Source organism: Pedobacter sp. AJM (assembly GCF_002197755.1).
Classification (GTDB): Bacteria; Bacteroidota; Bacteroidia; order Sphingobacteriales; family Sphingobacteriaceae; genus Pedobacter.
This window is the reverse complement of the sequence record NZ_NHOT01000003.1, coordinates 346,029-403,699: the sequence shown is the minus strand read 5'-3', so window position 1 is coordinate 403,699 and position 57,671 is coordinate 346,029. Positions and strand designations below refer to the sequence as shown.

The 57,671-nt window shown below is 41.0% G+C and carries 32 protein-coding genes (2 of these 32 cut by a window edge); 22 read left to right on the top strand and 10 right to left on the bottom strand.

Annotation, left to right across the window (positions count from 1 at the left end):
* Positions 1-230: the end of a TolC family protein gene (locus CBW18_RS07545; protein WP_088300678.1), read on the top strand. The gene continues 1,225 nt to the left of window position 1, outside the view; only the last 230 of its 1,455 coding nucleotides appear in the window; the start codon falls outside the window, past its left edge; it ends in the stop codon at positions 228-230.
* Positions 231-380: 150 nt separating this feature from the next.
* Complete coding sequence (locus CBW18_RS07540; RefSeq protein WP_088300677.1) at positions 381-932, top strand: hypothetical protein; 552 nt, start codon at positions 381-383, stop codon at positions 930-932.
* A 99-nt stretch (positions 933-1,031) separates the two neighbouring features.
* Here CBW18_RS07540 and CBW18_RS07535 read toward each other — a convergent pair whose 3' ends face one another.
* The 4 genes from CBW18_RS07535 to CBW18_RS07520 all read right to left on the bottom strand — a co-directional run bounded on the left by CBW18_RS07535 (position 1,032) and on the right by CBW18_RS07520 (position 9,201).
* On the bottom strand, positions 1,032-3,167 hold the full coding sequence (locus CBW18_RS07535; protein WP_088300676.1) for a xanthine dehydrogenase family protein molybdopterin-binding subunit: 2,136 nt from the start codon (positions 3,165-3,167) through the stop codon (positions 1,032-1,034).
* 15 nt (positions 3,168-3,182) lie between these two features.
* Entirely contained in the window at positions 3,183-4,160 is a 978-nt protein-coding gene (locus CBW18_RS07530; protein WP_088300675.1) for a xanthine dehydrogenase family protein subunit M, read from the bottom strand.
* Between the two features lie 17 nt (positions 4,161-4,177).
* Positions 4,178-4,960, bottom strand: coding sequence for a (2Fe-2S)-binding protein (locus CBW18_RS07525; protein WP_088300674.1), 783 nt, complete (start codon positions 4,958-4,960; stop codon positions 4,178-4,180).
* Positions 4,961-5,127: 167 nt separating this feature from the next.
* Positions 5,128-9,201 (bottom strand): hybrid sensor histidine kinase/response regulator transcription factor, encoded by a 4,074-nt coding sequence (locus CBW18_RS07520; protein WP_088300673.1) that lies wholly within the window; start codon positions 9,199-9,201, stop codon positions 5,128-5,130.
* A 239-nt stretch (positions 9,202-9,440) separates the two neighbouring features.
* Between CBW18_RS07520 and CBW18_RS07515 the strand changes: the two genes are divergently transcribed.
* The 6 genes from CBW18_RS07515 (at position 9,441) to CBW18_RS07490 (ending at position 21,360) form a co-directional block, all read left to right on the top strand.
* A complete protein-coding gene (locus CBW18_RS07515; protein ID WP_253248985.1) occupies positions 9,441-12,377 on the top strand; it encodes a TonB-dependent receptor in 2,937 nt (978 codons plus the stop codon).
* A gap of 43 nt (positions 12,378-12,420) precedes the next feature.
* Complete coding sequence (locus CBW18_RS07510) at positions 12,421-14,028, top strand: RagB/SusD family nutrient uptake outer membrane protein (protein ID WP_088301328.1); 1,608 nt, start codon at positions 12,421-12,423, stop codon at positions 14,026-14,028.
* Positions 14,029-14,044: 16 nt separating this feature from the next.
* Entirely contained in the window at positions 14,045-15,160 is a 1,116-nt protein-coding gene (locus CBW18_RS07505) for a SusE domain-containing protein (RefSeq protein WP_088300671.1), read from the top strand.
* The gene (locus CBW18_RS07500) at positions 15,132-16,223 is read left to right on the top strand and encodes a glycosyl hydrolase 53 family protein (protein WP_253248984.1); all 1,092 of its coding nucleotides are present in this window, start codon (positions 15,132-15,134) and stop codon (positions 16,221-16,223) included. Before CBW18_RS07505 ends, CBW18_RS07500 begins: the two co-directional genes overlap by 29 nt.
* Positions 16,224-16,318: 95 nt before the next feature.
* The gene (locus tag CBW18_RS21550; protein ID WP_216359210.1) at positions 16,319-18,862 is read left to right on the top strand and encodes a membrane or secreted protein; all 2,544 of its coding nucleotides are present in this window, start codon (positions 16,319-16,321) and stop codon (positions 18,860-18,862) included.
* Between the two features lie 50 nt (positions 18,863-18,912).
* Complete coding sequence (locus CBW18_RS07490) at positions 18,913-21,360, top strand: DUF4982 domain-containing protein (RefSeq protein ID WP_088300670.1); 2,448 nt, start codon at positions 18,913-18,915, stop codon at positions 21,358-21,360.
* An 80-nt stretch (positions 21,361-21,440) separates the two neighbouring features.
* Here CBW18_RS07490 and CBW18_RS07485 read toward each other — a convergent pair whose 3' ends face one another.
* Entirely contained in the window at positions 21,441-21,815 is a 375-nt protein-coding gene (locus CBW18_RS07485; protein WP_088300669.1) for a chorismate mutase, read from the bottom strand.
* Between the two features lie 786 nt (positions 21,816-22,601).
* Between CBW18_RS07485 and CBW18_RS07480 the strand changes: the two genes are divergently transcribed.
* The 7 genes from CBW18_RS07480 to CBW18_RS07450 all read left to right on the top strand — a co-directional run bounded on the left by CBW18_RS07480 (position 22,602) and on the right by CBW18_RS07450 (position 34,371).
* Positions 22,602-23,180 (top strand): RNA polymerase sigma factor, encoded by a 579-nt coding sequence (locus CBW18_RS07480; protein WP_088300668.1) that lies wholly within the window; start codon positions 22,602-22,604, stop codon positions 23,178-23,180.
* Positions 23,181-23,279: 99 nt separating this feature from the next.
* The gene (locus CBW18_RS07475; RefSeq protein ID WP_088300667.1) at positions 23,280-24,467 is read left to right on the top strand and encodes a FecR family protein; all 1,188 of its coding nucleotides are present in this window, start codon (positions 23,280-23,282) and stop codon (positions 24,465-24,467) included.
* 139 nt (positions 24,468-24,606) lie between these two features.
* Positions 24,607-28,209: a SusC/RagA family TonB-linked outer membrane protein gene (locus CBW18_RS07470; RefSeq protein WP_088300666.1), complete on the top strand. Its 3,603-nt coding sequence runs from the start codon at positions 24,607-24,609 to the stop codon at positions 28,207-28,209.
* Between the two features lie 4 nt (positions 28,210-28,213).
* Positions 28,214-29,584, top strand: coding sequence for a RagB/SusD family nutrient uptake outer membrane protein (locus CBW18_RS07465; RefSeq protein WP_088301326.1), 1,371 nt, complete (start codon positions 28,214-28,216; stop codon positions 29,582-29,584).
* Positions 29,585-29,595: 11 nt separating this feature from the next.
* Positions 29,596-31,581 carry a TlpA disulfide reductase family protein gene (locus CBW18_RS07460; RefSeq protein WP_140418644.1) on the top strand — a complete coding sequence of 662 codons (1,986 nt, stop codon included), beginning with the start codon at positions 29,596-29,598 and terminating at the stop codon, positions 31,579-31,581.
* Positions 31,578-33,212, top strand: a complete 1,635-nt coding sequence (locus tag CBW18_RS07455) for a S41 family peptidase (RefSeq protein ID WP_088300665.1) — start codon at positions 31,578-31,580, stop codon at positions 33,210-33,212. Before CBW18_RS07460 ends, CBW18_RS07455 begins: the two co-directional genes overlap by 4 nt.
* A gap of 10 nt (positions 33,213-33,222) precedes the next feature.
* Positions 33,223-34,371 (top strand): AhpC/TSA family protein, encoded by a 1,149-nt coding sequence (locus CBW18_RS07450; RefSeq protein ID WP_088300664.1) that lies wholly within the window; start codon positions 33,223-33,225, stop codon positions 34,369-34,371.
* Between the two features lie 135 nt (positions 34,372-34,506).
* On the opposite strand, the gene CBW18_RS07445 is transcribed toward CBW18_RS07450, so the two are convergent.
* A complete protein-coding gene (locus tag CBW18_RS07445) occupies positions 34,507-35,166 on the bottom strand; it encodes a class I SAM-dependent methyltransferase (RefSeq protein WP_172406467.1) in 660 nt (219 codons plus the stop codon).
* 187 nt (positions 35,167-35,353) lie between these two features.
* Between CBW18_RS07445 and CBW18_RS07440 the strand changes: the two genes are divergently transcribed.
* The gene (locus tag CBW18_RS07440) at positions 35,354-36,346 is read left to right on the top strand and encodes an AraC family transcriptional regulator (RefSeq protein ID WP_088300662.1); all 993 of its coding nucleotides are present in this window, start codon (positions 35,354-35,356) and stop codon (positions 36,344-36,346) included.
* A gap of 174 nt (positions 36,347-36,520) precedes the next feature.
* Here CBW18_RS07440 and CBW18_RS07435 read toward each other — a convergent pair whose 3' ends face one another.
* Both CBW18_RS07435 and CBW18_RS21735 read right to left on the bottom strand, forming a co-directional pair.
* Positions 36,521-37,672 (bottom strand): PepSY domain-containing protein, encoded by a 1,152-nt coding sequence (locus CBW18_RS07435; protein WP_088300661.1) that lies wholly within the window; start codon positions 37,670-37,672, stop codon positions 36,521-36,523.
* A gap of 2 nt (positions 37,673-37,674) precedes the next feature.
* Complete coding sequence (locus CBW18_RS21735; protein WP_088300660.1) at positions 37,675-40,053, bottom strand: TonB-dependent receptor; 2,379 nt, start codon at positions 40,051-40,053, stop codon at positions 37,675-37,677.
* Between the two features lie 660 nt (positions 40,054-40,713).
* Between CBW18_RS21735 and CBW18_RS07425 the strand changes: the two genes are divergently transcribed.
* On the top strand, positions 40,714-43,212 hold the full coding sequence (locus tag CBW18_RS07425; RefSeq protein WP_088300659.1) for a phosphocholine-specific phospholipase C: 2,499 nt from the start codon (positions 40,714-40,716) through the stop codon (positions 43,210-43,212).
* Positions 43,213-43,321: 109 nt separating this feature from the next.
* Entirely contained in the window at positions 43,322-44,647 is a 1,326-nt protein-coding gene (locus tag CBW18_RS07420) for a putative sensor domain DACNV-containing protein (protein ID WP_088300658.1), read from the top strand.
* A gap of 58 nt (positions 44,648-44,705) precedes the next feature.
* Here CBW18_RS07420 and CBW18_RS07415 read toward each other — a convergent pair whose 3' ends face one another.
* Positions 44,706-45,863, bottom strand: a complete 1,158-nt coding sequence (locus tag CBW18_RS07415; RefSeq protein ID WP_088300657.1) for a hypothetical protein — start codon at positions 45,861-45,863, stop codon at positions 44,706-44,708.
* Positions 45,864-46,132: 269 nt separating this feature from the next.
* Positions 46,133-48,085 carry a glycoside hydrolase family 97 protein gene (locus CBW18_RS07410; RefSeq protein WP_088300656.1) on the bottom strand — a complete coding sequence of 651 codons (1,953 nt, stop codon included), beginning with the start codon at positions 48,083-48,085 and terminating at the stop codon, positions 46,133-46,135.
* A gap of 411 nt (positions 48,086-48,496) precedes the next feature.
* On the opposite strand from CBW18_RS07410, the gene CBW18_RS07400 reads away from it, so the two are divergent.
* The 4 genes from CBW18_RS07400 to CBW18_RS07385 form a co-directional block, all read left to right on the top strand.
* Positions 48,497-51,766 (top strand): TonB-dependent receptor, encoded by a 3,270-nt coding sequence (locus CBW18_RS07400; protein ID WP_172406466.1) that lies wholly within the window; start codon positions 48,497-48,499, stop codon positions 51,764-51,766.
* A gap of 4 nt (positions 51,767-51,770) precedes the next feature.
* Positions 51,771-53,228 (top strand): RagB/SusD family nutrient uptake outer membrane protein, encoded by a 1,458-nt coding sequence (locus tag CBW18_RS07395; protein ID WP_088300653.1) that lies wholly within the window; start codon positions 51,771-51,773, stop codon positions 53,226-53,228.
* A gap of 10 nt (positions 53,229-53,238) precedes the next feature.
* Positions 53,239-54,297 carry a LamG domain-containing protein gene (locus tag CBW18_RS07390; RefSeq protein ID WP_088300652.1) on the top strand — a complete coding sequence of 353 codons (1,059 nt, stop codon included), beginning with the start codon at positions 53,239-53,241 and terminating at the stop codon, positions 54,295-54,297.
* 1,228 nt (positions 54,298-55,525) lie between these two features.
* Positions 55,526-57,671: the 5' portion of a DUF11 domain-containing protein gene (locus CBW18_RS07385; RefSeq protein WP_088300651.1), read on the top strand. Its footprint extends 743 nt past the window's final position; only the first 2,146 of its 2,889 coding nucleotides appear in the window; its start codon is at positions 55,526-55,528; the stop codon falls past the right edge of the window.

Below are 57,671 nucleotides of genomic sequence, written 5' to 3'. Positions count from 1 at the left end.
AAGCCGTACAGGCTCAGGTAAATTTACTATCCAAAAATGTGGAGAATCAGCGTACATTGGTCAAAGCCGAAGTACAAAAATTTGAACTCGGAGAAAGTAATTTATTCCTCATTAATACCCGGGAAACTAAATTAATGGATATGCAGGTGAAGCGTGCTGAACTGATTTCCAGTTTTCAGAAAGTGATGGCAGATTTATATTATCGTGCCGGAAAACAAAAGCAGTATTAGATCCTGAAAATGAGATGGATATTGTTCATTAAATTAATTCATACCATTAAAACCTGCTTCTTTGTAATGTAGACAATGTTCCGAGCATGAACACGGCATCATCTTTGCTTATGCTCCAACTCAAATTTAAAGCAATAATATTTTAAAAAGATGAAGAACCTACACGTATTTTTCCCGAAACGATCATTATCCTTTTTAGCCCTGGGGCTCCTGTTTTTATCTTCCTGCTCGGAATCACCTACAAAATTTTTCGAGATTACGATTCTGAATACCAATACGATTAAAGACTTTGCCAGTCCGGTGTTGGCTCAACGTCTTGATGCTGAAGCAAAGGAATTTCCAAATATTCCATCAAGTAAGAAAAAGGGTGATGAGGCCGTAAACAGTATAAAATTGAATACTCAATTTCTGGAACAATCCTTAGAAAAAATTAAAAAAGTATCCGCCTCCGGAGATGACCAGAAAGAAATTCAAAAATTAGCTGTTGATTTATATGAATATGTGATTCCGGTTTATAAAAACGAATATCTGGCTTACGCGAAACTTTGCGATACAAAAGGTGATCAAAGTGCCAAAGAGGAGATCATTAAAAATATCGATACCAAATACGGGCCAACTTTTATGCAAAAGCACGATGCTTTAATGGCTAAAGGTAAAGCTTATGCAGAAAAGCACAACATCCAGGTAAGTTGGGGAGAATAGTATAAACATTGGTTTTCACCGGATAAATATTTATCCGGTGACTGGATTATAAACTCTTGCTACTTCCTTACAAAAAGTTGCCTTAATCAAAAAATTCATTTAGGAAGGCAGCAATTTATCAGGTGTAATGGGTAAAGACCTGATTCTTTTACCCGTTGCATTAAAAACGGCATTGGCTATTGCTGCTGCAACGCCCACAATCCCCACTTCACCAATACCTTTTACACCCATTTTATTTGGGATCATGTCAACTTCATTGATAAACATGGCATCTAACTGTCCAACATCCAGATTAGCCGGCACATGGTAATCTGCAAAAGAGCGGATGGCGAAATTTCCGTACCGTGGGTCAATAACTGATTCTTCGGTGAGTGCCATTCCAATGCCCCAGATGTTTCCACCTATAATTTGCGACCGGGCTGTTTTCGGATTCAGAATTTTTCCTGCACCCGTTACGGCAAGAAAACGGGTTACTTTAACCATTCCGGTTAATTTGTTGATGCTTACTTCAGCAAAATTGGCATTAAAGCTATGTGCTGAATATTGTTCGGCTTCTGCAGGGGCTTTAGAACTAGATTGGGTTTCAAAGGCAGCTATCTTTTCTGAGATCATTAAATCATTTGCCGTTGGCCTAACAAAAAATTGTTTATTTGATTTAGCCAGCAGCTCATCCGTAATTTTGGTACAGGCATCATTTACTGCATTGGCAAAACTGGAGGCACCCACTGAACCTACTGATCCGGCAGCAGGTGGAAGGTCTGAATCGCCAATTTTCATGGTAATCAGGGATAGGGGAATGCCCAATCCATCGGCAGCGGTTTGCGCCAGAATGGTATTGGTGCCCGTTCCAAGATCAGATGCTGCAATCTCTATTATGGCATACACCTGGCCAGCCTTTAAGGTAAGTTTAATATTTGCCGAACTGTCTCGCTGGCGGGCCGGATAGGTACCGCAAGCTACACCGTAACCAATTAAATTTTCTCCGGAAAAATGAGTGCCCGGAATGGCTTTACGTTTTTCCCAGCCAAAAGCCTTAGCACCCTCTTCCAAGCATTTTACGGTAGTCCTGGAACTCCATGGTTTGCCATTTGAAGGATCTTTTTTAGGTTCGTTTTTAATCCGCAAAGCAATAGGATCCATCTTTAATTGATGTGCCAGTTCATCCATCGCACATTCCAGCGCAAAGCTACCGGTTGATTTGCCTGGGCCGCGGGTGTAGGTTGGCAGAATCAGATTCATGGGTACTACCCGGTAAGAAATCAAGGAATTGGGTACCTCATACATGATTTTAGAACAATCACCACAGGGTTCGATATATTCTGAATCAACAGCCGTATGTGAAATGGTTTCATGTGCTAAAGTGGTCAGTATCCCATCTTTTGTGGCACCCAAACTAATCTTCTGTATATTTCTTTGCCTTAGCCCAACAGAATTGAACATTTGCTGGCGGGTGAGTACTAGTTTCACGGGTCTATTTACCATTTTAGCGGCAACTGCCGCTAGCACTACATTGGCCCACTGTCCGCCCTTCGAACCAAAACCACCTCCAATATAGGGTGAAACAATCCTTACCTGTTCAGGCCTTAAGTTTAACGTAGCTGCGGCGGCCGTTTGTGCGCCATTGATTATCTGCGAACCATTATAAAGAATCAGGTTTTCGCCTTCCCAAACGGCCACCGTAGCATGCGGTTCCATGGGATGGTGGTGTTCAATAGGTGTTTCGTATGCCTCTTCAATTTTAATTTCAGCCTGTGACAGGGCTGATTTTCCTGCACCCCTCACCAGGTCGGCCAGTTCTTTTCCCTTGGGCATCTCCGGTTTTTTGGCCAGTTCATCAAAATCAATTTTCTCTGTTTTATCCTGCTGATATTTAACCTGAATGAGGTGTGAGGCAGCAGTGGCTTGTTCAAATGTTTCGGCAACCACCATCCCAATATGCTGGCCATGGAAAGTAATTTCGGGCCCTTGTAATAAGGCACCCCCCCTTAATCCACCTTTAACATTTAATTTTGGCGCATTTTTATGAGTAATCACCTGAATTACGCCCGGAGATTTTTCAGCATCGGCAGTATCCATCTCTACAATTTTTCCGGAGGCGATGGTACTTTTAAAAAGCACGGCATAAGCCATATTTTTAGCTGGGTAATCCGTTGCATAAGTGGCTTTACCTGTAATCTTCATGATGCCATCGATCCGGTCTATGCCTTTGCCAATAATTTTGTTCGTATTTTCCATAATGTTCCCGATCTCTTAACCTTTTAAAGCCACTTCAAACGCATGGATTAAAGTCTGTTTACCCATTTCTATTTTAAATTTATTATGAGCAAGTGGTTTGGCCGCACTCATTTCCAAGTTTGCAGCTTTGGTAAAATTCGCCAGCGTAGCCGCTTTATCCTTTAAAAAGGCTTCTGCTTTTAATGCCCTCCAGGGTTTATGCGCCACACCACCCATGGCAATATGTGCTGTTTTAATGGTGCTACCTTGTAACTCAAAACCTGCCGCTACTGAAACCAGCGCAAATGCATATGAATGGCGGTCGCGAACTTTGATATAGGCAGAATGGCCAGCGAAATTATTTTTAGGAAGCTCAATGGAGGTAATTAGTTCTCCGTGTTTTAAACTATTGTCTTTTTCAGGATGATCTTTTGGAAGGAGGTGAAAATCAATAAAAGGAATGCTTCTTTCGCCGCCATTTTGCTGCATCACTGTAACATTTGCGTTTAAAGCCGAGAGCGCGATAGCCATATCTGAGGGATAAACTGCCACGCATTGATCTGACCATCCAAAAATGGCATGCATCCTGTTAAAGCCTTTCATGGCCGCACATCCACTTCCCGGAACCCTTTTGTTACAAGGCATATTGATTTCATAAAAATAACTGCATCGGGTACGTTGCAACAAATTACCACCATTGCTGGCCATATTTCTGATCTGTGCAGATGCACCCGCTAAAATAGCTTTACTCAACATGGGATAATCTTTTCTGATCAGCTGATGATTGGCCGTTTCTGTATTTTTAGCCAGCGCACCAAGGCTTATGCCTGTAGCAGTCGGCTTGATGGTATTTAAAGGTAAGCGACCCAGATCAATGATTTCAGTGGGCTGGGCCACATGTTCCTTCATAAGATCAAGAATATTGGTACCGCCTGCTAAAAACGCTGCATGCGGATGAATTAAACCCAAAGCTTCTGATGGATTTTTTGCTATTGAAAACTTAAATGGTATCATAATCTGATGGGTTGATGTTAGCCTGCAAAAAGCCAGTTCTGTTCGATATTTTTCCCGGTTTGGGCCTCCTTAATGGCGGCAACAATATTAGGATAGGCGCCACAACGGCAAATATTGCCCGACATGCGCTCGGCAATCTCCTCATCTGAAAGCATTACTGCACCGGCCTGTTCCCTGATGTTTGATGTAACAAAACTGGCCTGACCTTCCCTCGCTTCTTTCATCAATGCCACTGCAGAACAGATTTGCCCTGGTGTACAAAAGCCACATTGAAAGCCATCATGTTTTAAAAAAGCCTGTTGCATGGGGTTCAGTTCATTATCTTTTGCCAGCCCTTCAATGGTAATAATTGATTTTCCCTCGCAACTTGCCGCAAGTGTCAGGCAGGAGAGTACCCGGTTGCCATCAACAATCACCGTGCAGGCACCGCACTGGCCATGGTCACAACCTTTTTTTGAACCCGTAAGTCCGATCCGTTCGCGTAACGTATCCAGCAAGGTCATTCGGGAATCAATAAGTACTTTTTTGTTATTTGAATTCACTTTGAAGCTCACATTGATGCCATTTTCTATCGCAGCAGGAATAAGATCCGGAATCTCATCAAACTCAACCGAGCGGGCAAAAAGCTGCTCGGCACCAACCATATGGCTGACCAGCAAACCGGCGGAGGCAAGGCCCATTAATTTTAAAAAATGTCGGCGCTGAAGGCCCGAACGCAATACTTCATTAAGCTCTTCAGGCATAAGGTCGCCGAAAAGCTTTTTTTCTTCAGGGCTAAGTGGTGATGTGTTTTGTTTCATATAGCTGTTTTTGAGATGACAGGAGTGCAGGAGCTGGCTTAAAAGTTATTACCTGTAGAACAACAATAAAAACGCCTGGTTTTGATCAAAATAAAAATGATACGATTGCACCTGAAACAGAATCAGGCCATTACGGATGTTTTATAGAATTGCTAAGTGGCTAAACATTAAGAATTTTTGCCCAACCCCTGAATATAAGCAGTAGGCGTAACACCAAATTCCTTTTTAAAGGCTTTGGTAAAATAAGATTGCGTTTGGATCCCGATTCTGTACATCACCTCAGTCATCAATACATCTTCATTTTTCATAATTTCTATCGCTTTACGAAGTCTGGCTGAACGCACAAACTCACCAATCGATTGCCCTGTAATTGATTTTAGTTTCTGGTAAAGTTTCGTTCTGCTCATGCCAATTTCCTTACATAAGAAATCAATATCCAGTTCAGGGTTAATCATTTGGGCATCAATAATAGCCAGCAATTTATTCATGAAAAGTTTATCCTTTTCAGAACTGACCAGTTCTCTGGGTTGAATTTCCCTGTTTTTTAAATAATGCTCTTTTAATTTTTGTCGCTGTTCAAAAATATTACGGATGGTAATGTGCAACAGATTTGTATTTATCGGCTTAGTGAAATAAAGATCTGCACCAGATGCGGCACCCTCAATTTCAGCTTCTATACTATTTTTTGCCGTGAGCATTAAAAATGGAATGTGGCTGGTTTCTATATTTTCTTTAATGAGGCTGCAAAATTCCGTTCCACTCATACCCGGCATCATCACATCACTAATAATGAGGTCGGGAAGGTTTTGCCGGGCTACTTCCATACCTTTAATGCCATCTACAGCCTCCAGAATGTGATATTGATTGGCTAATGCATGCTTTAAAAAATTGCGCAACTCATCATTATCATCTACAATTAATATCCTTTGTTTTTCATTTTGATTGTTTGCCACGACAGGAATGGTTGTTTTGTGATCAGCTTCCACCTGGTACATGATGCTTTCGAGTCGTGTTCCGCCAGCTGTATCACTTCGGGTAAACAACTCATCCATTTGGTAATCGCCTTTAAGCACCGGAATCCCGATCATGATTTCCGTTCCTTCATTTCTTTCGCTTGATACTTTAATCAAACCCTTGTGAAGTAAGGTCAAACTTTTAACAAAGGCCAGACCAACGCCAGAACCCAGATGTGATTCTGTTATCCGGTAATAGCGTTCAAACAAGTGCTGGATAGAAGCCTTTGAAATACCAATTCCGTTATCAATGACCCTGAAATAAACATATTCCGTTCCCTTATAATCACTTTCAATATTGAGTTGATTGGCAAATAATGGCATAACATCCTCTATAGAATGAAGGATCTGAATTTTTAATGTACCATTAGCTTTCGTATACTTCAATGAATTATTAACCAGGTTAAGGATAATTTTTTCGATAATCTGTCGGTCGAACCATATTTCTGTTGGTAAAGGATCTTTCTCAACGGAAAATATTATGTTTTTATCAGCGGCCATTTCCTTAAACTCTTCTGCAATTTCATCAATAAAAAGGTTAAGGTTTCCGGCTGTAACGTTTAGTTTTAGCGCACCGGCAGCCGTTTTTCTAAAATCCATCAGCTCATTAATTAACCTGAGCAGGCGGTTGGCGTTGCGGTGGATGGTGTTGTAATAGCTTTGAAAAGATTCCTGTTTATCTTCATTCAGCAAACGCTCAATCGGACCCAGGATGAGGGAAAGTGGTGTTCGGAACTCGTGAGAAATATTAGTGAAAAACTGAAGTTGGGTCTGGTGGATTTCTTCCCGCTTTTCTTCCTCAATTTTTCTCAGTTCCAGTCTGCGCCTGAAGCTTAAGGCCAGATAGGTGAAGTAAACAGCTGTACCAATGACCAGTAACCTGAACCACCAGGTGGCCCAGAAGGGTGGAGCAATGCGCACTTCAATGGCTACGCCAACGTTGTTCCAAATGCCATCATTATTGGATGCCCGAACTTTAAAAATATAGGTGCCCGGATCAAGATTGGTATATACCGCCTGTCGGCTATTGCCAATATTAATCCATTCTTTGTCTTCACCTTCCAACTGGTAGGCGTATTGGTTATTTTCACTTGATACGTAATTCAGTGCTGCAAACTGAAAGGTAATTGTTGCCTGATCGTAGTCCAGCTTGAGCTTTCTAGTATAGCTGATATCACTTTTCAGGATGTTTTCATCGCTTTTCGGGGAGATCACCTTATTAAATATTTTCAGCTCGGTGAGGTATACCGGAGGCACAAAGGCATTGGTTTTAATATCCTTCGGGAAAAAGGAATTAAACCCATTGATGCCGCCAAAAAACATTTCACCGCTTTTAGTTTTAAGATAGGCATTGGATTCAAACTCCTGTCCCTGCAAGCCATCTGCCATGTTGTATTGCTTAAAGGTCTGTTTCTGGGGATGATATTTAGTCAGGCCATTTGCGGTAGAAATCCATAAATTTCCCTGTTCATCTTCTGTAATCCCCTTAATGAAAGCGGTGCTAAGTCCAGCTTTTTGAGTAGCCGGTACAAATTTATTTTTGCTTGCATTAAAGTGATAGAGTCCGGCCTGGCCGATCCATAAATTACCTTTAGCATCAACAAAGATTACCCGTAAATCAGGTTTTTTGCCACCTTCAGTAAAATAGTGACTAAATACTTTGGTCTTGAGGTTGTACCGGTTTAAACCACCATCATCTGTACCAATCCAGAGGTTTTTATTTAAATCTTCGTTAATGGAAACGATGTTATTGCCGGTTAAATGTGTACCATTTGCACCATCTGTAAACCTTTTAAATCTATTCGTCGCGGGATCAAACAAGTTCAGTCCACCGTAATAGGTTCCAATCCAGATATTGTGTTCACTATCTTCAAAAGATCTTTGAACATAATCTGAAGAAATGGAATTAGGGTCGCTGTCCTGGTGCTGGTACCGGGTAAAGGTTCCATTTGCATTCATCCGGTTTAATCCTCCGGCCCAGGTACCAATCAGTAATCCGCCTTTGGTTTTGGTAATGTCTAAGATGGCATCGGCACCTATTGTTTTAGCATCAAAAGGGCTAAATTTAAAATGCTTAAAAACCTTACTTTTTTTATTGTAAATATCCAGTCCGCCGCCATCCGTACCAATATAGATCTCTCCGTTATCTGCTTCATAAAAAGCTCTGACATCATTATAGCTTAAGCTGTTTTTATCGGGTTCCTGCCTGAACAAGTTAAATTTTTCCGCCTGTGGGCTATAAAGATTTACACCTCCACGATGTGTACCCACCCAAAGATTACCTTGTTTATCTACAAAAAGAGCCGAAACGGTTCTTTGAGAAAGGCTGAAAGCATTACCTGCCTGATTCTGATTATGGGTAAAATTTCCTGTCTCTGGATCAAAGTGATTTAGCCCGCCGTTAACGCCACCTATCCATACCTTGTTTTGATGATCGAATGCAATGGCCCTGACTAAATTGCTGCCAATGCTATTGCGGTTTTTCTCTTCATGCAGGTAGGTTTTAAATGAATTATTAGCTATGTTAAAATGAATCAGGCCATTTTCTTCAGTCGCCATCCAAAAGGAATCGTCTTTGGCTTTTTTAATCGTCCTGATTTTATAGTTATTTAATTTAGGTAGAGCAATACCATTTGTTGTATTTAAAAGTTCAACACCAGCGTCGCTGGCAATCCAGAGTTGACTACCTGGATCGGTATAAATATCATTGATAAAATCTTTTCTCGTACCTATATGTTGCGTATTTCCGAAGGCATATTGCTTGAGGTTTTGCTGCTGGTTAACCTTAAAAAGACCACCACCATAAGTACCCACCCAGATGCCTTGTTTATTTTGCGCAATTGCAGTGATGATATTGCTATTCTGCCCGGAACCTGGGTAATGGGCGAACTTGTTTTGCTCCGGATTAAATTTATTCAGACCGTTTGAAGTTCCGATCCAGAGATTTTTGTCCTGATCTTCTAAAATACACCTGATGAAGTTATCGCTGAGACTTCCGGCTTTCCCCGTGCTTTTAAAGGCGGTAATCTCATTGCCATCATAACGGTTCAGGCCATCTCTTGTACCGAACCAGATAAAGCCACGGCTATCTTGAAAAATGCACTCGATGGTGCTGTTTGATAAACCATTTTCTACATGAATGTGCTTAAACTTTAAATTTTGTCCGTAGCTGTTTAGGGCAAGCGTAACGCAGAGAAAAGAGAAAATAAATTTAACTATACGGATCATTCTTGTGCTTCGCCAGACGCAATTTTTTTGAAATCAAATGTAATTCATTTTTCAGCAGCTTACGTATACTTTACATGGTTTATAGGTAAATAGGGCGATATTATGACGATTAGCACAAAAAAAATGGACGATAGCACAAATCAAAAACAGGGATAAAGGCTTTATTTGTGGCCATAATTCTAACCGATATTTCTATGCAGATGATTACAATTTTCTTCAAGAGTAACAAGCGAATGTTTATGCTATTACTATTGATTTTTACCCATGGATATCTTTTCGCTCAACAGGCCACCATTACCGGCGTGGTGAAAACTGCTCCAGATAATTTGGGGATGCCTGGGGTAAGCGTTCGATTAAAAGGAACGGCTACCGCAACTTCAACTGATGGAAACGGAAATTTCACCCTTAAAATTCCATCGAATGGAATTTTAGTATTTACCGCTGTAGGTTACAAAGTGCAGGAAGTTCCGGTTTCTAAATCAATCAGTTTAACCATTACCCTGATTGAAGATGCTTCCACTTTAAATGATGTGGTTGTAGTGGGCTATGGTACCACCAGAAAACAAGATTTAACGGGTTCGGTTGCTGTAGTTGGCGTGAAGGACTTTCAGAAGGGAAGCATTACTACGCCAGAGCAAATGCTTTCGGGCAAGGTTTCAGGGGTGGCCATTACTTCCAATAGCGGTCAGCCAGGTGCAGGAAGTACCATCCGGATTCGCGGAGGTTCATCCTTAAATGCCAGTAATGATCCTTTATTCGTGATTGATGGCGTACCCTTAGAAAATGGTGGCGTTTCTGGTGCTTCCAATCCCTTAAGTTTCATCAATCCAAATGATATTGAAAGCTTTACGGTATTAAAAGACGCGTCGGCAGCAGCTATTTATGGTGCCAGGGCATCTAACGGGGTCATCATCATCACCACCAAAAAAGGATTAAGCAATAAGTTGAAAGTGAGTTTCAATTCAGTTAATTCCATTTCTAAAATTGTAAAACAATTGGAGGTATTGAGTGCTGATGAAATCCGTTCCATTGTAAATTCAAAAGGAACTGCTGCACAAAAAGCACAATTGGGTAGTTTTAATACCAATTGGCAGGACCTGATTTACCAGGATGGTTTCTCTACTGATAACAACTTAAGCATAAGTGGCGGAATCAAGAAATTGCCTTATCGCATCTCTGTAGGGTACCAGAGTCAAACAGGTTTATTAAGAACCGATCAGCTGGAAAAAACTTCTGCGGCACTGGTACTCAACCCACGCTTTTTTGATAATCACTTAAAGGTAGATTTAAACTTAAAGGGCAGCATGCAAAAAACAAGATTTGCCAACACCGCTGCCATTGGTGGCGCGGTAAGTTTTGATCCTACGCAAGCCACTTATACCAACCGATCAGCATACAATGGCTATTGGGAATGGTTAGATCCAACCAGTCCTACGGGTTTGGTTAATCTGGTGGGCCGCAATCCGGTTGGTTTGCTGGAGCAGAGAGCAGATCGGGCTAAACCCATGAGAAGTATTGGTAATTTACAACTGGATTATCAGTTTCCATTTCTCCCGGAACTACATGCTAATTTCAATGCTGCTTATGATGTGGCTACCGGAAAAGGAACTGTTTATGTTGACCCGAATGCAGCCGAATCTATTTTAAGCAATGGGGTAAGCAATCAATATAAAACCAACAGGCAAAATACCGTAGTTGATTTTTACCTGAACTATGTGAAAGATTTTAAATCAATCAAGAGCAGGATTGATGCTACAGCTGGTTATTCTTATAATGATTATTTAACTACGCAATATTTCTATCCGGTTTTTGATGCCCGGGGAAATAAAGTAGCCAATTCAGATCCGGCCTTTCCATTTAATAAACCTCAATATCGCCTCATCTCTTATTTTGGCAGGTTTAACTACAATTATGATGAACGCTTTTTGTTAACAGCAACAGTTCGCCGTGATGGATCATCCCGTTTTGGCCCGGCCTACAAATATGGTACTTTCCCATCTGTTGCCTTAGCCTGGACCGCTAAAAATGAAGCGTTCTTAAAAGATGTTAAAGCCATATCCAACCTGAAAGTTCGTGCCAGTTATGGTATTACTGGTCAGCAGGATGGAATTGATAACTATGGCTACCTTTCCACTTATGGTTTAAGTTCGCTGAATGCACAATATCAGTTTGGCGATACCTTTTACCAGATGTACCGCCCAAGTGCTTACATTTCCAATATTAAATGGGAAGAAACTGCAACTGCCAATGTCGGGCTTGATTTTGGTTTATTTGATAACCGCATTAGTGGTAGCCTGGATGTCTATCAGAAGAAAACCAGTGATCTGTTAAACCGGATTCCGCAACCTGCAGGAACCAATTTCGCCGCTACGGCAATTGTAAATGTAGGTGATATGAAGAATGAAGGAGTGGAGATGACGCTGAACTTTAATCCGGTAAAAGAAAAAGATTTCAACTGGGATTTCAGCGTAAATGCCACATACAATAAAAATACCATTACCAATTTAACCGTAGTTCCGAACGATTCTAACTATGCAGGCTTTCCAAGCGGTTCAATAGCAGGTGGTGTAGGCGGACAATTCGTATTTATAAATGCCGTTGGCGGACCGAAAAACACCTTTAACCTTTTTGAACAGGTGTATGACCAGGCTGGAAATCCGATTGAAGGTGTCTATGTTGATCAAAATGGCGATGGTGCCATTACCGCCAGCGATTTAAAGAAAGGTAAACAGGCAGACCCGAAATTGTTCCTCGGTTTCAGTAATAACTTAAGCTATAAAAAATGGAACCTCTCCTTTACCCTGAGGGCGAATTTAGGTGGTTACGTATACAATAATAATTACAGCCAAAGCGGTAACCTGGCACAAATTACGGGTACATCAGTTATCCTGAATGCATCACCAAACTACCTCACTACCAATTTCAAGACACAGCAATTGTTAAGTGATTATTATGTTCAGAATGCATCATTCCTGCGGATGGATAATATTAACCTGGGTTATGCCTTTGGAAAATTATTTAAAAGCAAAGCCAATTTGCAGCTAACCGCCAGCGTGCAGAATGTATTTGTAATCACCAAATATAAAGGCCTTGATCCTGAGGTAGCTTCAGGAATAGATAACAACATCTATCCACGGCCTCGTGTGTATTCTATAGGCCTAAACCTCAATTACTAACGATTTATATTGAAATATGATGAACCGTTTTAATCCAAAATATATGAAACTACGTGTTTTAAAAATGTTCCTGCTGGTTTGCATCACCTCATTCTTGATGGTTTCCTGCACCAAACTGGATCTTACACCAACCAATGATTTAATTGCCGATAATGTATACACCAGCGTAAGCGGTTATAAACAGTCATTGGCCAAGGTTTATGGTGCCTTTGCACTTACCGGAAATGCCTCTGTTGGCCAGCCCGATATCCCCACTGAAATTATTAAGGATGAGGGTAACTCTGATTTCCTTCGTTTATACTGGAACTTGCAGGAGCTCACCACAGATGAGGCTGTTTGGTCATGGCAAAGTGATGCCGGGATTCAGGGTTTACATGAAATGAGCTGGTCATCAACCAATGCAATCATCAACGGGTTGTATTACCGTTCCTACTTTCAGATTACCTTGTGTAATGATTTCATTAACCAATCATCAGATGATAATTTAAGCAAACGAGGAATTACAGGAGCAGATGCTGTAGCGGTGCGGAAGTTCAGGGCAGAAGCACGTTTCATCAGGGCATTTCAGTATTCGGTTTTAATGGATCTTTATGGAAACGTACCAATGGTAACGGAGCAAACGCAGATTGGTGGTAAAGATTTGCCATTACAGATGCAGCGTAAAGAAGTGTTCAACTACGTAGAGTCAGAACTTAAAGCCATAGAAACCGAACTGGCTCCGGCCAAAACCAACGAATATGGTCGTGCAGATCAGGCGGCTGACTGGGCACTGTTGAGCCGGATTTATTTAAATGCTGAAGTATACACTGGCACGCCGAGATATACTGATGCCATTACCTATTGTAATAAAATTACGGGTGCAGGTTATGCCTTGCATAACAATTACCGCGAATTAACCATTGCTGATAATCATTTGAATAGAGATGAATTTATTTTAACCATTAACTACGATGGTACCAGTACACAGAATTATGGCGGTACCACTTACCTGATGCATGGTCCGGCTGGTGTACCTGCTGAGGTTTCTGGTTCTAGCGGAACCTGGGGCGGGTTGCGCATTACGCAGCAGTTTGTGAATCTTTTTGCAGATAAAACAGGGGCGACAGATAGCAGGGCACAGTTTTATATGAGCGGACAAAATCTGGAAGTGAATGATCTGTATACCTCTACTGATGGCTATTCGAGTACCAAATACCGAAACAAAACCCGTTCAGGTGGACCGGCACCTCATCAGGATGTAGCGAAAGATTTCTCTGATATCGATTTCCCGCTTTTCCGTTTAGGCGAAATTTATCTCACTTATGCAGAATCTGTTTTAAGAGGGGGTACTGGCGGAAGTTTAAGTACTGCTTTAGGTTATGTGAACCAATTGCGCACAAGAGCTTACAATGGAAGTACCGCAGGAAATATTAGTTCTGGCGCTTTAACTACTGATTTTATTCTGGATGAACGCGGAAGAGAACTTTGGTACGAAGCCTTCAGGAGAACCGATTTGATTCGCTTTGGTAAATTTACCTCGGCTAACTATTTATGGGCATGGAAAGGTGGTACCCGAAACGGAACGGCGGTAAATACCAGATTTTCATTGTATCCACTGCCTCCGACAGATCTATCTGCCAATCCAAACCTTCGTCAAAATCCTGGTTATTAATTAACGTTTCAGCAAAATGAAAAAAATATTCAACGCCTTATTTACCCTTCTGCTATTAAGCATTTTCATGCCGGGTTGCAAAAAGGATGAAAGTAATAACGTGGTCGTCAATCCATCAGCTTCAGCTTTAGCATTTAAAACTTCATCTGCTGCGGTAGTATTAAGTCCTGGCAATGATGCAGCCAATGTGGTAACCTTTAGTTTTAATGCAGCAAATTTTGGGGCAAATGTAGTAACGGCTTATTCTTTGGAATTTGATCTGCCTGCAGATACCAGTGGCACCAATGCCTGGGCAAATGCAGTGGTGGTGAAAATTCCTGCAGGCACCTTACAGAAAACATATACCGGTGCTGATTTTAATGCATTAAGCGGTGTGCAACTCACATTGCCAACAGGTACGGCCAGCACAATCGCTGTAAGGTTAAAAGCAGAAGTAAACCAAAATACGGGAGTGGCCTCTGCCATTAAGCCAGTATACTCCACCCTAACCATGACGGTAAACCCTTACAAAGCCATTGTAGAATATCCGGCATTGCTGGTTAAAGGAGGCAATTCATGGAAAACACCAGCCACTAGAACCAATGGTTTTTTACTGGCATCTTCCAAGTTTAACAGTAAATACGAAGGTTATCTGAACCTGCCCAACGCAGATGGTTATGGTGGTGATGCTTTTCAACTGGCATCAACCCTGGATGCGAGTAAAGTATATGGCTGGGGCGGAACGGCAACAACCATGAGCTTGAACAGTGGTAATTTATACCTTTCGCCATCACCAGCATATATGAAAGTTAATGCTGATGTAGCGGCTTTAACCATCACTTATACACCGGTTAAATTTTTCATCTCTGGAGATGATAACGGTTGGAGTACCTCTGCTACACCATTGAATTACAATGCCACAACCGGAAAACTGGAAGCCGCAAACGTAGCACTAACCGCCGGAAAATCATTTGTATTTACCTGTAATGGTGGTTATGACATTAGCTACAAGGTTGATGCCTCTGGCAATTTGGTCTTTGCAGGTGCTCCAGTGTGGGGTGGAATCAATATCCCGGTTACCAAAACCGGCGTGTTTACTGTTACTTTAGATTTAAGCGCGGGCGATGGAAATTATACGTATACCATTAAGTAAAATGAATATGTTCGCAAAATATATAAAAGGCATCAAATGGTTTACTTTAGTAGTGATCATAATTTTAACAGGTGCTGGTTGCAAGAAAACCATTAAAGGTGAAACGCAATTTTACCCTGAGGCTGATGCGGTAGGTACCTACGCTAAAGGTGCCGATGTAAGCTGGGTAACCGAAATGGAAGCTGTAGGGCGGAAGTTTTTCAACAGCGCCGGCGTGCAACAGGATTTGTTTAAAATTCTAAAAGATAAAGGTATTAACACCATCCGCTTAAGGGTTTGGGTTAATCCGGCTTCGGGATATTGTAATACCGCCGATGTATTGACCAAGGCAAAACGGGCGAAGGCTGCGAACATGCGTGTGCTGATCGATTTTCATTATAGCGATACGTGGGCAGATCCTGCGCAGCAGAACAAACCAGCGGCCTGGGCCAATCAGGATTTCACGACCTTAATAGCTTCCGTTCGCAGTCATACTGTTGCCGTTTTAACGGCTTTGAAAACAGAGAACATTATCCCGGAATGGGTGCAGGTAGGTAATGAAACCAACGATGGTATGTTGTGGAATGATGGAAAGGCATCTGTAAGCATGAAAAATTTTGCGGAATTGATTCAGGCAGGTTATGAAGGCGTGAAGGCTGTAGATCCAGCTTCTAAAGTGGTGGTGCATATAGCCAATGGATATGATAATAGTTTATTCAGGTGGATTTTTGACGGATTAAAAGCCAATGGCGCCAAATGGGACGTAGTGGGCATGTCGCTTTATCCAACTGCGGCAGATTGGTCTGCAAAAAATACCCAATGTTTAGCCAATATGAATGATATGGTTACACGTTATGGTTCTGAAGTGATGATTTGTGAAGTGGGGATGCCGGTTACGGATGCTTCTGCTTGCAGAGACTTTATTAAAGATATTATGGCGAAAAATAAATCGCTTGCCAATAACAAAGGTTTAGGCGTTTTTTACTGGGAACCACAAGCATACAACAGCTGGAATGGCTACAAGTTAGGCGCATTTGACGATTCGGGCAAACCCACCGTTGCGATGGATGCCTTTTTGCCTTAATCTGCAAGCTGTATAAGTCGTAAACATTCCCTCTTGACGGGTACCCAAAGGGAAGGAGTAGTGACAAAAAACACATTTGATCAAAAACTTCTTACATGATTTTAAATAAACAATATTTATTTATTCTGGCCTTTATTTTGATGTCCGGCTTTGTCCGGGCACAAAATAAGCAAGGCATTTATGTAGATGCGAAAGGGGTGATCCGCTGGGAAAAGAATCATCAGGAAGCTGCCTTTTTCGGTACCAATTACACAGCGCCCTTTGCCTATGGCAATCGGGCTATCTTGAAAACGGGAATTACTGCAGAACAGGCTATTAAAGATGATGTTTATCATTTCTCCCGTTTAGGTTTAGATGCCTTCAGGGTACATGTATGGGATACGGAAATTTCAGATTCATTGGGGAATCTATTGAATAATGAACATTTACGCCTGTTCGATTTTTTACTGGCAGAACTGAAAAAGAGAAAAATCAAAACATTAGTCACACCCATTGCTTTTTGGGGCAATGGATACCCGGAAAAAGATGAACGTACCGGAAGTTTCTCCAGTAAATACGGTAAACACGATGCGTTAATGAATGAAGCAGCTTTTAAGGCTCAGGAAAACTACCTGAAACAGTTCTTCAAGCATAAAAATCCATATACAGGGTTAACCTATCAGCAAGATGCGGATATTCTGGCAACTGAAGTGAACAATGAACCCCAGCATAGTGGTACACCTGAACGCACAACAGAATACATCAACAGAATGGTGAGTGCCATCAAAAGTACCGGGTGGAGCAAACCCATTTTTTACAACATCAGCGAATCGCCTAAGTACGCGGCAGCCATTGTTCAAGCAGATGTGCAGGGACATAGTTTTCAGTGGTACCCAACTGGTTTAGTAGCAGGCCATACCTTAAAAGGCAATTTCCTGCCGAATGTAGCTGCGTATAAAATTCCATTTGATACCATTCCTGCCTTTGCCAACCGTGCAAAAGTGGTGTATGAATTTGATGCAGGCGATGTGATGACCCCCATTATGTATCCCGCCATGGCGAAAAGTTTCAGGGCAGCTGGTTTTCAATGGGCCACACAATTTGCCTATGATCCAATGGCTACAGCCTATGCCAATACCGAGTACCAAACCCATTATTTAAACCTGGCTTACACGCCTTCAAAAGCCATTAGCTTATTAATTGCCTCCAAAGCATTCCATCAGCTTCCAAGGTTATTTAAATCCGATAGTGAAACCAGTTTTGGTGCTTTTAAACTTGATTACAAAAAGGCACTCAGCGAAATGAATACTGAAGAAGCTTTTTATTATACCAATTCAACCATTTCTAAACCAGTTAACAGCCAAAAAATCAAACATATTGCAGGAGTAGGCAGTTCTCCTGTAGTTCAATATCAGGGCAATGGCGCTTATTTTATTGATCAGGTGGCAAAGGGAATCTGGCGTTTAGAAGTGATGCCTGATGCCATTCCAGTCAGTGATCCTTTTGCAAAAGCTTCGCCTCAAAAAACGGTCACACAAATTGATTGGAAAAATTCAATGATGGAAGTTCAACTGAATGATTTGGGCGCAGCATTTGAAATTAAAGGCCTAAATGCTGGTAATCAGTATGCTGCTCAAACAAAGACTGGTCGATTCAATATTTCGCCCGGAAGTTATTTGCTCGTAAAGAAAGGGCTGAAGGCGTTATGGAAAGCTAAAGATGCCTATGAAAATATCGTCCTTGGCGATTTCGTTGCACCAAAGGCCAGTTTAAAGGGGGTTTTTGTTAAATATCAACCTTTAAAAACCGCGAGTGAAAATGTAGATCTGGCAATTAAAATGGAAATTTTTGGTCTTGATCAAAAAGATTCTGCTTACATAGAATTGAACAATGCGCTTGGCCAATGGAAAAGCATGGGCTTAAATAAAATAGATCCGTACCATTTCACGGCAATTGTTCCTGCCGAAATGTTAAAGCCTGGAGTATTAAATTACCGGGTTATGGTTCACCAGGCCAATGGAAAATACCATACTTTTCCAGGGAATGTTCCGGGCAATCCTTATGTTTGGGATAGGCCGGAAACCGAAAGTTACCAAACCTATGTCGCGGCGAAAAATGCGCATCTGGAAGTTTTCAATCCCGAATCAGACCGGAATAACATCAATATTTATAATCCGGATTGGAAGAATAATAAAATGGAATTTACCTCCTCTGAAAATCCGCTAAACCTGGAATTAAAGCTTTCAATGAATGCACCAGAAAAGGCAGCGATAATGGGTTTCCAAAGTTTTATTGCAGATTACCTGTCGGGAAGAATGACTGACTTATCCGGCATGAGTACATTGGTGATCCGGATGAAATCGAACCTTAAAAACACAAAAGTAAAAGTGGGTTTAATTGATGCCGATGCACATTTCTTTTCAAAAGAAATTTCGGCTGAACGCGATTTTCAGGAAATAGAGATTCCGTTAAACCAGTTGAAGGCAGACCAGCAATTGTTATTGCCACGACCATATCCTGGTTTCCTGCCCTTATATTATCAATCGCAAACAAAAGCCCGTTTTGATTTAAACCTAATCGAAAAACTGGAAGTTACCTTTGGTTACAGCGACAAAATTCAACCCGTTAACTTAACCATATCATCCGTTTACTTTAAATAAGTGATTACCTTCATTTTAGCTAATACCATATTCAATTACATTGATCCTTTATGAAAATTTATTCCTTAAAAAGCACGCTGATTATCCTTTTCCTGCTTACAGTTACATCTACTTCATTTGCACAAAATAGAACAGAGCAATTGCTTACCGATGGATGGAAGTTTTTTAAAGGTAAAAATGAAGCCTCATTTGCAAAAGATTTTAATGACAGGGCCTGGAGAAATGTCACCGTTCCGCATGACTGGGCAATAGAAGGGCCTTTTGATAAGGAAATTGATAAGCAAATGGTGGCCATTGTGCAAAATGGAGAATCAAAGCCGAGTGAGAAAACTGGTCGCACGGGTGCATTGCCTTATATCGGTGAAGCCTGGTACCGAAATACATTTAGCCTGCCAGCCAGTGCAAAAAACAAGCAGGTAATTTTGCAGTTTGATGGTGCAATGAGTGAACCCAAAGTGTATTTAAATGGTGTTAAAGTGGGCGAATGGAATTACGGTTATAACTACTTTTATATGGATATTACCGATCACATACTTGCCGGCCAAAAGAATGTATTGGCGGTTCACCTGAGTAATCAGCCAAAGTCATCCAGGTGGTATCCTGGTGCAGGTTTGTACCGCAATGTTCGGTTGATTACTAAAAATAAAGAAAACATTGAACAGTGGGGTGTAAGCATTACTACACCAGAAGTAAGCAAGGATTTCGCCAAGGTGAACATCAAAACCAAACTTTCTGCTGCGGGGGCTAAACTGATCACCAGAATTTTAGATGGCCAGGGAAAGTTGGTTGCTACAGATACGGCCAAAACATACTTTGGCAATGAAGCCGATCAAAATATTAAAGTATTACATCCAAATTTATGGAGCCCTGAAACACCTTATCTGTATACCGCTGTTTCTAGCTTATATGATGGGGACAAACTTTTAGATGAAGTAACGACCCGTTTTGGTGTCAGATCAATCAGCTACCTTGCCGGAACCGGCTTCAGTTTAAATGGAAAGGTTCGGAAGTTTAAGGGCGTTTGCCTGCACCATGATTTAGGGCCGCTGGGCACGGCGGTAAATGTTGCTGCATTGCGCAGACAATTGATGATTTTAAAAGATATGGGTTGTGATGCCATTCGCAGTTCGCACAATATGCCATCTTTAGAGCAACTGGAATTGTGTGATGAACTTGGTTTTATGTTCCTGTCCGAAACTTTTGATGAATGGGCAAAGCCAAAAGTAGAAAATGGTTATCACCGCTTCTTCCAGCAGGATGCGGAAAAAGATGTCGTGAATTTAGTTAAAGCCACGAAAAACCATCCCTGCATTGTCATGTGGAGTTCGGGTAATGAAGTACCGGATCAGTTTGGGGCAGAAGGCGTGAAAAGAGCGAAATGGTTACAGGAAATTTTCCATCGGGAAGATCCAACACGTCCGGTAACGGTAGGCATGGATCAGGTAAAAGCCACCATGGCTTCTGGTTTTGGTGCCTTGCTGGATATTCCGGGCTTAAACTATAGGGTGCATTTATACGATGAAGCTTATAAAGCTTTTCCTCAAGGCATGTTATTGGGTTCTGAAACGGCTTCAACGGTAAGTTCAAGAGGGATCTATAAATTCCCGGTTGTAAAAGCTAAGAATAAAACTTATCCTGATTTCCAGAGTTCATCTTACGATCTGGAATGTTGTGATTGGTCTAACGTGCCGGATGATGACTTCGTGATGCAGGACGATAAGCCCTGGGTAATTGGTGAGTTTGTATGGACCGGTTTTGATTACCTGGGTGAGCCTACACCATATGATGAAAGCTGGCCTTCACGAAGTTCTTATTTTGGTATGTGTGATTTAGCCGGGATTCCAAAAGACCGTTATTATCTATACAGAAGCAGATGGAATACAGAAAAGCCAACCTTACACTTACTTCCACACTGGAATTGGGAGGGTAGAGAAGGACAAACTACACCCGTTTTTGTTTACACAAATTATGAAAGCGCAGAGCTTTTTTTAAATGGTAAAAGCTTAGGGGTGCAAAAGAAGAACAAGGCCACGCCTCAAAACCGTTACCGTTTAATGTGGATGGATGTAAAATACGAGCCAGGTACGTTGAAAGTGGTAGCCTATGATCAAAATGGCAAGGCTGTTGCAGAGGAAACGAAAACTACCGCGGGTAAACCTTACCGCATTGTACTTGATCCTGACCGGAAACAGATCGTTGCTGATGGAAAAGATATCTCATTCGTTACCGCAACAGTAGTGGATCAAAATGGAAACCCTTGTCCGACCACTAGCGAGAGATTGAATTTTGAAGTGAAGGGTGAAGGCAAATTCAAAGCCGTTTGTAATGGAGATGCCACCTCATTGGAAATGTTCGATCAACCGACCATGAAACTGTTTAGCGGTAAACTGGTCATCCTGGTACAGTCTACAGGCAAGCCGGGCAATATGATCTTAAAAGTGAAAGGTAAGTCACTGATCAGCGGATCTGTAGAAATTGCTGCCCTAAAGCAACAATAAATGAGAGAGGCTGCTTGAAAAATGAATTGATGTTCAATAAAATCTGGATTTATTGAACATCAATCAAAAAGCTTAATGGCTTACTGATCAGAATTGGCAGATTTTATTTCCTCTTCTTTTCTTAAACTTTCTTTGTGAATGGCATTGAAAACTTCAGTTACAAAATCAGGCGATAAATCATGCTTTTTACCTGCTGCTATATTTTTCTCCAGCACCTGCTGAAAACGTGCGGCCTGTAGGGGTGGGATATGGTTCTTTGCTTTATAAATCCCTATTTCTTTCACTACAAGTTCGCGCTGACCCAATAGCTCAATGAGTTGCCGATCTAGGGAATCTATTTTCTTTCTATTACTTTCCAATGGGTTTATGGTAGAGGATGGAGAAGTTGATTGTGCAAACAGACGGTCGCTGCCAATGATTAATAAAGTAACGAATAAAAATTTTTGAAGTTTCATAACCCATTAACGTCAATTGAAACAGAATTGATATTAAAACTGTAGTTATTATTTTTTAGAAAGCAGATTATAATACATTTTAATATTAAATAAAGAATGGCTTTGCAATGATTTAACATTAACGATAATTTTCATTTGTTTATCTACTTATATCAGTAGTATATCTATATTCTTATTTTACTTTCCAGCGAGATGGTATGTTTGCATAATAGTTCTCTATTCCAATAAACCCCAAACAAATTGATTGCTGTTTCGCATAAATGCCCTAAATGTAAGAACCCTGAAACTTATAGGGTGAAAAGAGGATTTCTTTTCAGTTCAGTATTCACGTTTATTCCGGTAAGGCGGTTTAAATGTTACCGCTGCTTCAATAAATTCTATATTTTTTAAGTTATAATTTTTAGTTTTTAATTCAGCCGATTGTTTAACAACATCGGTTTTTTTGTGAAAGATTAAAACTAAAATTCTCATTTGATTCTATGATTGCGATCTTTCATTGAGGGGCAATAGTGTGAAAATAAAGGTTTTGTTTTGGTGAACGATATTTGAAATTTTAGTAATAATAATACTACAAATCACATTCATTTTGATCAGTTGGTGATGGTCGCTTTTTTATAAATAATAATTTCTGCAGTATTTAGCGGTTATTTGTTTAAAATAACGGCTATCGGCGTCTTTTTTGACGTGACTAACGCCAGAAATGAGGAATGAGAATAAAATTATTCCCTATATTTAGAGTTCAAATAATATATTCCTGATTTTTTCAAATAAATTCTATTTCGCAAAATGCCTGCTTTTTACGCTTCAATTACTGATGAAAAGTTGTTAGCGATGATTAAAACCGCTGATAAGGATGCTTTTGCAGAAATTTACAATCGCTATTGGCCCATACTATACCGGCATGCCTTAAAAATGTTGAAAAATCACGACGAGAGTGAAGATGTTGTTCAGGATGTTTTTGTGAAATTATGGAAAATAGCGAATCAACTGGATGAAAATATATCCATTGGAGCCTATCTGTATGCTGCCACAAGAAATGGTATATTAAATATATTCAGCAGAAGTACGGTAAAGGATAATTACCTGGCTGAAATCCGAAGTTTTATGAAAGAAGGATATGAAATAGCAGACCACAGGGTAAGGGAAAATATTTTAGCCCATCTCATTGAATCTGAAATTCAGAAACTTCCGTCGAGAATGCGTGAAGTATTCGAATTAAAACGCAAGCATAACCTTTCTTATAAAGAAATAGCCGAAAAAATGGATATTTCCGAACTCACCGTGAAAACCCAAATGAATAAAGCCATTTCCACCTTAAGAACTAAATTTGGAAATCACCTCGGCATTTTTATTGCCTTTTTATAATCTCCTCAAAAAAATAACAAAAAAATAACTTTTTTTTAATACGGCATACAACATTGTGTAGAGCTGCCTGTCATGCTAATATACCACCTATGATAGCGCATGAATAATAATAGCAAAAGTCAACCCGTCAATGATTACCTGAGCAATAAGTTATCCGCTCAGGAAAGCGCAAGACTGGAGACCTGGTACTTGCAAAATGCTGAAGCAGCAGCAGATCAGGAAATAGAAATTAATTACCCGGAGGTTGGAAACAACATTTGGACAAGAATCAACCAAAACATTGAATTAGATCAAAGTGCTTTCAAAGGAAAAGAAAAAAGATCCTTTATTGCATCATTATCAACCTTCACTAAGCTTGGAATTGCAGCATCATTGCTTGTAATGATGGGTTTGGCCGTTATTTTAACTAAAAATAGCCGTGAAGATCAGGATCACTTTGTGGTTGCTAAAGAAAAAGACATTGCTCCAGGTAAAAATATTGCCCTGTTAACATTGTCAAATGGAAGAAAAATAGATCTTGCTCAAATGGTTAATGGCCAGATGATTAAGGAGAATGGTTTAGAAATTATTAAAACAGCAGATGGTCAGTTAATTTATAATGTAACAGCCGATGCGAAAGGTCATTCAGGTCTTAATACCGTTTCAACGCCTGCCGGGGGGCAATACAAGATCGTTTTACCTGATGGATCAACCGTTTGGTTAAATGCGAGCTCGTCATTAACGTATCCGACTAAATTTGCTTCCAATGAGCGGAACGTTACCCTTACCGGAGAAGGTTATTTTGAAATCAAACACATAGAAGGCAAAAGTGGCAGATTACCATTTTCCGTTTCAGTGAAAAAAAATAATGCTGAATATGAAAGTGTTCAGGTTTTGGGTACACATTTTAACATTAATGCTTATTTGGATGAGCCTGCAATAAAAACGACCCTGCTTCAGGGAAGTGTGCGGATTGAAGGAATGGAAGGCCAGACTGCCTTAATGAAACCCGGACAACAAGCTGAGGTTTACAAGGGGAAAATGCAGTTGCGGAATGCGGATACAGAGGAAGCGGTGGCATGGAAAAACGGCGAGTTTATTTTTAGGGAGGACTTACAAAGTGCGATGCGTAAGATAGCCAGGTGGTATGATGTAGAAGTATTTTATGACGAATCTGCACCAAGACAGCTCATGCTGGGCGGATGGATGTCGAGAGCAACTAATATATCTGAAGTATTGAACCATATTCAATTAACCGGAAAAGTTCATTTTAAATTAGAAGGAAGGAGGATCACCGTTTCCAAATAATCATCCAGTATCTAAAAAAAACCAGAAGTGCTTGGCGGCACCTCTGGAAGAAATTTGGATGCTGACAATAACTATCAACTATTAACCACATCATGCAAAGCCTTCGAAACGTAAGCATGGTGCTAAACCAAACAAACAAATGTATAAAAATTTTACTTCACTCGGGTTGCTCCACAGGCAGCTCAGCAAACTGCTGCTTGTTATGCGACTTACAGCCATGATCTTAATGATTGCTTTTATGCAACTGAGCGCAGCAACCAAGGCGCAGAAAGTTTCTATTGTGGAAAAAAATGCACCACTGGAACGCATCCTGAAAGAGATTCGTAAGCAAAGTGGTTACGACATTATTTATGATCTCAGCATTGTGCTGGATGCCAAGCCTGTATCTATCAATGTTAACCAGGTTAGCGTATTCGAGGCTATTCAAAAATCATTAAATAACCAGGCCCTTTCTTTTTCGCTGGATGGTAAAACCATTGTAATTAAAGAAAAGAGCGTGACGGATAAACTGGTTGATATTATAAAGGCCGTTGATGTAAAGGTTTCAGTAAGGGATTCTTCAGGCAGACCACTTCCGGGAGCCAATGTGTACAACAAAACCATCAATAAGGTGTACACCACCGACAAAAACGGAGACTTGGTGATTAATGATGTGCCTGCCAATGGTTATGTCTTGCAAATTAATTATCTGGGCTTTAAGGGCGAGGAGATTTTCGTTGACCGGAAGACCATTACTTATTACATCATACTCCGACAGTCTTCAGCTGTGCTGGAGGAAGTGTCGGTAGTTTCAAACGGATATCAGAAAATAAGTAAGGAGCGTGCCGCAGGTGCCTATTCGGTTATTACCGGTAAAGAACTGGCAGCTAACCCGGCTGTAAATATTCTGGAACGCCTGGAAGGGCAGGTAGCGGGTGTTAAATTTGACATTAAAAACAACGCTGTACAAATTCGCGGTGTAAATAATTATGGAGCCGGCAACGGCATCCCGCTCATCGTAGTAGATGGATTTCCTTTAATGAATCCGAGTGACCGTGCAACCTTAACCTCACCCGTAAGCGGCAATACCTTTGGTAACTCAATTATCAGTAACATTAATATGGCAGATATTGAACAGATTACCTTTCTTAAAGATGCTTCAGCTACATCCATATGGGGTTCAAGAGCAGCAAACGGGGTAATTGTTATAGAAACTAAGAAAGGAAAAAAGATTGCCCCGTCCTTGAACGTTGGTTATATTTTTGGCATATCAAAAAATCCTTCCATTGCCGATTTGCATTGGATGACCAGTGCGCAATACATCAATTTGGAGCAGGAGATGGTGGATAAAGGGATACTTGTAGACCCTTTAACAGCAGGGCAGGGGAATGAAATTTACGCGCCCAACAACAGTGAAGCTACCGAATGGATGTTCCGGGTTAAAAGGGGTACAGCAACTGTGGCACAGCGCGATGCCGCACTGGCTGAAATTGCATCGAGAGATGGCATGAAGCAGATTGAAAAATATTTACTTCAGAATGCGATTAATCATCAGTATAATCTTTCTTATTCAGGCGGTTCTGAAAGCAGTACCTATTATATTTCTGGAAATTACACCAAAGATACCCCAATATTTAGAAGCAATTATGGCGAAAATGCTTTTGTAAATGCCAATACCTCAACCGATTTTTTTAATAAAAAAGTAACCCTGAGGGCATTGTTTAATTACCAGTATTCCAGGTCCCAGTTTAACCAGGCTGCAGTAAATGCACTTTCGGTAAGTACTACAGCGCTCCGTCCTTATGATTTATTGCAGGATGCAAATGGCAATAGTATTGGCAGAAATATTATCATTACCGATGCTTACGCAAACAAATTGGTAGGCCAGGGTTATCTGCCATTTACTTACAATACATTGGATGAGTTAAATTATTCAAATTCTATTGCTAAAAATAATGTACTCAGGATGAGTGCAGGTTTAAATGGTAAAATTGCGAAATGGCTAAATGCTGATGTTTCCATATCTAATCAGCGGCAGTTTGGTAGCTCCTATACACTGGATGATGCAAATAGTTATGCAGGCAGACTGCTTACAAATAACTTTACCCCGCTTGTTAATGGCCGGGCAGTTCCACCATCTTTTGCGGGTGGACGCTACATTACCTATGGAAACACGTCATCAGAAACATCTCTAAGAGGTCAGCTAAACTCTGACTTTAATATCGGCGGTAAACACCAGTTCAATGCCATTGCTGGAGCCGAAATCAGAGAAACCAATTCGGATAATACATCTGAAACCAGGTACGGATTTAACGCAGATACACGTACAACTGCAACAGTTAATCCTACACAAATATATCCGGATATTTATGGTTATGGCCAGTCTTTAGGTGCTAATTTAAGTAGTCTAATTGCTTACCGTAAGAGGTATTTATCCTATTATGGTAATGCATCATACAGTTATGAGGAAAAATATTTTGTTACTGGTAGTTTAAGGTTTGACGATGCCACGCTACTGGGAGTTGACAGGCGTAAAAGAGCCGTACCATTTTGGTCAGTTGGTTTGAGGTGGAATGCGAACAAAGAAGAATTTTTACAGAATACAGAATGGCTGAATGCACTTAGCGTTCGTGCAACTTTAGGTACGGCTGGTGTAGCTCCACTGACTGGCACAAATGTGCCTATATTAACAATAACAGGTACCGATCCACGCACCAACCAGCCAGTAGGCAATATCGATTTACCTGCCAATTCTGATCTGGGTTGGGAAACCACAAAAATGGCCAACCTGGGAGTTGATTTTGGATTTTTTAAGGGCAGATTAAATGGAAGCTTTGATGTATATTTAAAAAGAACAACAGGCATTTTAGGGAACTTTGCCTATAACCCGACATATGGATGGTCGAACCTTAATTTCAATAGTGGCACCTTAAACGGCAGTGGTTATGAATTCACTTTAAACGGTGAAATTATCAGGGCTGGCAAGTTCAGCTGGAAGTCGATATTGAATTTTGGCTATAACACCAATAAGGTCACTGATCAGCGATATGCCAATAACGCCAGTAGTATCGCAGGGACAGCGGCGACAATTGAGGGCATGCCATTAGGGGCTACCTATGTTTATCGCTGGGCAGGACTTGATAATAAAGGTCAATCGCAGATTTATGACCGCAACAACAACATCATCAACAATACAACCAATCTTACCAATGCATTTACCAAAGATGATTTAGTTTACGTGGGTAGACGCTTTGCGCCTTATACGGCCGGTTTCAACCACAACTTCAGCTATGGTCAGTTGGAGTTGGGAGTAAGATTTGTAGGTTATTTTGGCCATATTTTCTTAAAAAATGCCGTGACCAATTATCCAAATTTTGCAGGCACATATTCAGGCGTGCTTGGTCGTCAGGGAGAACTGGATAATCGCTGGAGAAAACCAGGTGATGAAGCCAATCCTGATGTTATTCCTGGATTGACAGATTTGAACTTTAACAGCATTAACCGTTACCGTTTTTCAGATGCTTTGGTTCGAAATGCAGATAACATCCGTTTACAACAGATTTCTCTAGCGTATATCGTTCCACAGCGCTTCCTGCCCCGCAACTTTGTGAAATCTTTGTCGCTATCGGCAAATGTGCGAAACCTGGGGATTGTCTGGCGGGCAAATAAAGATGGTATCGATCCAGAATTTATCAATACAGGAAATTTTGGTAGCGTAACACCTACGCCAAGTTATGTTTTTGGAATTAATGCAACGCTTTAATCACATGAAAAATAGATATTCAATTATATTGTTTGCCTTAGCAATTACTTTGGCAAGCTGCAGAAAATATGTGGAGATTGATCAGCTTTCAGTCAGGACACTAAAATATACTTCCGATTTCAGGAATACCATGAATAATAATAGTGTTCTGGAACCGACCTATTCTTATCCGATTCTTTCAGGTGATGATATAGAAATAACAGATGCAACAAGGCAAAACGCACTTGGCGATATTTTAGGCAATGTGTACACCTGGGCACCAAAGTATACTTCAGAAAGTCAAAGCGATGCCGATTGGGACAAGCTGTATAAAACCATTTATGTATGCAACCAAGTGTTAGACGGTGTCTTAACATCTCAGGACGGGACGGAAGCAGAAAAGCAGCAGATTTATGCAGAGGCTTTGGTACACCGGGCATATACTTATCTGGTGTTGGTAAATACGTACGGCAAGCAATATAATGCAGCCTCAGCATCAACTGACCTGGGCGTTCCGCTGCTGACCACACCAAATTTATTTGCTAAACTCAACAGAGCCTCTGTTGCCGATGTGTATAAGCAGATATTAAATGATTTAAGAATATCAATAAGTCGTTTGCCCGCGGTTGCAGCGTATAATGTACGCCCGGCGAAAGTATCAGGCTATGCCATATTTGCCAAAACATACCTCAACATGCGTGATTTTAATAATGCAGCGTTATACGCGGATAGCGCCCTGGCATTGCAAAGTGGCTTACTCGACTTAAAAACCTACGAAAATACACCTGTAGCCATTCCTGTTAGGCTATTGAATCCTGAAATCCTGTTTTCCAAGATTTCAAATGTAGTTTACCCTGCTACTTCCCTAAGTAGTGACTTACTGACTTCCTTAGGAACGACAGACTTGCGCTATAAGTTGTTTTCAGATGTTAGAAGCAAGTTTGGCAATCAGTTTAACACCTCCTTTACCGGAAGGGCATCCACCAAATACCTGATTAATGAATTTGTAATCAACAATGGCCCTACTGTGCCTGAAATGATGCTGATTAAAGCAGAATGTTTAGCCAGGGCTGGAAAAACTGCAGATGCAATGAGTTTGGTCAATAATTTGAGAATTAAGCGCTTTACAACGGCCAATTATGTTCCATTAACAGCGGGAAGTGCCGGTGATGCGCTTCGTATCGTTGTTGAAGAGAAAAGAAGGGAATTTTTTGGAACAGGGATGCGCTGGTTTGACCAGAAACGTCTGAATCTTGATAACGATTTCGCGATAACAAAGAATCGCAGTTTCAAGGGGGTTAATTATACTTTACAACCCAATAGCAACCTTTACTTATATCCTGTCGGAGATAAATACATTCTTCTGAACCCCGAATTGCAACAAAACCCTAGATAGAAAATCAATCCATGAAAAAACATTTTTTTAGAAAATGTATGCTACTGCTTTGCCCGTTTTTCGGGCAGCAGTTAGCTGCACAAACGGTAACCTGGCAGCCCGAAATACTAAAGCAAAATCAGAAAATCAGCTTTCAATACCAACCGAAAGGTGGCGATCTTGAATTTAGTGACGGACCTAAATCACTCGCGGCAGTATACAACGGTAACAAATGGACTACTGTCCCTGTTCAGTTAGCGAAAAAGAGCGACATCTGGACAGGAAACTATCAGCTTCCGGATCATGCCCTATTAATCGCTTTGAAATTTTATCAGGGTGATCTTCAAAATCCTGAAGCAGTTGACAATCAAAACGGCAAGGGTTATTACCATCAGGTTATGGATACTAAGGGAAAAATAATTCCTGGTACCTACCTGGCAGAAGCCGGTTTGAAAGCAGGCGCAACCGGCGATTGGACACTGAATAGCTTTGTTAGTCCTTCCAAGGACCAAAAGATGATTGATTCTTTACTGCAAAAGGAAGAAAAGCTGTCTAAACGTATACCAAGGTCACTTCTGTTCAATTATCTCGATTTGAAGCAACTCACCATGCCCGCTGCTGAATTCAGCGTAATGGCAGATAACCTGTTAAAGGGCGAACTAAAAAATGGGAAACTTAACGAACAGTTTTTAGCACAGGCACAACGCTATTACGATAAATTAAAAGATAAAAATGGTTCAGCAGCAGTAAAATCAATTATTTTGAAAGATTACCCAAAAAGCAGCACGGCCAGGTTTTTAAGCTTCAGAAAAAATACGCAGGGAAAATACGGAAAAGATTTTGAAACAGGTGCTGAAGATTTTCTTAAGGCTTTTCCATACAGCGACTGGAAGAAATCGCCAGACAATCAGGGATATATTTACTATACGATATTCAGAAACCTGGCGACACAATACTTTGACGACGGGCAAAATGAAAAATTTTTAGGCTTATTTAAGGATATTGATTTCAAAACTGCCAACGAAATCTACCGCTGGAACATCACCCGAAATCAAATGGCGGGAAAAAGCGATCAGAAATTACTTTATAACGATAGCCGCATAATTATTCCTTATCTGCTGGAAAGACAAAAGGACAAATCTTATTCAGGCGATTTCGATGATGCCGAAAAAGCTCAGGAAAATGCGAATAATCAAATGGATGATCGCTTATTTACGCACATTGCTCTTGCAAATGCCCAGGGTGATTATGCCGGGGCAAACCAGTACTTCAAATATTTATCTGAAAAAGGCACTTTCGGAAATGCGGATTTAAATGAAATGCATGTTAATGTGTTAGAAAAACTGAACGATACCAAAGCCATTAAGCCCTTATTGGAATCGAGCGTGGCTGCCAATGCCGTAACGCCGGTTATGTTTACCAAACTTAAGGAATTGTATAAAAGCGAACATGGCGGTAAGGAAGAAGGCTATGAGCAGTACCTTGCCAGTTTAACACCATCAGACAAGAAAAATGAAATGAAGGTGCATGTAATGGCGAACATGGTTAACTACCCGCTTACGCCATTTAGTTTAGAAAATGCCGACGGTAAAATGGTTAATTCTAAAGATTGGGCAGACCAGATTGTGGTGATTGACTTCTGGGCAACATGGTGCAGGCCATGCATTGAGGCTTTCCCGGGTATGCAGCTTCTGATAGACCAATATGCTAAAGATCCGAAGGTTGCCGTATATATGATTGGTACCATGCAGTTTGGCGATTATAAAGCCAAATCTGTAAACTATGTAAAAAGTCAGGGCTTTCGTTTCAATCTTTTGCATGATGCTATTAGTCAGACAGGGACACAGGATCAAGTATTTAAGAGCCTTTTACCATTGTTTAAACAGTCCTCTATCCCACGCAAAATCATCGTAAAAAACGGTGTTGTACGCTACAGTTCAGAAGGATATTCCGGTAGTCCGAGCCAGTTACGCGATGAATTATCTACCGCGATTGAGATTTTAAGAGCAGAGAAATGATGATAAGAAAAACGATAATTACAGCCTTTTTTTCCTTTTGGATTGGGCTTTCTGTTCAGGCACAGATGAATCCGAAGATTAAGCTGCAGGATGCCTTAAAACTGATCCAGGATAACTATGTAGATCCGGTAAATGATGAGCAGGTTGTTGATGCGGCCATTAAAGCGATGTTAAGCAGCCTCGATCCGCATTCCAGTTACATCAGCCGGGAAGAAATTGAAGCCATGAATGAGCAAATGACCGGTAGTTTTGCCGGTATTGGGATCTCATTTGCCATGGTGGCTGATAGCACCTTTATAACGGGTATTAATCCTGATGGCCCGGCGGCAAGGGCAGGTTTTCAGGTAGGCGACCGGATTAGTACGGTTGATGGCGCCTCCATTTTCGGCAAAGGTTTAAGAAACCAGGATGTGATGCGACTGCTGCGGGGTGAAAAAGGAAAGGCTGTTAAGTTAGGCATTATGCGCAAGTTGCAAACCGCACCGCTTGAATTTAATGTGATGAGGGAACAGATTGCTGATCTCTCCATCAATACCAGTTACATGGTCAGCAAAAATATAGGCTATATTTCGTTGGCTATATTCAGCCAGTCAACCAGGAGAGAAATGGATGCAGCACTAAAGAAGTTAAAGGCTCTAGGCATGACCAAATTAATCCTGGACTTACAATCTAATGGTGGCGGACTTGTTGAAGCTGCTATTGGTGTAGCGGATGAATTCCTTCCGAAAGAGAAACTGGTTTTCTATTCGGTAACCAACTCCGGTGTAAAAGATAACTATATGACGGGTGGTTTTGGCCAGTTTATGACAGGCGATCTGGTGGTTTTGATTGATGAGTCAACAGCTTCATCAAGCGAAATATTAACAGGCGCTTTACAGGATTGGGACAGGGCAGTGGTCATCGGTAGAAGAAGCTTTGGTAAAGGCATCATGCAAAAAGGCCTTGAGTTAAGCGATGGTTCTGTAATCAAACTGACAGCTGCACGCTACTACACGCCATCGGGCAGATCAATTCAAAAGTCTTATGCTAAAGGTAAAACAGATTACTTTGAAGATTTTAACAGGCGTATGGCCTCTGGTGAACTGACTGAAGGCGGGCACATCAACTTTCCGGATTCTTTAAAACATACCACCCTCTTAAATAAAAGAACGGTTTATGGCGGAGGCGGGATTATGCCCGATAAGTTCATACCAATTGATACGGCGATTTACAGCGCATGGTTAAATAAATTGATGAACAGCGGGCGGGTAACACAGGCGGCTTTCAATTATGTACAACAAAACCGAAAAAGTTTAACCGATAAATATGCTGACTTTGATGCTTTTGATCATTCCTTTAATATAGAGGAGCAAATGATTGATCAGATCATGACCAGTGCGATTAAGCAGGGGCTTAAACTTCCGCCAGTAAGCGATAAGGTAGCAAGAAAAACCATTGCTGTAGAATTAAAGGCAGAGATGGCCGATATGCTCTATCTGGGTAAAGGCTATGCGCTTCGTGTTCGGAATGAAGCGAGTACGGCCTTTAGTACAGCATTAGATATCCTAAATAACCAAAAGATTTATAATCAATTCCTGGAAGCAAAACCTTCTAAAAATACAACTGCTCCATCCAAAATCACGAAAAAATAATCTATAAACCATGAAAAAAACAGTATTGGCAGCAACATTAGTGATAAGTGCTTTTGTTGCCTCTGCACAAACAGGCTATGTGATCAAAGGCCAGATTGGCAAACTGGGCAAACCCGCAAAAGCCTTTCTCTTAACTAAACTGGAAGGGAAAGAAAAACTAGATTCAGTAGAACTGGTTAACGGGGCTTTCACCTTTAAAGGTTCAGTGCCTTCACCAATGGAGGCTACGCTTCGCTTAAAACATGACAAATCCATCGATACACCCGGACGACGGATTAAAATTGATGGCATGGCCATCATTTTAGGAAACGAAAATATTACCATTACCGGGAAAGATTCCATTAAAAAAGCTACAATCAAAGGTTCAACTTTAACCGATGAAAGTAAAAAAGTTGATGCCTTTTTAAGTCCTATTTATGGAAAACTGAAAGCCCTGGATAAAGAATTTGCTGATCAACCAGAAGCTAAAAAACAGGATAGAACCTATATCATGGACCTGGAAAAACGGGCAAAAGTGATCGAGAAAGAGATTTTTGATGCCAAAATTAATTATGTGAAGCAAAATCCCAATAAGTATATGGCTTTGATGGCGCTTAACTCCACATTAGGTCCGGGTTTCGACGCCGTAGAGATGGAGAAAATCTTCGCCAATATTTCTCCTGAACTCAGGACTTCTTTTTTAGGAAAGCAGGTTGCTGAACGTATTGCTAGCTTTAAAAAAACGCAGGAAGGTGTGGAGGCACAGGATTTCTCCCAACCTGATGTGGACGGTAAAATGGTTAAGCTTTCTGACTACAGAGGTAAATATGTGCTGATTGACTTCTGGGCATCATGGTGTGCACCATGCAGAAGGGAAAACCCGAACCTCGTTAAAGTATATGAGCAATATAAATCAAAAGGATTTGAAATTTTAGGCGTTTCACTTGATAAGGCTGCCGATAAAGCAAAATGGCTTAAAGCCATTGCTGATGATAAATTGACCTGGAAACAGGTTGGAGATTTAAAAGGCTGGGAAAATTCAGCTGCAGCTCAATATGATGTTAAGGCTATTCCGATGAATTTTCTGATCGATCCAAGTGGAAAAATTATTGCCAAGGAACTTCGCGGCCCTGCACTCGAAGCGAAAATAAAAGAGATTTATGAAAATAAATCTAAGTGAAATTTTTTTTAGTTAATGATGACGGATGCAGGTTGATGGATGTCGCCTGCATTTTTTTGTTCTATTGGTTTAAATATTCCGGAACAGACCAGACCAGGTGGTTTACCTTGTTATTAATGGCTAAAATTAGAAAATCTACTTTTTTCCGCTGATTTGTATAAAAGGCCTCACCATCTTTTGGCCGTCTGCAGCTATCAATTCTTCCGTCATTTGCTTCACTTCGATGGTTTCAAAGCCAGATATTCTGAAGAATGTTTTCAGCTCGTTAAGTTCATAAAATTTAAAATCCGCTTGCGTCCAGGGCAAATCTCTTCCAAATTCTTTTTCGATAAAAGTCAGATTGAATAATCCGCCAGTACGCAAAACCCGGTAAATCTCTTTAAAAATGAGTACCGGTTGTGCCCAGAAATAAACGGTATTGGCCATAAAACAACAATCAAAAAAGCGATCCTCAAAATTTAATTTTCCGTCATTTGGTAAGGTTATCAATTCGCCGTAGCCATCATCTTTTTTAAAAAATTCAACGGATTTGGTTTGTTCCTTCACTTCTTCAGAAAACTGTATGCCATAATAACCAATCCCCTTGGCCTGTTGTAAGAGGAATGGCAGGTGGTGGTTGTTTTGCCGGTCAATCTCAAGTACAAAAGAATGGTCAGACAGGTTAAGCGCTTCTATCGTTTTATAAATGGCAGTTTGAGGTTTTGTTGATATGTCCTGTTTGGTTTTTCTGGCTGGTTTATGCGCAATAGCTGCTATTCGTTGGCTCTTCTTTTTATAATCAGTTGACTTTTCCATACGGCATTGTGAATCTCTTTCCATCAAAAAATTACTTTGTGCTTTAATTATTGAATTATAAATTGATTTGCAAAAGTGAGTATTGACAGCTTAAACGATTTACATAAAAAGGATTCTTTTTTGCAAGAAATGTAAATTTTAAAAATCATTAGGGTATAGTTCCGTTTTTTTTATCATTATTGCCCATATGGGGATTAATGTTGGTAAAGATTATGGCGCCTGGAAAAACGTGGGTGGGCGTTTTGAGCAGTTTCCAGATGAGAAACAGGTTATCAAGGAGCGCAGAAATCAATATAGTTTTTCTTTTAGTGAGGCTGAACTGGTACAGATGAGCACGCCAGACCTTTATATTGTATATGGTGATATTCGGTTCAAGCAAAATCAGATCTATTTTAGCCCGGGCCGTGATGTTCCGGATATGGTTAAATTGCGCTTCACCTTATCAGGAAGTGCAAGGATATACAACCAGGTGAATAAAAAACAATATGATTTTAACGCGAACCAGCAAAACATTATTTATATGCCTGAACTGGATGGTACCGGTGTGTATGATACCAACCAGAATTACCGTTTCTTTGAAGTGCATTTTGCTAAAGAAAAGTTCCTGCAGCTCGCTGAAAACTCCAATCAGGCCCTTCAGGTTTTAGCTGAGCATCTGGATAGCGGGCGTTATGCGCAAATTGCTGAACAGGATCTTCCGGTTTCCTGGGCCATGCAAAACTGTATGCAGGAAATTCTGCACTGTCAATACACCGGCGGATTAAAACTTCTTTTCATTGAATCAAAATGCACAGAATTACTGGTGCTCCAGGCCGAATCTTTTGAAAGGGCAGTGGCTAAAAAAAATAATTTACCATTGCCGTCTGCATACGATAAGGACTGTATCTATTTTGCCAGGGATTATTTAATTAAACATATTCATCAACCGCCATCTGTTGCAGCTTTAGCCAGGATCTGTGGTATAAACGAGTATAAACTGAAACAGGGATTTAAAGGCCTTTTTGATAAAAGCATATTCGGTTATCTAAATGATCACAAACTGCAGCAGGCCAGGGAAATGCTGCTGGAGGGTACACCCATAAAATCTGTTGCATTTCAATTGGGCTATTCATCCGTCCAGCATTTCAGCAATGCATTCAAGCAAAAGTTTGCCGTTTCACCTGGAAAGGTGAGGAATTAACGATTAAATCATTGATGACCAGTTAATGTCTTCATTTTGGCAGGCAGAAAGACTGAAGTATTTGTGGAAGAAACTTGCACCCCTTTAACTTTATCCCGATCTCATAACGCCACTCACCAGGGTTAAAAGCATGGTTGCCATTTTGATGGCTGCGGTATTTTAGCGTGAATAAACTTACTTGCCTGATTTTCGTTTCTTCGGCTGACTTTTATTATACCACATGATGAATCCCGTTACCGGCATCGTGGCGCAAATAAGAGAAATGATAAAAGCCAGTATTTTAGAAGGCATTCCGGCATAGGCACCAGTATGTAAGTCGTAATTCATGCTTCTGAATTTCTCTCCGCCAATAACCGTTTTATCATTATACTGCATTAGCAATTTTCCGGTATTCCGGTCAAAATAGTACCACTCAAAAAGGTGTGTTCGGTTTTTGGCCAGCCTCACCTGCACATCAAGCGGGTCGGTTACTTTTTCCCTGAAACGGATGGAAAAAAGATCCGCAGTATGGTGTTTGGTCAGTAAACTCTCCACTACACGATCTGTTGGCAGGGCAGGGTAAGCACTATTGGCTGTGGATGCCGGAACACTTCGCTTTTTGACCGTTTTAGCACCGTTTGCCAGGTATTGTACCGACTGATCTGCCCATGAAAAAGCGAAAACAAGTCCTGTAATACAGATCAGCATGGCTGGGATCAGGATATAAAATCCCATTACATTATGCAAATCATAATTAAAGCGCTTTTTTCCAACTCCTGATTGCAGCAATAAGCCCTTTTTGAAACCTTTTTTTGTCCATTTCCTGGGAAACCATAACACCAGGCCACTCAATAATAAAATAAAAAAACATGCCGCGGCTATTCCCGTAATCATGGTGCCGATGGAATCACCAAGCAGTAAATTCATATGCAGATTCAGCACCAGTTGAAAGAATTCATTTTTGGTGTTTTCCACATACATCACCTTGCCAGTATAGGGGTTAACGTAAACACGATAATAATATTTGTACTGCTTCCAGTAACCGAAAGCCTTTTTATTGGTCGCGGATGCGCGAAATACCCAGCTGCGGTTTTTGCCCGGATAAATTTCTGCCCGGGAAATCTTAACGCCTGGTTTCAGCGCATCCTGTGCAGCACCACGCAGTTGAGTAAAACTTAAAAAACGATCCTTTGGCCTGTTTTCAACATATAATCTGTCCTGGTAAAAAAATGCTTTAAGTTCATCTGAAAAAACATTGATACAGCCCGTTATACTTACGATGAAAACAACCAGACCAGTAATTAGGCCCATCCATTTATGTAACCAGAAAAACGATTTCCGAAACATTACTAAAAAGAATAATTTAAGTTTAAACTCATGGTTGCGCCAATGCCACGCACATATTCTGCATCGATGGCGCGGTACTGGCTGACTACTGGATAATATGAGTTATTCAGTAAGTTTTCTACACCTAAACCAGCAGACCATTTCTGACTGAAGCGGTAGCCTGCAGAAAGGTTAAAAAGACTGACCTCTTTTACATCACCCTCACTGTTGGCAAACAAGCCATTGGCACGTACATCAAAGCGGTCGCGGCTTCCGGTATATACCCAGAATAATTTCAGGTCAAGTGCTGATACCGGACGATAAGTCAGGTAAGCCGTTGCTTTAGGCGGAGCAATACGTAACCCATTCATGTAAACTTTGGTACCATTGGCTTGTTCTGCTTTTCCTTCTGTATAAGCATAACTGCCTCCAAGCGCCCATTGCGGACTGAAGTTTAAGTCTGCCGTAATTTCATAGCCCTTTATTTTTTCCGGCTCACGCTGTGGTACCAGAAAGCCACCCACATCTACCAGGTTTGCGCCTAGTTTTGAGGTGCTGATGAAATAGGCGGCTGTTACATTTAAAATTCCTAACCTGCTACTGAAACCAGCTTCATAATTATTGGTGATGATCGGATCTGTTGCAATACTTTCCAGCGTGCTGCTGGTAGCTGTTCGCAGGATCCGGCCCAGTTCGTTGATGGCAAAGCCTTGTGAAAAACTAACAAAGGGGTTAAAAATGTCATATTTGTTGTATCTTAAACCAGCATTAAAGGTGGTGGCACGATAAGGAATTTTTCCACCACTTACCGGGATACTTCCCTGCCCGTTAGGTCCGCGGGCAATGGTATTAAAATCTTTTACTTTAACAGTCGCATTTTCATATCGGATGCCTGCTTTCAGGATGAAATTGGTGAGGATATCAAATTTCATCTGGGCATAAGGTGCTATATTGAGCATGTTCATATCAGGGATGTAAACCCTTCCATCCGTTAATACCTGGTTGGTGCGGTCATTTAATACATCCAGGCCATAGGTTAATTCACCATTGCCCAAACTTCCGGCTTTCCATGGCGTATTTAATGTCAGCCTGACGCCTTTTTTGAAGGATTGTATTTTGGTTTGACCGGGGCCATACCAGGCTGTTCCCTGCGCAACATATCGGTTCATGGAAACAAATCCATTATAATAGGCGGAAAGGTCCAGGCTGCTCGATAGGGGTAAGGCCGTGTTGCGATAAGCCACCAGTACATTATGATTATAAGGGGTGCCTGCCGCCTCGCCTGGATCATCACCTTTTTGCCCTACTGACGGGGTAATGCCATATTTGCCAACTACATTTACATAATCACTGTTTTGTACACTTCTGAAAAGGTTATAGGAAGCCACCATTTCGCTATGAGCATTGGGCTTGTAGGCCAGTTTGATAAAGGCATTATACAATGAATTTTCTCCAAGTCCGTCAGGCTGGGCAATGACATTGCCATCTGCGTCTTTCTGTACACCGGTGTAATTGTAAGTGCCGTTAACTACATATGAAAACTTGTTTATTGTGCCTGAAAAACCTTGTGAAAAACGGTATCCCAAAGTATTGGATGGATGGGCTAAATTACCACTTATTCCCATGCTCGAAGTACCGCTTAAAGTTTGATCAGTATTTGGTTTTTTAGTGATGAAGTTAATGATACCGCCTGCAGAGCCATTCCCGTATATGGAGGTTGCCCCCTTGATTACCTCAATTCTTTCAATTACGGATGGATCAAGCGTTCTGATATCACGACTACCATTCATCAAAGGAGTGGATTGCGGAATACCATCAATTAAAACCAATACCTGCCTGCCCCTTAGGGTTTGCCCCGAATTGGTTGCTTTATTATTTGAAGTTCCAAGGCCGGGAACGGTATTACCAAGTATGGCGGTAACAGATGGGTTAACGTTTAATTGTTCTTTCACATCACGTGCGTTCAAAATGGTTACAGAAGATGGTACATCTTTCAAACTTTCAGCTTTCCTTCCTGCTGTTACAATAACTTCATTTAGGGCGTTTGCTGGTTGAAGTACGAAAGCGATATTAAGAGTGGAATCACTGATCAGTGCAACATCCTGTTTTAAAGTTTCGTAGCCGATCAAGCTGATGGATAAACTGTATTTGCCAGATGATAATGTCTTTAAAATAAATTTTCCGTAGGTATCGGTCTGGCTCTTTTTTCCACTACTGAGGCTTATCGTTGCATTTGGCAAGGGTTGTCCTTCTGTATCTTTTACCGTACCGGATATAGAGGCATTGATCAAATCATTCTGCTGTGCCGTGGAATTTAACGGAATAAGCAAAAATAATATAAAAGAAAATAGGAGTGTAGATGGACTAAAAGGTAATAAGTAGGAATAGTTTCTGCTAAACATTATCAGTAATGGCTTAAATAGGGAATATTGATATTAAATGTAATTTTTGCAAATATATCCTTATTTAGACTGAATACAAACTGTTTAAGGAAATCACTGGCAGACTTTAATTAAAAACCACTTCTAAACCGCTTAGAAGATAAGAATGGGACTCAGCAACATAATTTTTCTATTGAGGTTTTCCTTTTAAGAGAAAGTTTCCTACTGGCGGACAGGATGCGTTGTAACAAAACTGTTCGGCAATGAATACTTAACATTAGGTTAATACACGGTGTGGTAATTTTGTGACGGCCAATGGTAAGTAAATGTAGAACCAACAAACAAGCTCTGAAAGCTTTATCTGCCTTTCTCAGCAGAATGATGAGAGAAGATGAAAAACATAGACAATGCTCTGAGTTCATCTATTTTGCAGGATGTCCATACTTACCACTGGTACAGCGCTCCATTAAAAAAACCAAGATATTGATTCTGCGAATTGAAAAATAGATGTCTGAAGGTGAGTTACACCTTAAACCCTGCAGTTGGTTACCCGTTTTGATCGGGCTAAAAAACAATATGAATACCGAGTAAGTGAAAATGTTGACGATAAGCAGGCAGTGGGTACACCGTACCAGATACCACTTGCCACAGATACTCGTTTTAAGATCATAAATAAATATAATGGATACCCGTAGAGATTTTATAAAAAAGGCAGCCCTGTTATCAGGCGGTGCTGCCTTATCCGGCATGTTGCCACCAGCCATACAAAAGGCGCTTGCCATCGACCCTGCCATTGGAAGTACCTTTTATGATGCAGAGCATATTGTTTTCCTGATGCAGGAAAACCGCTCTTTTGATCATGCTTTTGGCATGATGCAGGGGGTGAGGGGCTTTAACGATCCACGAGCCATTACTTTGGCCAATCAGAATAAAGTCTGGCTTCAATCCAATAAAGAAGGTGAAACCTATGCACCATGGCACTTAAATATCAAAGAAACCAAAATTGCCTGGATGGGTTCAACGCGACATAACTGGACCGATCAGACTGATGCAAGAAATGGTGGCAAATATGACCGGTGGCTGGATGTAAAAAAGGCATATATAGCAACTTACGCCCATATGCCGCTTACCATAGGCTACTGCAAACGGGAAGACTTTCCCTTCTACTATGCGCTGGCCGATGCCTTTACCGTTTGCGATCAGAATTTTTGTTCTGTTATTGCAGGAACACACCCCAACCGTTTTTACTGGATGACAGGAACTGTAAGGGAAAGCAATAAGCCAGAAGGCGTAGCGCACTTATGGAATAACAGCAATTATGATAAGCCAACATTAAACTGGAAAACCTTTCCGGAGCGCCTCGAAGAAAATGATGTATCATGGAAAATTTACCAGAATGAATTAACCATGGGCTTTGGTCTTAATGGAGAGGAAAGCTCCTGGTTGAGCAATTTCGGTACCAATGTGATGGAATATTTTCAGCAATATAATGTTCGTTTGCATCCGGGAGCAATTGCTAACCTGACAGAAAAGAAAGCCTTGCTGCTGAAACAAATTGCAGAAGCTGCGAAACAGCCACTTACTGAAGAGGAGCGAAATAAAGTAGAGGCCATCAGAAAATTGCTGGCAAAAACAGAAGAGGAAATGAAAAGTTATACCATGGAAAATCATGCTGACTTATCTGATCTGTCTAAAAACTTAAACGCAAAAGCCTTTGGAATTAATTCAAATGATCCTGATTTTCACCAGTTAAGTCCTTTAAAGTATGATGAAAATGGCGTGGAAAGAGTGTTGAATATTCCTAAGGGAGATATTCTTCACCAGTTTCGTCAGGATGTGGATAATGGAACCTTGCCTACGGTTTCCTGGTTAATGACCCCGGCTAATTTCTCTGATCATCCGGGCGTGCCATGGTTTGGTTCATGGTTTGTAAGTGAAGTAATGGAAATCCTGACCAAAAATCCGGAACAATGGAAAAAAACCATTTTTATCATGACTTACGATGAAAATGATGGTTATTTTGATCATGTACCGCCTTTTGTGCCGCCACATCCGTTTAAAGAAGACGCGGGAAAAGTATCGGATGGAATTGATACCTTATTGGATTATGCAGCGAAAGATCAGCAAACCAATCCCTCTACAAAAGAAAGTAATATCAGGGAAAGCCAGATTGGCCTGGGCTACCGCGTGCCAATGGTAATTGTTTCGCCATGGACCAGAGGCGGTTTGGTATGTTCGGAAGTGTTTGATCATACTTCTTCACTTCAGTTTCTCGAAAACTTTATTCAGAAAAAGTATAATAAAAAAATCGTGGAAGAGAATATCAGTCCATGGCGGAGAACGATTTGCGGAGATTTAAGCTCGGTTTTCAGGCCCTATAACGGTGAAAAGATTACCCATCCCACCTTAATGGAGAAAGAGCCTTTTATGCAAACCATTTATTCTGCTAAATTCAAAGAGCTTCCTGATAATTACCGTAAATTAAGTCAGGAAGAAATTAAGGTAATTAATACGGATCATCGCCTTTCACCATATTTTCCGCAGCAGGAAAAAGGAATCCGGGCGGCCTGTGCATTACCCTACGAACTTTATGTTAGTGGAAGGCTAAAAGGTGATCATTTCCAGCTTCAATTAAGTGCCGGCAATACCGCATTTGCTAAAAAGGCTGCAGGTTCGGCTTTTACGGTATATGGTATGAAGCCATTTAAGGGAGAACAATTAAAAGTATGGGATTATACCGTGAAAGCTGGTGATAAGTTAACCGACGAATTTGCCCTGGCAGATTTTGAAAATGGCCATTATCATTTAAAAGTTCATGGCGCTAACGGATTCATGAGAGAGTTTGCCGGTGATCAGCATAATCCTGCCCTGTCAGTAGCTTGTACTTACGAAAATCAGGCAGGAAAATTAACGGGTAATATCATGTTGTTGATCAGAAATACCAGCCGGCAGGCAGTAGTTGTAACTTTGAATGATTTAAGTTATAAGACTGGAAATAAAGTGATTAAAGTTGCTGCAGAAAGTACAGTAAATTATCTGGTTGATTTGACTAAAAGTTATAATTGGTATGATTTCAGTATCAGCGTAGCTGGAAAAGAGCAATACATCGAGCGTTATGCAGGCAGGGTAGAAACCGGCCGTGTGGGCAAAACCGATCCCTTAATGGGTGGTGTAGTATAGCATTTAAATAAATACTGCTGTAATGATGGAAATTTAATGTTAAGGAATAGCTGTTCATTATCGCCAAACGATTTTCGCTGGCAGGTGTTATACTATAAAAGTAGATCAATTGGAAAATTCACGCCCTCAGGACCTGGCCGTCCTGGTACATGATAAGCTCAGGCTCACGAAGCAAAAATTCCCTCTTCCTGATTTTCAGGTGCTTTCTGATTTTTTTGACTGCTTGTTTTATTCAAGCATGTGTAAGGAAGAAAGTGATCTGATCAGGGTTACGGTAACTTTTATTGATCCATCCAACCCGGATCCGGCACCTCCGACACATATTGTTCCCGAAAGATGGAGTTGCATTGCTTTCGAGCATCCATTAAGTATGGATACCAAAACCCTGGCCAAGCTTTCAAAGGCTGCCGACCCTGCAAGTTCATCCCTTGCGGTTTATTATGATGAAAATGGCAAGCTTTATATTTGGGGAATGATTGATCAGGCCATGCATTATCAGAACTTCCTGAATTATGAATCCGATACCGGTTCCGAACAGCCGGGATTATTCCAGGTGGCAGTAAGTGATATCGGAACCTTGCATGTGCTTTTTGATTATGAACTGCTGGCTACATTAAAGCAAAATGTTTTGGTTAAGCGCTACCTGGATGTGCTGACCATTGGGCCGATATCAAAGATACTGAGAAAGAATGCGGAATTTTTAAAGGTTAACCTTCGTGAATATCTTGAAAAACAACATCCGGAGGAACAATATGCCGAGTGGGAAGATTTTTTGGACGGGCTGTGGATACAAACTTTTTCCAGGCTCCTCCTCAAGATTCAGAACTATCAGCATGGCGGTGCGATATTGCTGGCGGATGACAGTGCCGACCTGGATGTAAAGTACCGGATACATTATGAACGGCTGACGCTGGCCATGGTTGCACATGCCAAGGCTGCTGTAGATAATTATGTTTCTGAAAATATCATTGAGGGAGGCATGCATACCGGCAAAAGAACCATCAGCAAGGATCTGTACCTGCGCGAGTCGGCATCTTTTTATCATAAGAAAGGAACAGCCGATGAAATCAAGGGAGCCATAGATTTTATTGCTTCGCAGAGTTGTGTGGATGGGGTTGTGCTTTTTAACAGAAGCATGGTAACTAATGGCTTTGGTGCGGTATTACGGGCCAAGAAGATGCCGCGCAAAATTTATGTTTCTTCTACCGCTACGGCTACACCTAAGTCGCTGGAAGCACATGATCCGCGTTACTATGGAACCAGACACCGCTCTATGATTGCATATTGCTGGAACCATCCCACAGCTTTGGGCCTGGTGATTTCACAGGATGGTGATATCCGTGCGTTTTCAAAGATTGAAGATAAATTAATCATGTGGGAAAACATCAAAACGCAGCAATACCTCACTACCAGATCTCAGGGTAGAAAGAAGTAGTCCGTTGATTCAGGTAAAATCCTGCGGAGATCAATCTATTTAAGCAAGGCTTATGGTTTTAACTTTTCCGCTTATCAGTGTACTCCATATCGTATAAATGGTTTGGCTGCATATAGATGACATCATGCTGAAAATCAAGAAAAGTATTAAAGCGTTTTAACACTTCATTGCCCAGGATGTGAACATTGATGCCGCGCATGGGTTTATTTTGCGTCAATAACTGTGCAGGTACGTTATTCAATTCAAATGCGCCGATTTTTAAAGTATTTAAGTTTGCCGTTACAACCGGGATTTCATTCTGACGGGTACCATGGATCATCACTTTTTTAATCACCTCCATTTTTTCTATCGGGAACCGAGCCGCTTTTAACAGGTCATTATCCAGCATAACTGTTCGCTGATAGCCCAAATCAAATAAAAACCAGTTTTTGTGGCTGATACCATTTTGGATGATTTTGCTTTCTATAAAAGGCCTGTCATTAATGTAGCGGATATTGAATTTGGAGAATCTGTTATTTTTAATTACCGTTTTGGGTAGCCTGGAATGCACGATTATGAGGTTAAGGTCGTAATTCAGTTCTACAACCATCCCATCAAAAAGATCCCATCCCAGTAATCCATCTGCTTCATTGCCAACCACCTGTGTGTCGTAAATCTTGCTTTTGTAAATCTTCTGACCTACTTTGATTTCGTGGAAAGTATCATAAAGTTTTGGCTTTGACCTGACCTTTTGCCGTAGTACATCGGTAGTGAGTGACATTTCAGTTGCGCCACTGTCAAAATTCATCACTAATGAATCCGTTTTATTTAATACAATGTGAACCAGATTCGTATTATAGGCATTAACGAAAAAAGGTATAGAATCATGCACTTCAGGTGTTAGATTACTGAAGTTTTGAAGTGGACGTGCCTGAATTCGGGTCAGGCAGGAATCTTTACCCTTCAGCAATACCACAAAATCATGATGCCCTCCCGGTTTAAGACGAAAAGTAATGGAATCAACATCGGTTTTAAACTTTACTGTTTTGCTTTTGCTAAACTTGTTGGTGGTATAGGTATCGCGTGCAATTTTCGGGTTAATGCCCCAACCTGATACCGAATTGCCATCTTCATAAATTTTGGCACTTTTGGCACCCGCCAGAACAATGGGTAATTTTTTTTGAGCTAAGCTGGATAAAGTAATGGAGGCAAGCAGTAAGGTGAGAATTGTTTTCATTGGAGAGCAGGTTGACAGAAGATGATCAACTAAAATAGGAAAATTAAAATAATATTGAAATTAATTTTGCTTGACACCTTAAGGAAGATTATCATAGTAGAAGTGATAAACTTTTTTAGACATTTTAACCAAAAAAAGCCTGAAAATATTGAAATTCTCAGACTTTTTGAGGCCAAAGGTTGGCGAATATGCTTGAATACGCTGTTTAGTTTGTAGTATTTTTTGTCTTTTACCGGGCGCATTGCATTGCAGGCCAATTGGCTGATACGTTATTTTCCAACAATTACAGCACCACCATCCGGTAACAATCTGATCTTCATCGTTTTTGATTTACCTAGCGTGTGGGTCAGTTTTTCAGGCTTTCTGTCTTCCTGGTCAGCGTACAGGGTAACCGTTTTTTCTGTCAGCATGGGCAAGGAGAGATTTAAGGTTTTCGTCGTTTTTTCGGCGTTAATGGCGGTGATATACCACTGGCCTTTATGACGACGGGCAAGCACACAATATTTTCCCGGATAGCCATCTATCAAAACAGTTTCATCCCAGGTAGTGGGTACATGCTTCATAAAATCGATCGCATGAGCAGGCACATCCGTTAAATTATTTGGTGTAATTCCGAAGTTTTGAATCGGACTTTGAAACAATATAGCAGTAGCCAGCTGAAAGGTTTCGGTAGTTTTTCTGATGGTACCACCAGAATTGGTTTTGTTATGGCGTTTGTTAAGTAAAACGGGTCCGAATTCCATGGCACCCACAGCATTACGGATAAAGGGATGTAAACTGGCATTAAAAGCTTCCATATCATTGGCATGCTGTCCGAAAATTAAGTTTTCGGAAGCCAGTACGGCTTCACTTCCCGCGTAGTTAGGATACATTTTTTCCCAGCCCCTTGGAAGTGTACAACCGTGAAAAATCACCGTAATACCATAACTATTTGCATCAGCAAGAATATCCTCATATAATTTCATCGTTTCCTGTTTGTCGCCACCAAAGAAATCTACCTTAATTCCTTTAACTCCAATGCGCTGCATCCAGGCCATTTCTTCCTTACGTGCTACGGCGGTATTCATTCTGTTCTTAGGGCCCTGTGGTGCATCATTCCAAAAACCGTTTGAATTATACCAGAGTGCTACCGAAACATTTTTTTCACGGGCATAAGCTGCGAGCTCTTCCATTTTTTTCCGTCCGATCTGCTTATCCCATAAACCATCAATTAAGGTAAATTCATAACCCATGGAAGCGGCCAGATCAATAAATTTTTTCTGATCTTCAAAATTCACACTATTGTCTTGCCAAAGCAGCCAGCTCCAGGTAGAGCGGCCAAAAGTATATGGTTTACTTGCCGCATATTGAGGTTCAACTACATCAAATGGGATAGTGGTTTCCACAATCGGCTTCAAAGTCCTGCCCACAGTAATGGTGCGCCATGGTGTAGCGCCGGGTAATGAAATGGTAGGATTGGCACGACCCATACCGTTATTTTCACCCGTTTCCGGGAATGCAATTTTATAATTTCCGTCTTTTGTGCCTTCGCTGAGTTTTGACCCGCAATAAGCACCGTTTACGCCGGTTTCTGAAAGTAAAACCCAGCCCTGGGTACCCACACGAAATAAAGCAGGAAAGGTATAACCTACACCATACTTAGAAGGCACACCCATTGGCGCATCTACTGTATATTCTTCTTCATAACTGGGTTTCGTTTTCATCCAGCCAATCATTGGCGTAGCCTGAGGGGTAAGAAAGGTGGTGGTAACAGATGGAAAATGATAACCACTGAGTTCCTCTTCAATGATCATGGTGGCAGTCTCTCCGGTTTGAGGAAGACCATAACGGAAAGCAATATCATGATTACTTACCCTGAAAATCACGTTCAGCTGGTTCTTGCCCGCATTCTTAAATGTACAGGTCAGCTCATTTGCCTGGTAATGAACACTGCTTTTTTTTATTTTAGGTTCCTGGTATGTTTGATCTATTTGGCGCGATGCTTTGCTTTCTAACTGAAGCTGCTGAGATAAGTCTGCTCCGGCTCCCCTGATACCTAATGGAGAATCGGCAAGCATTTGCTGCCCGTCTAGTGAAACCTGATAGAACAACTTGCCTTGATTTAACTTCAGTTGCACAGTTAACTTGCCATCAGGACTGGAAACCTGAAGATCCTGTGCATGGGTGTTAAACCAAAATAATAACAAAATGCACGCTGAAGAAATGTTTTTAATGATGGTCATATTAGGAGGTTGATAAATTTTTTATAAAAACAGATAGGGTAGGGATACTTGTTGCCTGGAATACTTTTTAATGGAATAAGTTTGCTGCAATACATCAATTGGATATATACAGCACTTCAACATTGTAAAAATGGGAAAGTAGACGTTGGGCTTTTGAAGCATGGCGATCATATCTGGTTATCCTTGGCAGCGAAAATTCAAACATCGGCTCATGGAAATGAACGGATTGAAACGCTGCTTAAGAAATGTAAATATATTACTTTTTTATAAATGTCCTAATAACGTTTATAATGATACTTCAAAATCAGAATGTTCTGCCTGCCTGTGGAAAATAAAATATGCTTTACTAAAACATTTTCATCATCTGGATTGTATTGCAGTACGATTAAGATTATTAACCCGAAATTTAAGATGAAGTTACTGTTACGAAGGTATTTCCTATTTCTTATGTTAGCTGCTGCTGCTGTCAATGTACAGGCTCAGACTACTCCGGATTCGCTCGGGCGGCGACCGGATTCTACGGCGAAAACACAAATTCCGCCAGATCCGGTTCCAAAAGTACCAGCTACATCAGTACCGCCAATTAACGTTCCTCCAACTTCCAGCCCGGTCAAATCTGCTGTCCCGGCTTCCGCTAGTCAAAATACACTAACTAAAACTTCCCGGCCAAATGTTTCCGATACCACTTCAAGAGTATTGAAAGGTATTGTAAAAGATGAAAAAGGAAATCCTGTTCCTGGTGCCATTATACAGGTAGTAGGAAAACCAAATAAAGTAAATACTGATGCTGATGGCCGCTTTAGCATAAACCTTCCTGACCGTAATTCATCCATTCGGGTGTTGTTTATTGGCTATAATACCAAAATCTTGCGACCAGGTAATCAAATGGAAATAGTCGTTTCTTTAATGCCGGTAAGCAAGACGTTAGATGATGTTGTAATTACCGGCTATTCATCCCAGCAAAAAAAGGATCTTACCGGAGCCGTTTCCCAGGTCAGGTCTACCGATATAGATAATATGCCTGTAGGCGGGGTAGATCAGGTATTACAGGGAAAAGCTGCCGGCGTATCCGTAACGCAAGGCACCGGTGCTCCGGGTGAGGGCATTGCCGTAAGGATTCGCGGTGTAGGAACCATTAACAATAATAATCCGCTATATGTGATTGATGGTGTACCCAGTACTTCAGGCATCAATCAGATTTCTCCGACAGATATTGAAAGCATCAGCATTTTAAAAGATGCTTCTTCTGCTTCCATTTATGGCGCAAGGGCATCGAACGGAGTTGTGGTAGTTACCACTAAAAAAGGGAAATCTGGTAAATCAATAGTTAATCTTTCACAATATACCGGCGTTCAGGTTCATGGCGATTTAATCAAGATGGCCAATACGCCGCAATATGTTGCAGCCTTTAATGCTGCCGCCGTTGCTGATGGACGGACACCAATTCCTGCTTCCCTTGCTGCAAGCTTGCCTGATGTAAATTGGCAGAAAGAAGTGTTGCAACCGGCACTGATTAATAACAGCAACCTTTCCGTAAGTGGTGGCAATGAAACCGGGAATTACCTGGTGGCTGCCAATTATTACAAACAAGATGGATTGATCAATAATAGCGCTTATGACCGGTTTAACCTGCGCACAGCGGTAAACAGCACCCTGTCCAAAGTCTTTTCTACGGGAATAAACCTGAATCTTTCTTATGCAAAAACCAAACAGGTAGGTGCTTCGGGTGATGGTTTTGGAAACGGCAATCAAGGAGCCAGCGTCATGCGCTATGCTCTTTTCCGTACGCCGGCTACTCCGGTGTTTAAAGCCAATGGCGATTATGTAGATCTGCCTGAAAATTCAAATTTCTTTGGTGATGGGTTAAATCCAGTGGGTTATGCAGATAACTTCGACCGGAACAATAATGCTTATAGCGCGTTAGGTAATGTATTTGTAGAGGCTAAAATTATCGACGGACTAAAATTCCGTACGACTTTGGGTGGAACATTGGTTATCACTGATTTTAAACAGTTCTTTAAAATTTGGGGAGACCGTGCACAAAACTCCCCTGGCAGTCTGGCCCGTGCTAATGCGAACCAGTTAGATTATAACTGGACCAATACATTAACCTATAACCTGAAGTTTGGTGAAAAGCATGATTTAACTATTCTTGCCGGAACAGAAAATATCAAAAGCCGCACGAACGGCCTTTCTGCATCCAGATCAATTTTCCCAAACCAATCTGAAGATTTTCAATATCTTGATAACGGAATTGGCATACAGCAAAATGGCGAGAACGAATCGAGATGGGCACTTTTCTCCCTTTTTGGTCGTGCTGATTATCAGTATGCCGATAAATACCTGGCCAGCTTTACTGTACGCAGGGATGGATCGTCCAGGTTAAATCCGGCTAACCGTTATGGTAATTTCTATGCCGGATCAATAGGGTGGAGGCTGGATCAGGAAGCGTTTCTGAAAAATTTCAAGTCGCTTTCCATGCTAAAATTAAGGGCTAGTATCGGTCAAACCGGCAACCAGGAAATCAGCAATTATGCGTATACCTCATTGAATTCTTTTGTCGGGTTTTATCCCTTCGGTGGTACACCTGTAATAGGTAATTCGCTTACCTCAAGAGGGAATGCAAACATCACCTGGGAAACCAGTACGCAAAGTAACTTTGGTTTAGATGCCGGATTTTTTGATAATAAGCTTCAGTTCAGTGCCGATTATTTCATTAGAGATAATTCCGATATTCTTTTTGCCAATCCTTTGCCACCAAGTGCAGGCGGGGGCGGAAGTCCTTATGTGAATGCCGGTAAAGTGCGTAACCAGGGGCTTGAACTTCAAATCTCTTACCGTGATCAGATTTCTGAAAACTGGAGTTACGATGTATCAGGAAATATGGCTACGCTTCAAAATAAAGTGCGTTCGCTGGCTGGATCACCGATTGTTGGTGGAAGGATAGACAATGAATATTATGCTACGCTTACTGCAGTAGGGCAACCAATAGGGGCATTTTATTTGCTTCCTATGGAAGGAATTTTCCAGAACAACCTGGATATCTTTACACATGCTTATCAGGGTAATGGCATTCAGCCAGGCGACGTGAAGTATAAGGATAGCAATGGAGATGGGATTATTGATGAGAAAGACCGGCAGTTTGCCGGAAGTCCTATTCCAAAACTCACTTACGGCTTTACCGGGAACCTGAAGTTTAAACAGTTTGATCTTAGTGTATTTTTTCAGGGGGCATATGGCAATAAGTTGTATAACCAGGTGGCCACAGATATTGAAGGTTTTTATCGTGCCTTTAACATTACCGAACGTGTAGCCACGGGCAGCTGGAATGGGGCGGGCAGTACCGATCAGTTTCCACGCCTTACCTGGAGCTCTGCTTCTTCCACAAACAATAAAAGACCATCAACCCGTTTTCTAGAAGATGGGTCTTATTTGAGATTAAAAAATCTGCAGATTGGCTATAGTTTGAGCCCGAAAGTGCTCTCTGCCTTGAAAATAGCATCAATGCGCATTTATATGAGCGGACAAAATCTTTTAACCTTTACAAAATATACCGGCCTTGATCCGGAGATTTATACCAGTAGTAATAGTCAGGGCGATGGTGTAAGGGCTGTTGGTATTGACTGGGGAACTTATCCATCTGCAAGAGTTTATACACTTGGCTTGAACCTTAACTTCTAATCTGATGAAAAAAATATATATACTTTCTTTTGCCTTGTGCCTGATTTCTATAACGGGTTGCAAGAAATTTTTAGATCAGCCTGCACTGGGTTACTATTCTGATGCAGATCTGTTCAGCAATGAGTCTACGGCCAGAACGGCTGTGAATGCAGCTTATATCCCGCTTACTTTTACGGATGCTTCCAGTAATCCTGTTTGGGTATTAGGTGATGTGGCTACGGATGATGTTGTTATCGGAGGAAACGCGGGTGAACAGGCAGATTATACCGCTATTGATCTGTACAATATCCTGCCGGGAAATGCTGCCGTACAATCTTTATGGGCCAGGTATTATGATGGTATTAACCGCTGTAATGTGATCACTGATGGGCTTAAGACCGATAATACAGCAATCACTGAACCTGCTAAAACGCAATTGCTTGCCCAGGCGAAATTTCTGCGGGCATATTATTATTTCCTGCTGACTAATTTTTATGGAAACATTCCGCTGCGCTTAAAAGTGAGTACGCTTGAGGACGCTGCCGTAGCTGCATCTCCGCAGGCACAAGTATACACCCAGATTGAAAAAGACCTCACGGAAGCCGCCGCCGGTTTACCCCAAAAATGGGAATCAAACAACGATCTGGGTCGGGCAACCAAAGGTGCCGCACTGGCTTTATTGGCCAAGGCCTCTCTATTTCAACAAAAATATACGCAGGCCATTCAATACAGCGAACAGGTAGAAGCCTTAGGTTATGCATTAACAGACCGCTTTGCCGATAATTTTAATGCATCTGCCAAAACCAATAGTGAAGTCATATTTTCAGTATGGCACAGCCGCGGGGCACAACCTTCACAGGGAAATTCCTTGAATTACTGGTTTGCACCCCGGGCTTTAAATGGAGCAGGTACTTATTTTCCAACACAAAGTCTGGTCAATAATTTTGAAGCGAATGATCCCCGGCTTGATCTGACTATTGCAAGGACAGGGAAATCCTATTATGATAATACTTTTGACCCTTCATGGAGCAGCACAGGTTATCTCTCCAAAAAACATGTTCAACCATTGAGTGAGGTACCTACTACCACTAAAAACGATGGAAACCTGAATTATGAGGCGTTGCGTTTTGCAGATCTATTGCTTATCAAGGCTGAGGCACTGAACGAATCAGGTCAATCTGCTGCTGCGCTAGTGCCGCTAAATAAAGTGCGTGAAAGGGCAAGAAAAAATTATGACGGTACGCCTCCGGCCGATCTGCTAGCTGCGGTAACAGTGATTAATCAATCCGATTTAAGGGAAGTAATCCGCAGGGAAAGACGCTCAGAACTTGCATTGGAGTTTCAACGCTTCTTTGATGTGATCCGTTATGGCGAGGCATATGCCAATGCTGCAATAAAGCCTGGTGCGCCAAACTTTAATTATACAAACAACCGGTTTTTTCCAATTCCTCAAACGGAATTAAACGCCAACGGTAAACTTTAATACCATTAAAATGAATATTAAAAATTATAAACCATCATTGAAATACCCGTTTTATTTGCTGCTGGCTATTGCTGTTTTTGCATCCTGTAAAAATGAAGCCAATCTGCCAGATTATGCTTCCAATAAATCAAGCCTTACCCAACTTACTGATTCTGTTAAGCAACTGTATAATCAAAGTGTGGAAGGCCACGATATCGGTCAGTACCCTAAACAAGCCAGGCTGCAGTTTAAATCTGCTATTGATCTGTCCGCAACAGTTGTTACAGGAGCTTACACTCAGGAGGAAGTGAATAATGCCTTAGCCAATTTGAGGCGTGCCGCCACTGACTTTGGCGCAAGAAAAATTGAAGAAGTAGCTGCAGCCAACCTGGTGGCGAAATGGCTTTTTAATGGTAATGCAGCGGATGCTACCGGCAATGGCCATAATGGAACTTTAATGACAGGGATTATCGGAACAGCTGATAATCACCAGGATGGCGGAGTTTTACCAGTGGCCACTACTGATCGCTTTGGTCAGGCTAACAATGCCTATGCTTTCGAGCAGGGCGCTTATATTGAAGTTCCTTACAGCCCAGCACTTAACCCGCAGGTATTGAGTATCAGCCTCTGGATTAACGTTAAAGAAGCTTTTGCTGATAATTATCTCCTTTCTTTAAATAAATGGAACGGTTTTAAATTCCAGCTTCAGTCTGATAATTTTTTATTCATGACACTGAAAACCCCAGCTGCTACTTATGATAGGGATAGTAATCCTGGGAAAATGGCAGTGGGAACATGGCACCACGCTGTAGTTACGGCAGGGAATGGTACCATAAGCTTTTATGTAGATGGTGTGCAAACACGATCTGAAAGTGCTGCCGGTAACGCATCTGTCCTTACCACACCTGTAAATTTAGCCATTGGCCAGATTCTGCCCAAAGGCATATTAAGCTTTACAGATAAAAGCAGTCCGTTTTATTTTTCCAATGCTGCTTTTTTTAAAGGATCTATGGATGATATCAGGTACTATAATAAAGCTTTGAGTGCCGATGAAGTGCTGAAAATCTACAACAACGAAAAGCCGGATTAGAGTTATTCCGATACGTAAGTTAAGGAACTCCCGTAAACAGGGAATCCTGATAACAAATGCGACGAAAAACGAGGCTGTATCATAAATTCGAAATGTCACCCTGTCTAAGGACTTTAGAAAAATACCCGGATGGTGTTTATACAGGCTCAACATGACAAATCTGGAAATATGATACAGCCTCTTATTTTATTAACAATTGATATTAAGATGTCTCTAGCGGATTCCACTGTACAATGGCTAAATAAATTTTACGCCACATTAGCTTTCATTCAAAAAAATGAGCATTTCCGCTATCAGGCATGACACTATTTAGGCAATCCATTTAAAAAGTTTAGCACATCCCGGCCAATTTCTTTAGCGTTTGTTTCAAGGGCGAAGTGGCCCGTGTGATAGAATTTAACCGTTGCATTAGGATTATCGCGTTATAGGCTTCGGCACCAGCAGGTAAAAAGTAAGGGTCTTTATTCCCCCAAGCGGCTAAAAGTTGTGGATGATAAGCCCTGAAATAGGCATGAAATTTGGATACATGGCTCCGTTAGTGCTATAATCTTTTACGAAATCGAGTTGTATTTCAATATTTCCAGGGCGATCCAAAAAGTGTTGATCCAAAGTGTAGGTTTCTGGCGCAATCAGTGTTGGATCAGATACTCCCTCATGGTACTGATATCATGTTGCTTCTTTAGATATAAAATCCTTGACCAACTTGGGCGAAGATTGTTTTAAGGAAATTAAACCTAATGATGCAAGATCACCGGCCTTATTTTTCCTATTTACCTATAATTTTAAAATGACGTCGTCATTCATAGATTTTTTTAAGAAAAAAACTAAAAAAACTTTTCTCATGTAAATTTAAAGTACAGAAATAATTTAAAAGCCTCAATAAAAGATATTTAAAACAAATCAAAACTCAAAAAACAAACAAATTGAATTATTTTTATGCTGATTCGCGTATCAATAGAAATACAGCCAATTTTAGTTGTGTGTTAATTGATTTAAAACCGCTTTAAAATGCATTAAAATTAATATTTAGGGTGTTTTTTAGTGCAAAATAATTCTTTAAATTGGCCTGTAAAATCCCCAAAAACCATACATTTTTCATTTACGTAAATAGGTGATCCGCTTAAAAGGTGATTAACCTGATTGTGTAAAATTTATTAAGATGTATCCATACATTTTAATAAATCTCAGAACCATGTTAGGCACATAAGGGGCTTTATAAGGTTGGTGTATGGTTAAAGGGTTACTACTGTTTTTATTTAATAGGTTAGCAGGGTTAATATTGCTTATTGCGGTAAGTAATACTGCTGTGCAATGTAAAACCAAAACACACATCAGCTTAGCTGCTTTTTCCTATTCGGCAACCATACATGCCGGAAAACTGTTATCTCCACCTCCTTATTCTGTACATTATATTGCCCCAGCACCCTGGCAATACTGGAGCAAGGCCAATGAGATTGTGATTGCATCAGAAAGTGGAACCGTTACCGGAACCATATCTAAAAGCGATGGTACTGTATTATTTAATTTTACCTGCACGCAGGGTACTCCTTATGTACAACGCTTTAGCGGGTTACCTAAAGACGCGCCCGCATACCCACTGAATACCGTAATTAACGCAGCAGGTTTAATAGTAAACGCGACAGGCACAATTTCGGTGAACTTAAGAAATGTAGCTTCTGATAATTTAGGGACTGATGGTACTGATGAAGATATTAAAGGAAATGCTTCACTCTTTAGTTTTGGTGATGCGGCAATAGGAACATCTTTTAGGGTAGGCTATTATCGGGATGGAAATCTTGCAAGTTCTGCACACCCGCCAATCTATAGCATTATGGCCATCCAAAATAATACTATTGTTAAGATAGGCGGAGTGGCTACAGCTACATTAAATGCCGGACAGAGTTATTTATTCAATGCACCTATCGGAACATTGGTTGAATCTTCACAATCTACCGTAATGAACACTTCTGCAGATCTGGATGCGCCGGGTGGCTGCGGTGATGGTGCCTACAATCCTATTCCGCCAATTGCTTCCTTGGGTAAGGAGTATGTAGTGGTTAGGGGCGAAGGTAATATGATTGCAGAGCAAACTACAATAATTGCAACGGAGGCAAACACCAGCATAAGGGTGATCAATTTTGATCAAAACGGAGTTCAGAAAGGATCAACAACATACACCTTAGCACAGCCCGGAGATAAGCAAACCTTTAACCATGGTTATCTGAACGGAGATTATGATCCGGCAAAAAATACCGGTAGATATTCCTCTACCTATATCTCTTCGACTAAAAATATTGAAGTGTTTTCGGGTACGGCAGGTGCTTCTGGCGGCAAAGGTTGTGAGGTGGATGTGGCTACATTAGTCCCGATATCCAGTTGTTCTGGTTCTAAAAAGGTAGAAACCACTAAATTTACAGCCTATAACCAAAATACTAACCTGGATTATTTCGGTTATATTATTACAAGTAGTACAGATAGAATTTTTTTGACTTCAAATGGCAACCCGCCTTATAACAATAAAGACATTGAAACTATAGCGGGCATAAACAGTCGCAAACCGCTGGGCAATACGGGCTTATCTTTGGTGAGTTTTACGCGTACTAATATCGGAGAGCCCGCTACCATTATACTCACTAGTGCAAGCAGGCTTACGGTTTCGATGGTGCAGCAAAGTAATGCCTTTTCGATGTCTAATTTTATTTCCCGTTTCCCTGAAAAGGCAGAACAACCTGCTGTCAGTCAAACAGATTGTACTACTGCAACACTAACTGTTAAGCCAAATGCAGGCCCGTACCAATGGTATCTGAATGGTGAGCCGATAAACGGCGCTACGAACAATACGTACGTGGCCACATTATCTGGAAATTACAGTGTGACTACGCAGTTAGAATGTGGTATCAGCGCCCCTTCATTACCTTTAAACATCTCCCTTTGTAATATCGACCGCTCCATTACTAAAACGGTTAATGTAGCCTACCCGGAATTAAACAGCAATGTCGTATTTACCCTAAAGGCCGAAAATTTAGGTAATGGCAATGCAGTAGGGGTGTCAGTTACGGATTTGTTGCCTAACGGGTTTACCTATGTATCAAACGTAGCACCACAGGGCACCAGTTATGATCCAGCTTCTGGAGTATGGACCATTGGCGATTTAGCCAGTAATACTAGCATAAGTTTAACGATTACGGCCCAGGTGGTAAAAACAGGCCAGAATGTAAATACTGCGACCATTACGGGTACTCAATCTGATCAGGTATCCAATAATGATCAGAGCTCGGTTACCACCAATACAGGTTCTGGCGATCGAATAGTTTGTGTAGGTACAACGATGGATGATATTATTTATGACATCCCGTCAGGTACGACTAACGTTA

Excerpts from the sequence above, each read along its gene's own strand:
- CBW18_RS07460 (WP_140418644.1), top strand. The coding sequence starts at position 29,596 with ATGAAAAAACATTTTTTTAGAAAATGTATGCTACTGCTTTGCCCGTTT.
- CBW18_RS07450 (WP_088300664.1), top strand. The coding sequence starts at position 33,223 with ATGAAAAAAACAGTATTGGCAGCAACATTAGTGATAAGTGCTTTTGTT.
- CBW18_RS07395 (WP_088300653.1), top strand. The coding sequence starts at position 51,771 with ATGAAAAAAATATATATACTTTCTTTTGCCTTGTGCCTGATTTCTATA.
- CBW18_RS07490 (WP_088300670.1), top strand. The coding sequence starts at position 18,913 with ATGAAAATTTATTCCTTAAAAAGCACGCTGATTATCCTTTTCCTGCTT.
- CBW18_RS07425 (WP_088300659.1), top strand. The coding sequence starts at position 40,714 with ATGGATACCCGTAGAGATTTTATAAAAAAGGCAGCCCTGTTATCAGGC.
- CBW18_RS07520 (WP_088300673.1), bottom strand. The coding sequence starts at position 9,201 with ATGATCCGTATAGTTAAATTTATTTTCTCTTTTCTCTGCGTTACGCTT.
- CBW18_RS21550 (WP_216359210.1), top strand. The coding sequence starts at position 16,319 with ATGATTTTAAATAAACAATATTTATTTATTCTGGCCTTTATTTTGATG.
- CBW18_RS07415 (WP_088300657.1), bottom strand. The coding sequence starts at position 45,863 with ATGAAAACAATTCTCACCTTACTGCTTGCCTCCATTACTTTATCCAGC.
- CBW18_RS07505 (WP_088300671.1), top strand. The coding sequence starts at position 14,045 with ATGAAAAAAATATTCAACGCCTTATTTACCCTTCTGCTATTAAGCATT.
- CBW18_RS07510 (WP_088301328.1), top strand. The coding sequence starts at position 12,421 with ATGAAACTACGTGTTTTAAAAATGTTCCTGCTGGTTTGCATCACCTCA.
- CBW18_RS07515 (WP_253248985.1), top strand. The coding sequence starts at position 9,441 with ATGCTATTACTATTGATTTTTACCCATGGATATCTTTTCGCTCAACAG.
- CBW18_RS07465 (WP_088301326.1), top strand. The coding sequence starts at position 28,214 with ATGAAAAATAGATATTCAATTATATTGTTTGCCTTAGCAATTACTTTG.
- CBW18_RS07485 (WP_088300669.1), bottom strand. The coding sequence starts at position 21,815 with ATGAAACTTCAAAAATTTTTATTCGTTACTTTATTAATCATTGGCAGC.
- CBW18_RS07540 (WP_088300677.1), top strand. The coding sequence starts at position 381 with ATGAAGAACCTACACGTATTTTTCCCGAAACGATCATTATCCTTTTTA.
- CBW18_RS07440 (WP_088300662.1), top strand. The coding sequence starts at position 35,354 with ATGGGGATTAATGTTGGTAAAGATTATGGCGCCTGGAAAAACGTGGGT.
- CBW18_RS07500 (WP_253248984.1), top strand. The coding sequence starts at position 15,132 with ATGGAAATTATACGTATACCATTAAGTAAAATGAATATGTTCGCAAAA.
- CBW18_RS07445 (WP_172406467.1), bottom strand. The coding sequence starts at position 35,166 with ATGGAAAAGTCAACTGATTATAAAAAGAAGAGCCAACGAATAGCAGCT.
- CBW18_RS07530 (WP_088300675.1), bottom strand. The coding sequence starts at position 4,160 with ATGATACCATTTAAGTTTTCAATAGCAAAAAATCCATCAGAAGCTTTG.
- CBW18_RS07480 (WP_088300668.1), top strand. The coding sequence starts at position 22,602 with ATGCCTGCTTTTTACGCTTCAATTACTGATGAAAAGTTGTTAGCGATG.
- CBW18_RS07390 (WP_088300652.1), top strand. The coding sequence starts at position 53,239 with ATGAATATTAAAAATTATAAACCATCATTGAAATACCCGTTTTATTTG.
- CBW18_RS07400 (WP_172406466.1), top strand. The coding sequence starts at position 48,497 with ATGAAGTTACTGTTACGAAGGTATTTCCTATTTCTTATGTTAGCTGCT.
- CBW18_RS07455 (WP_088300665.1), top strand. The coding sequence starts at position 31,578 with ATGATGATAAGAAAAACGATAATTACAGCCTTTTTTTCCTTTTGGATT.
- CBW18_RS07535 (WP_088300676.1), bottom strand. The coding sequence starts at position 3,167 with ATGGAAAATACGAACAAAATTATTGGCAAAGGCATAGACCGGATCGAT.
- CBW18_RS07525 (WP_088300674.1), bottom strand. The coding sequence starts at position 4,960 with ATGAAACAAAACACATCACCACTTAGCCCTGAAGAAAAAAAGCTTTTC.
- CBW18_RS07410 (WP_088300656.1), bottom strand. The coding sequence starts at position 48,085 with ATGACCATCATTAAAAACATTTCTTCAGCGTGCATTTTGTTATTATTT.
- CBW18_RS21735 (WP_088300660.1), bottom strand. The coding sequence starts at position 40,053 with ATGTTTAGCAGAAACTATTCCTACTTATTACCTTTTAGTCCATCTACA.
- CBW18_RS07475 (WP_088300667.1), top strand. The coding sequence starts at position 23,280 with ATGAATAATAATAGCAAAAGTCAACCCGTCAATGATTACCTGAGCAAT.
- CBW18_RS07435 (WP_088300661.1), bottom strand. The coding sequence starts at position 37,672 with ATGTTTCGGAAATCGTTTTTCTGGTTACATAAATGGATGGGCCTAATT.
- CBW18_RS07470 (WP_088300666.1), top strand. The coding sequence starts at position 24,607 with ATGTATAAAAATTTTACTTCACTCGGGTTGCTCCACAGGCAGCTCAGC.